Genomic DNA, 46,283 nt, shown 5'->3' on the forward strand with positions numbered 1-46,283 from the left:
AAGTGAGAGACGACGTTCGGGTGCGATCAACGGGGCCTTGTGGCCTGCGTCTCGAAACCGTACGGGCCGATGCTTGCATACTGTGATTATCGTTACTAGCGTCCTTTGCAAATTGCTCACCGGTTTCAGGTGGACGGGAGCCAATACGGCGCCGGCTATTGGCCCCGACGGTGTGCTCCACGGTCACGGGCCCTTTCGTTGTCGGGTGGTGCGGCGAAGTACTGCCTTGTTGTGCAGTGCCAGGGGGCTCCGGCTCCCGCTGCCAAGAAAAACCACAAAAGGCCTGTTGATCTTGCTGAAACCATGATTAAGTTCTGAATAGATGAGGTCGTCGATCTAGGAGCGTCACCATGGAGATCAAGCCGATCGATGCCCCACTCGGAGCGGAGGTGGTCGGGGTCGACCTGACCGAGTCCTTGAGCGAGGCTGAGATCATGGCCGTCCGCAAGGCGTTCGCCGACTACTCCCTGCTCGTAGTCCGCGGACAGGATCTCGAGGGGGCGGACCAAGACCGCTTCGTCCAGTATCTCGGCCCACTGGAGCGGTTTGACAACGGCGCCTATCACCAGTTCATGACGAACAGGAATGTCGAGAACGCTGCCGGCGATGGAGGGGGGCGCCTGCTCTTCCATAACGACGGGGCCTACCGAGCTCGACCGCGCTCCGGCACGTCGCTGTATGCGATCGACGTCTCGAGCACCTCGGCTCCGACGCTGTTTGCCAGCGGCGTTCGAGCCTACGAGCTGCTCTCTGACGAAATGCGTGCGAAGGTCGAGGAACTGCACGCCGTCAACATCCTCGACTACGACGACCCGACCCAGGAGTCGCGGCGAGTTCGTGAGGCGGACTTCCCGCAGGGCCGGACGCTCGCGGATGTCCGTCATGCAGTGCACCCCGTCGTGTTGACGCTGCCGCACAGCGGCCGCAAGACGCTGTTCGTCAGCGAGTTCTACACCAGCCACCTCGTCGAGTTCGGTCCGCACTCGGACGAGGGCGAAGCGGTCCTGCAGGAGCTGTTCGAGGTGCTGTACGACGCGTCGAACACCTCCTCACACCACTACGCCAACGGTGACCTGGTCGTGTGGGACAACTACGCGGCTCAGCACGCGCGTTCGGCGGCAGTCGACTCCAGCACGCGCCACCTGCGTCGGCTTGTGCTGAGCAGCCTCTCATGGGACGCGCCCGACCTCGGCTGACCGTGATCCTCGCACGCGATTCCCACGGCGTGGGGGATGCTCCGCACCTTCCAGCCTGTCGATCGGAGCAGTCGTGAACGTACGTGAAGCCTGGCCCAATCTGTCGGCGGATCTCTCGATGGCGGCAACCCGTCTGCGTGCTCGTCTGCATGCCGAGCAGGCAGTCGTGACCGGCAAGCAGACGCTGTCGCAGCTCTCGGTCCTGGGACGCGTGGCAGACGCCGGGGACATCACGGTCGGCGAGCTCGCGAGGGTCGAGCACATCAGCCAGCAGTCGGCCTCCGAGATCGTCGCCGCGCTCAGGAGGCAGGGTCTGATCACAAGCCGCATCGATCCGCTTGATCGCCGTCGGGCGCTTCTCGATATCACGCCGGCGGGAAGCGATCTGATCGAGGCGATCCTTCAGCGACGGAGCGTGTGGCTCGCGTGCGCCTTGGATGTCAACGTCAGTGACGCCGAGTGGGCCATCCTCGCTGCTGCCAGCCTCATCATGGAGCGGTTGGCCGCCTGCGGTCCGCTCCCTGAGGAAGTGCGAGGGTCCGACCTTCGAGCGGCACGGGCGGTGGACTCGCGGTGCGACCGGCAGGTCGGCGTAGCCGGTCGTACGTGACCCGCCCCGTATCTCGGGAGTTCGGTGATCGGACCAGGGACCGTGTTGCGGGTCACATGCAGAATTGTTAGTATCATGAACATGGTTTCGGGATGTTACGCAGACCCCGGCCAATCGACGAAGGTGGTAGCAAGAATGACCAACGTGGCAGGCAGCCCCCATGGTGGCTGGGATCTCAGCACGGGTGTGAGCCTTCGTGGCTACCACGACGTGGAGGAGGTTCTGCGCCGGAACCGCGACTTCCTGCTGGAGGGAACGAAGCAGGAGTCGCTCGAGTTCGTCGGCGGGACCCTCGTGGCCATCGACGGTCGCGAGCACCTCAACCGCCGCAAGGGGCTCGCCCGGATGCTCAGTCCGAAGATGCCGTGGGGTGCTGAAGGCAGGGCGTTCGACGAGATCTTCCAGCACTACATCGACCTGACGAAGGCCGACGCTGAGCCGGGCGCCACGGAGGTCCGATTCGACCTGCTCGACTTCGCGGCGCGCGTGTACTGGCGGTTCATGGCGAGGATGATCGGGATCGACCAGATCGAGACCGAGGAGGACATCGAGCGGTTCCGCGAGCTCGCCACCCACGTGGTCATGGGGATCACCATTGAGTACGCCCCTGACGAGCACAAGGAGGAGCTCCTCGTCAACGCTCGGCGGTCCGTCGAGGCGATCCGCGAGGAGATCTACATGCCGAGCTTCACGCGGCGGTTGGAGCTCGTCCGCGAGGCCGGCGACGACGTCGCCAAGAAGGACGCACTCCCGGGCGACCTGATCACCAGCATGATCGCCGTGCAGGAAGACCTCGACGCCATCGACGACACCGCGATCTTCCGAGAGATGGTGGAGCTCATGGCGGGTTCCATCAACAACCCCGTCGCCATCTCGGCCTACGGGCTCGACGACATCCTCCCCTGGCTTGAGAAGCATCCCGAGGACCGCGCGCGCATCGAGGACCGCGCGTTCCTCAACGCTGCCCTCGCGGAGTCGCTTCGACTGCACCGAGCGACTCGTCCCTACCTTGCCCGCATCGCCCAGGAGGACGTCACTCTCGAGAGTGGACGCGAGATCAAGAAGGGGGATTGGGTCTACGGCTGGCTCGGACCCGCTGACCGCGACCCGTCGGTGTTCGGTGAGGAGGTCGACGTCTACGACCCACACCGTAAGCCTCTGAAGGAGAAGGTGGCCGGTTGGGGGCTCTCCTTCGGTGCCGGCACTCACATGTGCCTCGGCCGCCCCATCCTGATCTGGGAGCAGGGCGACAACGATGCCCAGGGCGTCTTGGTCAAGATGCTCCGCCTGCAGTTGAAGCACGGCATGCGACTCGATCCTGAAGGCATCCAGGAGGAGGCCACGGGCTCGGAGGGCGGCACGCGCTTCGTCCGCTACGACGTCGTCATGCCGTTGTAGACAAGCCCGGCACCAAGCACAGATCCAGAGAGAAGAACGATCGTGGTTGACAACACCGACCAGTCGCAGATCAAGCTGAGGCTGCGTCACCGTGCCGAGATCGCCCGTGACGTCGTGCGGCTCGAGCTCGAGCCGGTCGGCGGGGACGCCCTGCCGGCATGGACGCCGGGCGCGCATCTCGACATGCGATTGCCGTCTGGTCTTGCGCGACAGTACTCGCTCTGCGGGGATCCCGCTGACTCTGCGACCTACGCGGTCGCCGTCCTGCGTGAGCAGGAGAGCCGCGGAGGGTCGAAGGAGATCTTCGACGAGTGGACCGTCGGCACCGAGATCCTGTCTCACCCGCCACGCAATCACTTCTCGCTGGCGGACGCGCCAGAGTACGTCCTTATCGCCGGAGGCATCGGGATCACCCCGATCAAGGCGATGGTCGAGGAGCTGGAACGGCGGTCCGCCACCTGGCGTTTGTACTACGGCGGCCGGACCCGCGAGTCGATGGCGTTCGTCGATGAGCTCGAAGCGCTTGGCGGTGAGCGCACGACGATCGTCCCGCAGGACGTGGACGGCCTGCTCGACATCGCCGGGATCATCGGCTCGCTGGCGGCCGACGCGGTCGTCTACTCTTGCGGCCCCGCTGCCCTGCTCGACGCGGTCGCGGAGGCCTGCAGTGCGGCCGGTGTCTCGGACAGGCTGCACTTCGAGCGCTTCACTGCTCCCTCCGCGCCTTTGGAGTTCGACGAGAGCGGCGACATCGCGTTCGATGTCGAACTGCGAGCATCCGGTGTGACGCTTCACGTTGCGGCTGACCAAAGCATCCTCGAGGTCGTCCAAGAGATACGGCCCGACATCGCCTTCTCGTGCCAGGAGGGCTACTGCGGGAGCTGCGAGTCCAATGTGCTCGAAGGTGAGCCCGTGCATCGCGGCACGTTGATGACGCCGGAGGAGCACGACGCCGACGGCACGATGCTCATCTGTGTCGGTCGATCGAAGTCGGCCAAGCTGGTCCTCGATCTCTGAGCAGCGCTCGTGCTTCGGGCGGCGACGCCTCCGGTGAGGCGGACCCCGCCGAGCCACGGGCATCGTCAAGACGTCACCCGAAGGAGTCTCGAGGTGTCAGCACAGTTCTTCATCGGAGGTCACTGGGTTCCGCCCTCATCCGGTCGGCTCATCGATGCCGTCGATCCCTCCACGGGCGGCGTGCTCGACCAGATCGCGGCAGCCGAGCACTTCGAGGTCGACCAAGCAGTCGCTGCTGGGCGTGCCGCTTTCGCGGTCTGGTCCGCGACGCCGCCACCGCAACGCATCGAGCTCGTGGCCGCGGCGATCTCGAGCCTCGACGAGCAGAAGGAGGAGCTTGCCGGCCTGCTCTGCCGTGAGGTCGGGACTCCGATCGCGGAGGCGCGGGACAGGCAGGTGGCACGGGCCCTGGAGATCGGGCGTTTGCTCTGCGAGTCGGCCGCGGGGCTGCCTTGGCGTGAGACCGACGGCGGCATGGAGACATCCCGTGATCCCGTCGGCGTCGTCGCGGCGGTCACGTCGTGGAGCCGACCGCTCGAGCAGATGATCATCAAGGTCGGCTCGGTGCTCCTCGCCGGTTGCACCGTCGTGCTGAAGCCCTCGGAACTCGCGTCACTGGCCGCGTTTCCCCTCGTCGATGCCTTCGTTCGGGCTGGCCTCCCGGCAGGTGTCCTGAACCTGGTGACCGGACGTGGCATCGTCGGGGAGGCCCTCGTGTCGCACCCGGGTGTCGATGCCGTGACGTTCACCGGCACCACGGAGGTCGGACGTCACGTCGCGCAACTGGCCGCGAGCGGGCTCAAGCGGGTGGTCCTCGGTCTCGGAGGGAAGTCTCCGTCGGTGCTTCTCGACGATGCCGACATCGAGTTGGCGGCGCGCGCGACGGTCGAGAGCTGCTTCTCCAACTCCGGGCAGGCATGCGGGTCGCTATCGCGGATGCTCGTACCGCGCCGGCTGCAGTTGGAAGTGGAGGCTGCGGTCGCCAGAGCTGTGGCTGAACTGCGAATGGGTCCTCCCGCGGATGAGACGACGTCGATCGGACCCCTCATTTCCGCGAGCCAGCGGGTGGCCGTCCTCGAGCTCATCGAGTCGGGGATCCGCGAGGGCGCTCGCCTGCTGGTCGGCGGCCCGAACGCTCGCGTTCCGGCTGGAGGTCATTACGTGGCGCCAACGGTGCTGACTGACGTCGCCCCGCACATGGAGGTGGCCCGGTACGAGGTGTTCGGGCCTGTGCTGTGCATCGTGCCGTACGACAACGAGGACGACGCCGTCCGGATCGCGAACGACTGCGCCTACGGCCTCGCTGCGGCCGTCTGGTCGGGCGACGCCGAACGCGGGCGAGGAGTGGCGCGACGAATCCGCGCGGGACAAGCGACGGTGAACAGTTCCAGGCTCCGGCTCGATGCGCCCTTCGGCGGGTCCGGCGACTCCGGCCAAGGGCGCGAGCGGGGAGCGGAAGGGATCTTGAGCTTCACCGAGCTCAAGACCCTCGGCGTCTCGGTCACCGGTGAGCGTCTGAACTTGCACGGGTTCTCGCCCGAATCGGGTGCCGCGTCGTTCGGCCGGCATCGCCACACAGAAGCAGATGGAGGAATGGCGTGAAGGTTGGCATTGTCGGACTGGGAAACATGGGGGAGCAGATCGCCGCCTCCATCGTGAGGGCCGGGATCGATACGTTCGTCTACGACGTGCGGCCTGAGCCGGCGCAGGCCCTCGAAGAGCGGGGCGCTAAGGCATGTGGCTCGGTGGCGGAGCTCGCCGGCCTTGTCGACGTGGTCGGCGTAGTGGTCCTCAACGAGGCTCAGGTGCGCGACGTCGTCGAGCAGGTGGTCGCTGTCGGGCACGCGCGGGCCGTCATCATCCACAGCACTGTGACGCCCGCATTCGTGCAAGCCCTCGGGGCCGACCCGGCCTTCAAGGACATCGCCATCGTCGACGCCGCAGTGGCCGGCGGCGTGGCGCGCGCGAAGACCGGCGACCTCACGGTCATGATCGGTGGCAGCGACGAGACCGTCAGTACGGTCTGGCCGGTCTTCGACGCGATCGGGCGTGAGCTGTTCCACTGCGGTCCCGCAGGTGCCGGCTCGGCGGTCAAGCTCGCCGTCAACTTCATGACGATGTCGAGCTATAACCTGATGCTCGAGGCGACCGACTTCGCGCGGGCGTACGGCATCGATGAGGACGACCTCGTCACGGTGCTCACCACGAGCTCGGCAGACTCGAAGCAGATCCGTGCCTGGGGCCTCCAGGACCGCATCCGCCGCAACAACCCGCCGGGCACGACACCCGCCGAGTTGGTGTTCGAGAAGGACCTCAGCTCGTTCGCTTCCGCCGCGGGGCAGGCAGGTCTCGTGCTGCCGCTGGCTTCGGTTGCCGCCACCACGACCGTCCGGAGGATCGAGCGACGCGACAGCTACCTCGACTCGCTCGGGGACGCCTATACGCCAGCTCCGCGCTGCTCGGTCTGCACACTCGAGCTCGCGGCGCCCTTCCGCGAGGCCGGCGTCCACCCGGAGTGCGCCGGCCAGAAGTAGCCCTCACAGCCACGATGCCCGCAACCAAGGTTGCGGGCATCGTCTGCTGCAGAGCTGACAGAGCCGATCCGGGCTCGCACGGATCAGGCTGTCGCTTCGCGGTTGCTCGGCTCGATGGGCAGGAAGTAGTCCTCGATCGGCAGGTCGGCCCAGACGAGCTCCTGCTCGCGCAGGTATCGCCCGAGTGCGGCCGTGGTCGGCTGGTTTCGTTCCAGCCCGTAGGGCCACGGGTCGCCCCCCATGACGGCGTACTGCTCCTCGACGGCGGCGAGAGTCCACGGCATCGTCGGGTAGGAGACGCTCGTCGACCACAGCTTCTCGATCGCGAGACGCTTGGTCTCTTCGAAGGCGTCAACGAGTCGCTGTGCCAGGAGCGGATCAGAGGCGAGGACCTCGCGTCGCACGACCAGGGTGTGCATCACGGGAAAGATGCTCGTGCGCCGGTAGTAGTCGCGTTCGACCGCCGGTGCGTCGAGGAACAGTCGGCGGATACCGGGTGGCGGAGGGTAGGTCCCGGCGCCGATCCAGGCGTCCGCGACGCCGTCGCGCAGAAGCGCGGGCAGGCTGCTGGCGTCGGGCGCCGGCGAGATGTCGACATCCGTCGGGAGCTTCAGTGTCGCCTCGTCGAGGCCGACGGGAGCGCGGTGGGTGATCCAGGAGACGTCTGTCGGTTTGACGCCGTACTCGTCCTGGAACGTGCCTCGAAGCCAGACGGCCATGGTCATGCCGTACTCAGGGAGCGCGATCGTCTTGCCGGCGAGCTGAGCGGGGCTCTCGAGCTCTGAGTCTTCGCGGACCCACACGTTGCTGTGACGGAACGACCGCGAGATCCAGACCGGAAGGCCGGCCAGCGGGCAGTCGTCACCGAGCTTCGATCGCATCGTCATGTAGAACGACGAGGAGAGCTCGCCCCCGGCGAACCCGCCCTCGCCCGAGGACAACAATGCGAAGGCGTCCTTGGGGCTCGAGACGATGTGATTCTCGATGTCGAGACCGCTCGCGGCGGCCACCGCAGGCAGGTTGGCGACGCGGTCGTAGCTCCCACCGAACACGAATCGAAGGGGCTCTGGCATGGGGTTACCTCCTGCTCGGAGCGAACATTGCCCGTAGTGCTGCGAGCGTTGCCACTGTGGAAAAACATAGATACCATACGCACAGATTCTCGGGAAGGATATGCGGCGGGTCGCCTGGAGTGTCCCTCGGCCGTCGTCCATCGCACAGGAGGAACAGATGATCTTTCGTCACGTCGTACAGATGACCTGGAAGCGGGAGCCCTCGGAGGAGGACCTCGCCCTGTTCAAGAAGGTCCACGACGACCTCGGAGCTCAGGCGCCGACGGTTCGCGCGTTCTCGCACGGTCCGGACGCCGGTGTCCGTCCGGGCGGTGCGAACTGGGCGCTCGTCGCCGACTTCGACGACGCTGAAGGCTGGCAGGCCTACGGCAAGCATCCGGCCCACGACGTCGTGCGCGAGACCCTGAAGGACCTGGACCTGGTGGGCGGGATCAGTGTCGTGCAGTACTGGACGGAGAAGTGATGATCGGTCTCGACCGCGCAGGGTTGCAGTACGTCGGAGGGGAGTGGGTCCCCTCCGCGAGCGCAGAGCGGATCGCGGTCGAGAACCCGACGACCACCGAGGTGCTCGCTGAGGTGGCAGCCGGGTCGCCGGCGGACGCGGAGGCGGCCGTGAAGGCGGCTCGGGGTGCGTTCGACGCCTGGTCGAGGACACCGGTCCAGGAGCGCATCAGGGTCGTTCGCGCAGCCGCGCGCGTGATCGAGACGAAGGCGGCCGAGGTTGCCGAGACGATCACCGCCGAGCTCGGATCCCCGGTGAGCTTGACGAAGACGACGCAGGTGGGACGTTCGGTCGAGGTGCTCGACGCGCTCGCAAGGGCCGCTGAGAAGGTCGAGTGGTCATCGCAGATCGGCTCGACCGCGGTGTACCGCGAGCCGATGGGCGTCGTTGTGGCGATCACGCCGTGGAACTTCCCCCTGCACCAGGCGGTTGCCAAGGTCGGCGCCGCTCTGCTCGCCGGCTGCACGGTGATCCTCAAGCCGTCGGAGCTCGCGCCGCTCAACACCTATGTCCTAGCCGATGCGTTCAGCGAAGCGGGTCTTCCGGCCGGGGCACTCAACATCGTGACCGGTCGCGGTGACACGGTCGGCGAGGCGTTGGTCGCCGACCGACAGGTCGACGCAGTCTCCTTCACCGGGTCGACCCCGGTCGGGCGCAGGATAGCGGCGACCGGTGCGGCGACGATCAAGCGTGTCTCTCTGGAGCTGGGTGGCAAGGGTCCATCGATCGCCCTACCCGACGCGGACATCGCTGCGGTCGCGAAGGCCACGGCCGCGCGCTGCTTCGGCAACTCCGGTCAGGTGTGCGCCTCACTCACGCGGCTCATCGTGCCGAACGATACGGTCGCCGAGGCAGAGGCTGCGGCTGCGGAGTTCGCGCAGAGTCTCACGGTCGGTGACCCCTCCGACGAGTCGACCACGATGGGGCCGGTGGTTTCGGATGACCACAAGCAACGCGTGCTCGGCTTCATCCAGGCGGGCATCGCCGAAGGAGCTCGGCTGGTCGTCGGCGGACCCGACGCCGAGGTGCCTCAGGTCGGCCACTACGTCGCGCCGACGGTGCTCTCCGACGTCACCTCGTCGATGACGGTTGCGCGCGAGGAGATCTTCGGGCCGGTGCTCTCGATCATCGGCTACGACGACGTGGACCAGGCGGTTGAGATCGCCAACGACTCCGATTACGGCTTGACCGGAGCGGTCTGGGGCGCCGATGCGGCTCAGATCGCGAAGCGGCTCAGAGTCGGACTTGTCGGCGTCAACGGCGGCCGGCTGAACATCGACGCCCCTTTCGGGGGCTACAAGCAGTCGGGATACGGCCGCGAGTTCGGGGTCTACGGCATCGAGGAGTTCCTCGAGGTGAAGTCGGCTAACTTCACCGCCGAGGCCCACGTGCTGCCGTGACGTCGACGGCATGATGAGCGGGGGAGGGTCGATGTCGCAGGAGCTTCTCGTCGAACAGGTCGGGCGGGTACGTGTCCTCACCTTGAACCGGCCCGAGAGCCTGAACGCCCTGTCGATGAGCCTTCAGTCGTCGCTTGTCGAGGCGCTGCTCGACGCAGGGTCCGATGACGACGTGTCGGTCATCGTGTTGACGGCCGTGGGAGACCGCACATTCTGCCCCGGTGTTGATCTGAAGGAGATCCGTTCGTTGCCGGGTCAGTGGCGGGGCCCCTATGCCGGCGCCGAGCGCTCGGTGTGGGACGTGTTGTCGACGACGTACAAGCCGACCATCGCCGCCCTGAACGGCGCCGCGGTCGGAGGCGGGTTCGAGCTCGCGCTTGCCTGTGATGTCGTGTTCGCGGTGGGTGGGAGCCAGGTCGGCATGCCTGAGGCCAAGGTCGGCATGGCCGGCTCGTTCGGCACGACTGCGCTCTCTCGCCGCGTGCCGAGAGGCGTTGCCTCGGATCTGCTCTTCACCGGCCGGCTCGTGCCGGTGGAGGAGCTTCAACCGTGGGGGCTGGTGCAGCGGATCGTGGCACCCGGTGAGGTCCGCGAAGCGGCCATCCAGTACGCCGAGGCAATTGCGCGGAACGCGCCACTGAGTCTGCGGCGGATGAAGGAACTGATGGTCAAGGGTCAAGCCCTTCCGCTGATGGCGGCGGTGACCCTCGACGTCGGGCCGAACCCCTATCTCTCCGAGGACCGTCAAGAGGGCATCGCTGCCTTCCTTGAGAAGCGCGAGCCGCATTGGCAAGGTCGCTGATCGGCCAAGCGCCAGAGCCTACGTATCACGTCGGCCGAGTGGTTCGGCCGACAGAGAAATCGAGAAGAGGTTGAAAAGCCATGAAGACGCATCTCAACTGCCCGTGTGGCGAGCTGATCAAGGGTGCTGACGAGAACGAGCTCGTCGCCGCGGCGCAAGAGCACCTCAAGCAGAAGCACCCCGACCACCACTACACCCGTGACGAGATTCTGTTCATGGCCTGGTGACGCTCGCGTTCACCGGGCGAGGAGCTGGCGCGAGTTGCCGGTGGTGATGGCTGCCGCTGCTTTGGCGCCGGCGTGCCGCTCCAGCTTGCGGAGCCAGCCAGGCACGATCTCTGCTGGCGCAGGATGGTCCGCGTGGCCGAGGTCGGCCCCGAAGACGAGGAGCTCGTTCGGGTAGTGGCCGACCAGCGACAGTGACGCGTCGGGCGGATCGGTCAGAAGGTCCGGAAGGATCCCGAGCTCGAGATGGGCTCCAAGTCGTCTCAACTCCGGGCCAAGCGGGTCGGCCCAATGCATGAACGCCATCTTCGGATGGTTCACCAGCAGTCGCTCGACGCCCCGCTTCCTCGCTTCGGTGAAGACCACGACGGTCTCCTCGACGCTGAGGTGGCCACTGCCGAGCAACAGATCATGATGGGCGACCGCGTCGAGGACGTCGTACCACTCCGCTCGCAGTCTGCCGTCCTCCACGACGCCGACGGCTCGAAGGGTGACGTGCGAATGGACTGCGAGCTCGGGGGAGCGTGACGACGCCTGGTGGTTGGGTGACGAGACGGTCGGCATCCACACGACGCGCCCGCCGAGGCGAGCGGCGACCTCGACCGCGTCGGGATTGGCGCCCCCGACGGGGCTGTTGAGCACGATTCCGCCGTACACGTTCTCGCCGGCGAGCGCTGCTCGCTCGACCGTGCTGCCTTCGTGTGCCTTCAAGACGATCGTCGAGATCCCCTGTGCCTGCTCCGCCGCCACGGTCTCTCCGTCGTTCCCATGTCGTGGCATGAGGCTGGGTGAGGCGTGGACGTGAAGATCCGTCATCCCTTCGGCCCACGACGGCCGCTCGGCCGGCTGCGCGGTCACAGGACCGCCCACTCGAGCACCGGCTGTTCGTGGAGGCGGCGCCGCTGCACCTTGCCGGCAGCGGCGTCACGAGGGAGGGATTCGACCCGCGCGACGGCGACCGGACGCATGAACGTGGGCAGGTCGGCGACCTCCCGGCGAATCGACTCGACCGGGATGGCGGGCGCCACGACGTAAGCGACGACCTCCTCATCGACCATCTCGCTGGACCGTTTCCAGACGGCGTAGTCGTCGAGTCCATCGACCTTGGTGAGCCGGCCCTCAACGAACGGGATGGGGACGAACTCGCCCTTGACCCGGATCGACTCTGACTGGCGTTCGAGGAAGACGAGCCCTCCTTCCCCGTCGTCGAGGCCGAGGTCGCCCGTGTCGAACCATCCGTCGGCATCGCGTGCCGAGTCAATGCCACCGGGAACGACGTAGCCGTCGAACATGGCACCGGGCTCGAGCTCCCGCACGAGGATGGTTCCGTCGGGACGGAGCCTCCACTCCAAGTCTTCGCGAACCTTCCCGCCGTGACGGCCGGCGTCAGGGGATATCTCGCCAGCGGTCGACCAACAGGTGAGATGGCTGACTCCACCGAGCTCGGTCGAGCCGTAAGCCGAGACAGCCTTCGGGATCCCGAAGGCACGCTGGAACTCGGCGTCGGCATAGAACATGGCGCGAATCCGATGCCCTGCCGCGGCGTCGGGCGTGGTGCGCCGCTTGAGGATCTCCACCGGGGGGGCATGCAGTATGCACACGCTCACGCCGGCGCCCACGACGTCGGGCCAGAACGAGCTCGCCGAGAAGCGACGAACCGTCAAGGCGTCGGCGCCCGCCAGGAGGGCCGGGATCACGCCGTACCCCAGAGGGTTGACGTGGTAGAGCGGCAGCGGGGCGAGCACCCTGTCGACCCTGTCGAGCTCAAGCACATTCGCCATCACGCGGGCGAGGCGTAGGAAGTACGACCCGCTCTGAGCGCAGAACTTCGGCAGCCCGCTCGTCCCCGATGTGTGCATATAGGACACCACCGCATGAGGCGAGACCGTAAGGCCCGGGAGGCCCCGCTCGGACGACTGCCTATCGGTGGTCCGGCTGCCCATGATCGCGTGATGGTCCATGACGACCTGCGGAACGAGAGGATCCAGCATCTCCTCGATCAGTGCGGCTGGGTACGTGGGATTGACCAACGCGACGGGGGTACCGGCTAACAGGGAGCCGAGCCACGTGACGATGTAGTCCGTGCTGTTGTGCGCAATCATCGCCACTCGGTCACCGGGCGAGAGTCCGGAGTCGAGCATCTCGACTGCTCGTCCCGCTGCCAGCGCGAGCGCGTCATCCAATCGGAGCTCGTCGCCGAGGATGCCGATCCGGAGATCGGGCCGGGCCTTCGCGGTGGCGACGATGACTTCGGCGAGATTGCCGGTCATGCCAGGCCCTCGTGTCCGGGGTCCTCGAGAACACGCCGCGCGATGTGATTGCGCAGAATCTCGACCGACCCACCGGCGACCTTGTAGACCTTGATGTCGTTCGCAATGTCCGTCAAGGGCTGGTCGCAGTACAAACCGTGGCCGCCGGTAAGGGTGTAGGACGCCTCGCTGGCCAGCTCCGCCGCGGCCGCCGCCAACTTCTTAGCCGTCGACGTGTGGAGTGCGATGTCAGCGCCTGCTTCGTGGGTCAGTGCGCCGTGGTCGCGCGCAAGCGAGGCCGCCTGAAGAGCGGTCCAGGCGTTCGCCACCATCCATTGGACGCCTTGGAAGTCGGTCACCGTGACGTCGCCGACCTCTCGATCTCGGCCGTACTCGAGCCCGAGATGCAGCGCCCGACGTCCGAGCCCAATGAGGTCTGAGGCGTTGCCCAGCCGGCTCACGTTGAACGTGGACAGGAAGGTGTCCATGCCCCTCCCTGGCTCGCCCAGGATTGCGCCGGCAGGGACTCGCACGCCTTCGAACCCGACGTCGGAGGTAGGGATGAGGCGGGAGCCGATGGCCTCGGTCACCCGCCTTCGAACGCCGGGGAGCGAGGTGTCGACGAGGAAGCTCGTGAGCCCCTCGGGAGCCATGGCGTAGACGAGAGTCACGTCGGAGTCCGCGCCCAGGTTCACGTGGGTCTTGCTGCCGTTGAGGATCCAGTCGCCGCCATCCCGGACAGCGGTGGCTCGCATCTTCCTGAACGACGAGCCGGCCTGCTTCTCACTGATGGACTCTGAGAAGACCAAGTCGCCGACGGCGATGCCGCGAAGCCACTGATCCTTCTGCTCGTCGGTGCCCCAGTCGAGCAGCCACCGCACGCCCTGGCTGGCCACCTGGCTCGGCACCAGCCCATGGCGAGCGATCTCCTCGTTGACTACGACGTACTCAGCGACTCCACCGCCAGAACCGCCCCATGCGGCCGGGGCCATCACACCGACGTAGCCACGACGCCCGAGCTCCCGGTAGACCTCGCGCGGGAAGCGGTTCTCGCGGTTCGCAGCATCGAGCTCTTGGCGAGCGTCGGCTGCCAGCGAGGCGAGCTCGGTCGAGGTCACATCGATCCAGGATGACTTCGCCGAGTCTTCTCGCAGCAGCGGGAACATCAGGTCTCCTCAAAAGCGGGTGCCGTTGGGTAGCAGAGGAAGGGTTGACACACCATAACTACAATTAGCATATTAACTGTGGCGGACGCCATGTTGATCCTTTGCGGACCGGCTCCGCCCGGAAGGAGACCAAGACGTGGCTGCCGCTCAGGACCGCCCAGGGCAGCTCTCTGCCTACAAGCTGACCGGACGCGTAGCCCTGGTGACGGGTGCGTCCCGCAATCTCGGGCTCGGGATGGCGAAGGCCCTTGCCCAAGCGGGGGCCGACGTGGCCATGGTGGGCCGCGACCCGCAGACGATCACGGCCGCGGCCGCGGAGATCGACTCCGTGGGGCGTGTCTCACTGCCCGTTGTCGGGGACGTCTCCGCCGTCGACGATCACGAGCAGATCCTGAGCGATGTGATCGATCGCTTCGGGCGACTTGACATCCTCGTGAACAATGCGGGCGTCAACCGGCCTAAGAGTCCGGCGGCGATCACCCCTGCCGATTATGACGAAATCCACGCTGCCAATGCACGAGGCCCGTTCTTCCTCGCTCAGGCTGCGTTCCCTCACTTGGCGGCCAGCGGGCACGGAAGCCTGATCAACGTCCTCTCGGTGGGCATGTGGACGGGTGGACCCGAGCTTCTCCTCTACCGCTCCTCGAAGCTCGCTCTGTACGGCGTGACGATGGTGCTCGCGCAGGACTGGGCGAGGCACGGCATCCGTGTCAACGCGATCGCGCCGGGCATGGTCGGTGAACGAACAGGGGGGCGTGCCCTCGATCCTGATGCCGAAAGGTTCGCCGCCCGCACGCCGCTCGGCCGCCGCGGCACCGTCGAAGAGGTGGCCAGTGCGGTGCTCTATCTGGCCAGCGACGCGTCGACGTTCACCACGGGGTCGGTGCTCAAGATCGACGGTGGGACCGTGACCTTCTAGTCGTGGCCAACGTTTCCGGGAGAGGGATGAGTACATGCTGCAAGGTCGTCGAGTGATCGTCACCGGCGGTGCTCAGGGCATCGGGGCCGCCCTGGTGAACGCCTATGTCGAGGCCGGCGCCCGGGTCGGGTATCTCGACAATCAGGACCGATGCGAGCACCACGGGGCACCGAACGGCGATCCCGTGACCGACGCCGCGGCGTTCTCGCGTTGCGACGTCACCGTCGCGGCGAGCGTCGATGCCGCGTTTTCAGAGCTGACAGACGTTCTCGACGGTCTCGATGTCCTTGTCCACCTGGCGGCGATCATGCTGCACGCGAAGGCCGAGGAGATCACGGCGGACGATTGGCAGCGCCAAATGACGGTCAACACCCTCGGCACATTGCTGACGAACCAAGCGGCATTCCGTCACCTAAAGAACCATGGCGGCGCCATCGTCAACTTCGCCTCCGGGGCCGGTGTTCGCGGGTTCGCGGGCGGTGCCGACTACGCGGCGAGCAAGGCGGCTGTGCTCGGCTGGACACGGAGTGCGGCGATGGAATGGGGCGCCTACGGCATCACCGTCAACTCGATATGCCCCGGCATCGAGACGCCGATGGCGGCCGATCACCGAGCCAACATGAGCCCGGAGCAGCGCGCTCGCGCCGAGCAGAGGCTTCGCGACGTGACGCCGATCGACGGCGCGCTAGGCGACGTCCAGCGCCATCTCGCGCCGCTGCTCATGTTCCTGGCAAGCCCTGGTGCCCGTTTCATCACGGGGCAGACGCTGGCCATCGACGGCGGCCGGACGATGGTGCGCTGACGCCCGCCGTGCCGGCGCTGGGCGCGATCCACGCCCGCTCCCATGAATACAGTGTTGGAAGGAAGTACATGTCTGATGAGTGGACGGTCTGGCACGAGTTGCTCGACCTCGGGTTCGGTCAGAAGTTCTATGACGTCGACGGGGTTCGCACGCGCGTGATCGAGGCGGGCGAGGGCTCGCCGATGATCTGGTTGCATGGCGGAGGGGGCCACGCTGAGACCTATGTGCGCAACCTCGGCGCCCATGCGCCGTATCGGCGCAACTATGCGCTCGACATGCTCGGCCAGGGCTTCACCGACACGCCGGAGGACTGCGATTACTTCACCAGCGATGTCATCGAGCACGTCGTCAAGTTCATGGATGTCGCCGGGATCGACAAGGCGGACTTCAGCGGGGAATCCTTCGGGGGCCGAGTCGCCTCCTGGGTTGCCATCAAGCATCCGGAGCGGGTCCACAAACTGATCCTCAACACCGGAGGCGGTCTGCCGGCGACCGACCCGAAGCACCAGAGTGATGTCACCGACCTGATGGCGCGGACCAAGGCGTCGCTCGAGAGGACGGACTTCGACTCGGTCCGGAGCCGGATGGAGTGGCTCGTCTACGACCCGGCGTCGATGCCTGATGAGCTCGTCAGGATCCGGCAGGCGATCTATGAGCGTCCTGGCATCAAGAGCTCGCTGACGAAGCTCTTCAGCCGGCTCTTCGACCCTGAGGACGCAGCCAACTATTGGCTCACGCCCGAGCGGGTCGCAACGATCAACGCGCCGACACAGGTGGTCTGGACCGACCACAACCCAATCCACTCCTGGGAGGATGCCCGGGCAGGCTTTTCGTACATACCGGACGTCCGATTCCACCTCATCGAGAATGCGGCGCACTGGCCTCACTTCGAGCAGCCCGACGAGTACAACGAGGTCACCCTCAAGTTCCTGCTCGAGGACTGAGACCCCGCCGATCGGATCCCTGTGGCGGAGCGACGAGATGGCGCGATCTGAGGATGGGAGCCTGTCTCACCGCAGCTGGTGAGGGGCGAGTGCGGGTCTCAGTCGAGGGGAGGGACCTGGGCATCGGCCAGCCTGGCCATGATGGTGACCGCCCTGGCCAGCGTCTCGCGCTCCTCAGCGCTCACGTGCATATCGATCGCCCGAGCAAGCCAAGCGCCGCGGTAGGCCTGGATCGACTCGACGTACTCCTGACCCTGGGGAGTCAAGGACAGCAGTAGCTTGCGGCGATCTCGAGGATGGGGTTCTCCCTGCACCAGCCCCTGCGCGCGCAGCGTCGTCACGATTTCGGCCACCGACTGCTGCCTGACGTGCTCGGCGGCGGCGACGTCAGTTGCGGTGATGGGTTGGTCCTCGGCGATCCGGCCGAGGACAGCGAGCTGCGACAGGCTTCGGTTGGTCAACGAGGACTGCTCGCGGCGTAGACGCGCTCGCATGCGTGTGATGACTCGCGCGAAATCAATGGCGAGGGCCGAAGTCGTCTGCCGCGCCATAGCCGAAGTGTACTGGCCGCCGGTGGGCCCGACGGGACCTCCGGCGACGGGTGTGACCACGACTGTCGCACGGGCATCAGCGCCCGTCTCGGCCAGGCTTCCGCTGCTGTTCATCGGTCGCCCGCTAGGAGGAATATCTCGCATCGATCGAAGCCCATTCCACCGGCACCTGGTTAAGGTCCGCATAGGCAACGCGCCACGATTCGCCACCCTCGAGCAGATGAGTGGCCATGGCGACCTCGGCATCTTCCGGAGAGCCGGTCCGTAGACTCTCGGCGATCTCCTCATGGGCCGCGAGCGCCCGGGCTCGTTGTTGGTCGGTGAAGTTCGCGGGAACTGCGCCGTATGCCAAGCCACCTGCCACCGACTCGAGGGCCCCGACGAGGAGCTCCAAGACTGGGCATTCGGCCGAGGAGGCGATCAAGCTGTGGAAGTTGATCGTCTCCTCGCGGAACACCTCGCGGTCCTGAATGTTGGTGGCCATGCGCGCGTTGCTCGCGTCGAGTGCGGCGAGGGTGTCGAGCGAGACTTGCTGCGCGGCGAGGCGGGCGACCAACGGCTCCAGGACCTGGCGGGCGTAGAACACCTCCGAGAACGACACCTTCTCGAACTGGAGGAGCAGTGTGAGCGCCTCGCCCAGATCCGACGCCTTCGGACTACGCACGATCGGGCCGCCATCTCGACCGGATCGGATGGTGAGCACGCCCCGACTTTCCAGGAGGCGCAGCGCCTCGCGAAGTGTGCTGCGACCGATCTGGAACGATTCGAGCATCTCGCGCTCGTTCGGCAGGCGCGTTCCCTCGGGAAGTCGCTCCGAGACGATCTGGGCGGTGAGCGCTCGGGCGATGATCTCTGATTGCTTGAGCGGTCGTCCGGCTGGTCTGGGCATCTCGTCCCCTGAATCGGGCTCACCCTGCAGTGCACAGGATATGTGATTATCAATCATAGAGTAGACGCTCGCCACTTGATCTCCGCCCTAGTTGAAGTCCTCACGAGGCTGGCAGGTGAGCGGCCACGGAGGCGGTCGATGTGGCGACGCGCATCTGTACTCTGTAGGTCTGGTATTCATAGTCATGATAGGCATAGGATATGTGCGCTGGGTCACAGGAGGCCATATCAGGAGACTCGGGTCACGGCCGCCCGGCAAGTAGACCAGGAGGACATACCCCGATGATCACCAAGCCCCGAGGCGCCGCACGATGGCTGGCGCTTGCTGCCACGGCCACGACAGGAACACTCCTGCTCTCCGGCTGCGGCTCCGGCTCTGACGCCAACTCCAGCGGGAGCGAGACGAAACCGACCTCGTCGGCCGCCAAGGCGTGCGTCGACAAGGCCGACGCGTTCCTCGCCGACTGGGAGAAGTTCCCCACCGCACTGCCCGCCTCGCCGCCGGCCCGATACACCAAGCTGGACAAGGCGCCCCCGGCCGGCAAGACGCTCGTCTACATCCGGCAGAACTTCCCGGCGACGGCGTCCACCTTCAAGGGTGTCGAAGAAGGTGCTAAGGCGCTGGGCTGGACCGCGAAGTCGGTCGTCTACGACAACACGGTGCCTGACTTCTTGGCGAAGCTCGATACCGTGATCGCGCAGAAGCCCGACTTCGTCTCGTGGTCCGGCTTGCCCGCCGCCGTTGCCCAGAAGCAGATCGATGCAGCCAAGGCAGCTGGTATTAACGTCGTCATCAACTCGACGACCGACACCCCGGTCTCGAGCCCGGGCCTCGCTGGCGTGGGCAACGCCACTGAGACCGCCAAGCTCATCGCCGACATCCACGCGAACAAGATGCTCGCGGACTCCGGCTGCAAGGGAAATACCGTCGTCTTCAGCCTGGACTACCCCATCATCGACGTGAGCGACAACGAGTATCAGTCGGTCGTCCGGCAGAATTGCCCGGACTGCAAGGTGAGCGTGGTCAAGATCCAGCCGCAGGACATCGGCACCCCCAAGGCGACCCAGCAGATGGTCTCGAAACTCCAGGCCGACACCTCGACCAAGTACGCCTACACCGTGATCGGCGACATCGCCGGTGGCCTGGCGCAGGCGCTCAAGACGGCTGGTCTGGATGACGTCAAGATCTTCGGCCAGGTCCCGAACGACAACAGCATCGCGGATCTGCGCGCCGGCACCAACGCGTGGTGGGTGTTGCAGTCCTCGTACGTCAACGGCCTCGACACCGATGACATGGCGGCACGCATTGCTGCCACTGGCGCGCTCCAGAAGGACACCGGCGGATACCCGCTCGCGCTCCTCACCAAGGAGAACGTGCCGGACGGCGAGGGCGTTCCCACTGTCCCGTCGAACATCGCCGAGCTCTACAAGGGTCTCTGGAACGTGAGCTGAGCCTGGCTCACGCCAACCGAATGGCCGGACGACCCCCAGGTCGTCCGGCCATTCCCGTTGCGCCGAGAGTCCTGGGACGGCGCTGAAGACCCGCCTACTCCCTGGCTCGGACCGGGCTCACGGTCGGCTCCATCACGAGGATGCTCGGGCGCGCGCTCTGTACCGGGAGGGTCCGACCGGCTGTAACGCGTCGATGGATGAAGCTACTGGGCGCAGGGATGCAGGAATCGGACGTATGCGAGTCAGACGTACCTTCCCCGCGGGACGTGTTAAGCGCCGATCGCATCTAAGGACGACGCCGGTCTGTGACGGGCTGGATCGGCGACGTCGATCCGGTCCTGCATCGAGCGCAGCCGTAGAAGCACTCGAGGGGTTCGGCGACCACGTGGATCGCCGAGCCCCTCGAGTACTGCGGGAGTCAGGTTAGGCCCGACTCACTCGCTTTCGCGCTGCCCAGACGGCGAAGCCGACGGCCACCAACAGGATCACGCCCTGGACCAGGTCGGCGATCCACGGTGAGTCCGGATACTTCAACTGGAGGCCGCGCACGGCGACCGCCACGATGTACATGGCAACGACGGTGCCGGCGATGTTGAAACGGCCGGGCTCGATCTGCGTCGAGCCCAGGAATGCGGCGGCGTACGCAGGGAGCAGGTAGGGCAAGCCACCGGCATACGGGGCTGTCCCCAGCTGCATCGTCAGGACCACGCCGGCCGCGGCGGCAAGGACACCCGAGGCGATCAGTGCTCGCCACGTCACGAAGGTGACATTTACGCCGCTGAGTCGGGCGGCCTCGGGATTGCCGCCGGCGGCATACACGAAGCGGCCGGCTGGCGTGTGCTCGAGCACATACCAGGCGATCAGTGCGATCCCCAGCATGTAGTAGACCGGCGCAGGTATGCCAAGGGGGCCGACGCCGCCGAGCGACGTGAACGTGGGGTCGATGCCGTAGAGGATCGTCTCGCCGCTCGCGATCCAATACGAGACCGCCGCGAGGATGGACGACATGGCAAGCGTGCCGATGACCGGGTCGATCTTGAAGCGCGTGACGACGAGTGCGTTCGCACAGCCGACGAGGGCTCCGATGGCCAGCGCGATTGCTACCGCGAGCAGCCAGTTGATGCCGGCGGCTGCCTGCAGCTTGCCCACGACGCTGATCGACAGCGACATCGTCGCGGCGATCGACAGGTCGAAGACGCCGGAGATCAGGCAGATCGTCGCCGCGAGCGCGATGATGCCCGTGATGGCCTGGCTGGCCAGGAGCACTCGGACGTTCGCCTCCGTTCTGAATGTCTCCGGGATCCAGAAGCTGAAGACGAGCAGCAGGACGAGAATGATGTAGACACCTGAGAATCGGTCGACCGCCAGTCGGTGGCTCAGTGACTTGCGTGGCTTGCTGGACGTTGAGCGATCCGCGGTGCTAGCCGTCGGAGGATTCTCCACTGAACTGGTCATGTCATCACTCATTCGTGCTGTGGAAGTCGGTCGTGGACGGGGAGATGTTGGTCATGATGCAGAAACGGTTTCGATGGTGGCCTCGAAGATGCGTTCGGCCGTGGCCTCGGCGCGCGACAGCTCGGCCTTGACACGGCCTTGGCTCATCACGACGACGCGGTCGCAGATCGCGCTGAGCTCGAGCTCGTCGGAACTGCAGACCAGGATCGCCGTGCCGTTGTCCGCTGCTTCGAGGAGTAGTCGGTGGAGGTCGGCCTGTGCTGCGACGTCGACGCCTTGGGTGGGCTCGTCCAGGAGGAGCACGGTGGGGTGGGTGCGCAGCCACTTGGCGAGCACGACCTTCTGCTGGTTCCCACCGGACAGGGCCGCGACAGGGGACTCCGTCGACGGAGTCTTCACGCTGAACCGCTCGACGGCCTGCTCGGCGGCCTTGATCTCGGGTGCCTGTCGCACGCGGCCCCACTTGACGAAGTCGACGAGGCTGCTGAGGGTCAGGTTTCGGCGCACCGACTGGGTCATCACGAGGCCCTGCCGGTGTCGGTCGGCGGGGACGAGGCCCACGCCGCATCGAATGCTCTCCTCGGGCCGCATCGGGCGGACTACCTTGCCTTTGACCGCCACCTCGCCACCACGGCGAGCAGAGCCGAACACCAACGAACAGATCTCCTCGCGGCCCGATCCGCTGAGGCCGGCGATTCCCAAGATCTCACCGCGGTGCACGTCGAGGTCGAGGCTCTCCACCACGTCACCGTCGACCCCGCGCAGGCTCATGACGACCTCGCTCGACGCGCTGACGGGAGACTCGCGTCGCTGGAGTGCGCGGTCGGTACCGCCGGTCATCAGGGATACCAGCGAGGCGGTGTCCAGGGCATTGGCGGGAGTTGTGGTGATGACCTCGCCGTCTCGGAGAACGGTCACCCGATCGGCCACACCGAACACCTCCTCGAGGTGATGGGTGACTAACAGCACTGGCGTACCGCGGTCGCGAATGCGGCGGAGCAACGTGAAGAGATGCTCGACCTGACCCCGGGGCATCGTTGCGGTGGGCTCATCGAGCACCAGTAGGGAGCCATTATCTCGCCAGTCCTGGAGGGCTCGGGCGATCGCCAGGGCGGTGCGCTGGAAGACACTGAGCGAGGAGGCGAGGGCGTCGACAGGGAAGTCGTCGACGACGTGCGAGATGATCTCACGGGCCTTCTCGCGCTGGGCCGACCACCTGATACGGCCCCCGGCGCCAGTCGTATATCCGAATCCCAGGGCAAGGTTGTCAATGCCGTCGAGGTTGCCTACGAGTCCGAGGTCCTGATGCACGAATCGGATGCCCAGCTCGTGGGCAGCTTTGGCGTTGCCCAGTGCGAGATCCCGACCGTTCACCGAGGCCACACCGCCCTCATCCGGTTGGTGAACACCGGCCAACACCTTGATCAGCGTCGACTTACCGGACCCGTTCTGGCCGACGAGGGCATGGATCTCACCGGGTTCGATCTCCAGGTTGACGCTCTTGAGCGCGCGGACGCCCGGGAATGTCTTCGACAGGTTGGCGATTCTGAGCACGGCGGCGCCCGAGGAACCGTTACTGGTCGAGTTCGGGTCCGTCATCGGGGGCGCCTTCGCTGAACCATGATCATAGTAGTAATGTAACGTGGGTCACGATGAGTGACAAGAGAGCCTTCGAAGGGCGTTCTGGTGACGACGGCGTACGCGTCCCCACGCCACATGTGGCGAAGCCATCGACGGGCGCTACGCCGTCCCCCTGTCAGCCGGCAGCGGGTCCGGCTGGAAGGCGTTGATCCGAACCTGCAGTGCGCCGGCCCAGTGGATCGAGAGCTTGCGGTGCCTGATCCGCCAGCCGTCCGTGGTTCGGACCAGTTGGTCGACGAAGGTGCAGGCGTCGTAGAAGTGGTAGCCGCCGTCGCTCTGGTCGATCGAGGTGTGAGTGGCCAGTAGATCGTGGCGAGCTGTCGCGGTGTCGCCGTCGATCGTGACGATCGGGAGCCCGAGCATGTGTTGCCAACGGTCGAAGGCTGCGGTCATGACCCCGGTCTTATCGGAGCTCCCACGCATCCAGGCGAGCATGTCGCGCCACGGAGCGGGCTCGCAGCCGCCGGCGCTGTAGTCGACGATCGCATCATCGGTGAAGACTCGCGCCCACGTCGCGGCCGTGCCCTCGAAGTGGGCGCCCTGGAAGTCGTCCTGCCCCGCTGCGTACAGCGCGAGCACGTCTTGAATCGCGAGGCGGTCCAGCAGGTAGCGGACATCGGCTTCGATGGTCATCCTGGATCCTTTTTCATCGGCGTGAGCGGTGCAGGCAGCCGATGGGAATCTAACGGATCCTCTCTATCATGCATAGGGTTTTCGTTCGAACCCGGCCTTGACCGCCCAGCGGCGGTGCGAACCTCGATGCGAATCGTCAGCGAGAACCGAGGGGCGGGAGAAGGGACCACTGGACGGGCTGCGCCGAGAGATCGTGGTAGGCGGCCTTCCAGTTCGCCATCCCCTCCTCGAGATGCACCCGCATCGCCTCCTCGGCTGCATCGGGATCGCGCTCGACGAGGGCCTTCAAGATGTTGCGGTGAGCTTCGAGGACCGTCGCACGCTGTTCATGGGTGAACTCCGCGGCCACCTGACCGAAGGCCATGCCGCCTGCAACGGACTCCAGTGCTGCGCAGAACATCTCGAGCACGGGGCTCTGCGCGGCCGACGCTACCAACTCGTGGAACCGCCGGTTCTCCTCGCGGAAGAGATGGCGATCATCAAGATGAGCCGCCATCTTGTCGTTGGAGTCGTGAAGGGCGGCGAGGGTCTCGTCGTCGATGCCTTCGGCTGCCAGCCTCGTCACCCGTGGTTCCAGTGCCTGTCGGGCCGTGAAGACCTCCGAGAACGGCACCCGTTCGAACTGCATCAGGAGCGTCAGCGCCTCGCCGAGATCGGAGGCGCGGGGTCGCCGTACAATCGGCCCTCCGTCCCGCCCCGAGCGGATCGTCAGCACCCCGCGGCTCTCCAACAAGCGAAGGGCCTCGCGCAGAGTGCTGCGACCGACTTGATAGGTCTCGAGCATCTCGCGCTCGTTCGCCAGCTTCGTCCCTTCCGGAAGGTCTTCCACGACGATCTGGTTGGTGAGGTCGCGAGCGACGATCTCGGCCTGCTTCATCGGCCTCGATATCGGTCCAGCCATGGTGATCCCTTTCCTGGGGGCGCTCGCGAGGGCTTCATTGGCCCGCCAGCGACGCGGACGCCTTCGGTGGCAAGCGTTCCTATGGTAGTCAAAGATCCGTTTGGCGCGCGAACGTGAGGCGCAAGGGTCAGGTATTCCACCAGAGGGGCGTTGTAGTTCTCGCCGTGGGGCGATACGATAATTATCGTAGACAGAGTTAGGACGAGGGGTCGGGATGCTTGTTTCACGCCTGGGATACATCACCGTCAACGTAGAGGACCTCGAGGCCGCGGTCTCGCTGTTCGAGGGGCCGGGGCAACTCCAACTTAACGGCCGCTCCGCTAGCAGGGCCTTCCTCGGCGGTAACGGGGATCACCATTGGGTCGAGGTCCGACAAGACTCGTCGAAGCCCGCCGGACTCGTGCGCATGGCCTTCGAGCTGGACGGGGGCAGTTCCTTCGAAGAGGTGGAGAAGGCGCTCGCAGAGGCAGGTGTTGCCTATGAGCGCGTTCGCAACTTCGACCAGGACTTCGTGACTGAGGCCGTCCGATTCGTCGACATGGACGGCACCGAGGTCGAGATCTTCACCGGCATGGCCAAGATCGCGGGCGGCGCACAGCCGAAGTGGGCTCAGGTCGACCAGCTCCTGCACGTCGCCGTCTCGGCATCGGACTTCGACCAGGCCCTCGCCTTCTATACCGGGGTCCTCGGCTTCGGGGTCTCCGACTTCATCGAGGACACCACGGCCTTCCTGCACGCGTCCAACGGGGCTCACCACTCGCTCGTGCTGCAGCGGCGACCCGGCCCGCGGGTCGTCAACCATGTGTGCTTCCAGACCAAGACGTTCGACGACGTCATGCGCGCGCGGGCAATCGTGCGTCGGGCCGGACTCGAGCTGCGTGACGACCTCATTCGTCACGAGACCTCCGGCTCGATCGGCTTCTACTTCGAGGGCCTTCCGGATGGGCTCGGTGTCGAGTTCTGCATCGAGCACGGGTTGGTCGTGCCCGGAAACCATCAGCCGCGCACCTTCGTCCGCACGATTCGGGCCAAGGACGTCTACGAGCCGCCAGCCGGTTACTGATCACGGCTGTCTGCCCCACTGCGTAAGGACTGATCGAATGGACAACGGCGTAGGCGACGCTGCGTTCGCGCGCGCACCGCTCGATGGAGTACGGATCCTCGACCTCACGGGCACGATGTCGGGCCCGTTCTGCACCTTGCTGCTCGCGCAGCTCGGAGCGAGCGTCGACAAGGTGGAACCGGCGTCAGGTGACGTCGTTCGACACCTGACGCCGGGGCGGCAGGCGGAGATGTCCCCGATCTTCCTTGCTCTCAACGCGGGGAAGAGGTCCGTGATTCTCGACCTGCGCGAGCCTGCGGATCGAGATCAGCTGCGTCGGGCTCTTCCGCACTACGACGTCGTGGTGCACAACATGCGGCCCCAAGCGGCGGAGCGCGTGGGACTGACGGCCGACGGACTCGCAGAGGTCGGGTCGAACGCAGTCCTGTGCGAGCTCGTCGGCTTCGGTCCTGGCCCCTACGCCGCGCGGCCCGCGTATGACGACACGATCCAGGCGATGTCGGGAGTGGCCTGGGTCCAGGGCAACGGTCGTGAACCCGAATACGTCAGGACGGCGGTCGCCGACAAGACCGCAGGGATGTACGCGGCTCTAGCTATCTGCGCCGAGCTCACGTCGCGTGGACGGGGCCAGGCGCCGCGAGTGGTCCGCGTTCCTATGTTCGAGGCCATGGTCGCCTTCCTCACGGCCGAGCAGCTGGGAGGACTCACGTTCGAGCCGCCGTCCGGTCCGGCCCTCTACCCGCGGACGGCCTCGCCGTACCGCCGACCCTTCAGGACCAGCGACGGCTATGTGAGCGTGATGCTCTACACCGACCGCCACTGGGCCGCCTTCCTTCGCGCTACCGGCCATGTCGACTTGGTCGATGACGCTCGATTCGCGACCCTCGGCGGCCGGACCGCGAACATCGATGCGGTCTACGCTCTCGTCGCCGATGAGCTTGTCCTCCGCGGCACGGCGGAGTGGCTGGAGATGCTCGAGGAGATCGACGTTCCGCACGCGCCGGTCAACTCCCTGGAGCAACTGCTCGACGATCCCCATCTGCGGGACCAGAAGGTGTTCGCCGAGGTCAGGCACCCGTCTCAGGGGCGCATCCGGACGGTGCGCGCACCGTTCCTCTTCGACGGTCGACGCACCCCGGACCTCGAGCCGGCGCCGACGCTCGGCCAGCACACCGAGTCGGTGACGAGCACCTGGGGACATCCGCTGGACGACCAGAGCCTGACTGAACGGGAGCTCGCTCCCGAGGGAGCGTGACGTGGCGCTGGGCGAGGAGGAGCGGCGACCGTTCGCCTCGATGGTCACGGAGCAGGCGATCGACCAGGCGGCGGAGCGGCTGTGGCTGGCGGCGTCGACCGGGATCCCATGCGCGCCCGTGCGAGATCTGATCGGGTCCGACGACATCGATGCCGCGTATCTGGTGCAGGCCCGCTGCAACGCCCGACGGGCGATTGGCACCACGGTGATCGGGCGCAAGATCGGGGCCACCTCGGAGGCGGTTCAGATACAACTCGGCGTGAACCAACCCGACTTCGGTGTTCTCTTCGCCGACATGAAATTCAATGACGGAGACGTGGTCCCCTACGAACGGCTCTTGCAGCCGCGAGTGGAGGCCGAGGTCGCCTTCGTGCTGAAGGACGACCTGGTCGAAGGGCCGTTGGACATCGCCCAATGTCGGGCAGCGGTGGCGTTCGCTGTTCCGGCTCTCGAGATCGTCGACAGCCGGATCTCGGACTGGGACATCTCCTTTGGCGACACAGTGGCGGACAACGCCTCGAGCGGGTTGTTCGTCTTGGGGCGTGACCGCAAGTCGCTCGACGAGTTCGAGCCAGCGGACGTGCTGATGGGGCTGCGCGTCGACGGAGACCTTGTTGCGTCGGGCGATGGCAGGGAATGCCTTGGCGACCCGCTGAACGCTCTCTCGTGGCTCGCACGGCGCGCTCGCGAGTTCGGTGATCCGCTCCTCGGGGGCCAGGTGGTCCTCTCGGGCGCGCTGGGGAAGCTCAGTGCCGTACATGCCGGGGCCAGGGTCGAAGCGGTCATCAAGCCCTTGGGCCGCGTCACCGTCAACCTCGCTGAAGGCACTCCGGCGCGACGCCGCGAGCCCTGAGGGCCCAAGGCCCTCTCGCCCATGAGGCGGCGGCCGGACGATCGGCCGAACGGATCCTCCCTCTTGCCCGAGGTGTGACAAGCCGGGGCCCGATCCTTGACGACCGAGCCCCGACCCGTGGTTGACGGCCCCCTCGAGCGGCGGCGACTGCGGGTGGTCAGAGGGAGGTCGCCCACTCCTTGACCGTGACGACATCTGCCTGCACGGGGAAGACGCGCTCGATCAGGAAGTCGTGAACGTCTGCCTCGGGGTCGGCGCATGCATCGGAGAGCACTGTGATGCCGAAGTCGCAGTCGCCGGCGTAGCGCACTGTGGAGAGGACGACGCCCGCAGTGGTCAGGCCGGCGAGGACGAGCCGCGAGACGCCGAGGCCGGTGATGACGGCGGACAGGTCGCTGCCGGCGAACGCGCTCATACGGCGCTTAGTGACGACGATGTCCTTCTCCGTGACACCAAAGGCTGGGTGCACTTGTGCCGTCGGCTCGGTCTCAACGAAGACGTCGCCGTAGCTTGCGAGGGGCCTCTGGCCCTTGTTGGCAGAGGTCACTTCCGGGTAGCCAGGGCGAAACGCCACACGAACGAAGACCACGGGGATCTCCTGCCTGCGGGCGGCGGCGACCGCTTCCACCGCCGCGGCGAGGGCGGGACTGTCATCGCCTCCCACCGCGCCGAGGATGACGGGCTGGAAGTCCATGACGAGCAGGGCCTGGTCGTTCATAATTTCCTCTTTCTCAGGGTGATGACGAGAACATCTGGGATCGGTCGCGGCTTCGTCGCGCGTTTACGACCGGCTCATCCGAGGATGGGGCCAGCCTCCATGCCGCCGTCGACGAGGATCTCGGTGCCAGTGACCCACGAGCTGTCGTCGGAGGCGAGGTACAGCGCGGCCCGGGCGATGTCGCGCGGCTGCCCCGAGCGCGGGATCGGCATCCTGTCGAAGAACGAATCCGGGACTCCGGCCTTACGCGACATCGGCGTATCGATCTGACCGGGGACGACATGGTTGGCGCGGACGCCCGATCCGGAGAAGTCGAGCGCCGCGTTCCGCACCAGCGCGCCAGCCGCCGCCTTGCTGATCGCATACGGCGCCATGCCGGCCACGCCATACGTCACGCCCGCCATCGACGTGACGACCACGATCGAACCGCGCTGGCCGCGGCGCATTGGTCGGCCTACCGCCTGAATCCCGTGCAGAACACCGAGCGTGTTCACCTCGAACGCGCGCCGTACATCGGCCGGGTCGCACGAGTCTGAGGAACCCATGACCATGACGCCGTGGGCCTGTACGAGGATGTCGGGTGTCGCTCCGAAGTGATCGAGACACGTGGTGACGGCGGCCTGCCACTGGGCTGGATCGCATACGTCGAGCGGGTGGTATTCGGCGGCGGGCCCGAGCGACTGGGCGACTGCCTTTGCATCTGATTCGGGAAGGTCGCAGACGAGGACGGAAGCGCCCTCGCTGACGAAGAGCTGTGCTACGGCGCGGCCGATCCCCCCGCCGCCGCCCGAGACGATCGCGGTGCGACCGTGCAGCCGCCCGTACCCGCGCGACCGAGAAATGGCGGGTTCTGGTGAAGCGTCGTTCATCTGCGTCTCCTGCCGGGGCCGGTCGATGCCGGCGCTCATAAACATGCTTATGTTAGGCCGGTTCATGCCGCGACAGTACGCCGATCTTGGGTCACGAGCAATGCCGCGCCGGCGAGCAAGGAGCCGGACCCGATTTCGTGACGAGGCTTGTCAACTGGACTAATCATGACTATGATTAATATCGCTAATTACTCACGGGCGCGGCGAGCACCGCAACGGGCTGCCGGCGCCTGCCCGGGAAGGATCGTTGGACGTGGCTGAGAAGGACACAGTTTGGATCGACCTGCTCGACACGGCTTTCGAGCAGAAGTTCTACGACGTTGCGGGCGTGCGAACCCGCTGCCTGGAGAGCGGTTCAGGGGCACCGCTGATGCTGCTGCATGGAGGCGGTGGTCACGCCGACACCTGGGTGCGGAACCTCGGCCCGCACGCGCCGTACCGCCGCTCCTATGCCATCGACATGCTCGGACACGGCTTCACGGACGCCCCCGGCGACGCCAGCTATACGACGGCGGAGGTGATCGACCATGTCGTGCGCTTCATGGACGTGGCTGAGATAGAACGCGCCGACTTCTGCGGTGAGTCCTTCGGGGGCCGGGTCTCCGCGTGGATGGCGATCCGGCACCCGGACAGGGTCAATCGCCTCGTACTCAACACCTCGGGGGGCCTCCCGGCCACCCAGGATCATCAGACGGAGGACGTCGAGGACCTGCTGGCGCGCACCACCGCCTCGCTGAACCAGACGAGCACCGAGGCTGTGCGGGCCCGCATGGCGTGGCTCTTCGCCGATCCGACGCAGGTCCCTGAGGAGTTCATCCGCATACGACAGGCCATCTACGCGCGCCCCGGAATCAAGGACTCGCTGACCAAGCTCTTCAGCAAGCTGTTCGACCCCGAGGACGCACAGAACTACTGGCTGACGCCTGAGCGCCTGGCACAGGTGGCGGCGCCGACCCTCGTCATCTGGACGGACCAGAATCCGATCCACACCTACGAAGACGCTCGCGAGGGGTTCTCCCATATCCCCGACGTCCGGTTCCACCTCATCAACGGGGCTGCCCACTGGCCCCAGTTCGAGCAGCCGGAGGAGTACAACCGTGTGCAGCTCGACTTCTTGACCGATGGCCGGGCATCTGCCGGAGACGCTGATGCAGCGCTGCTGGCTGGTCAGGTTAGCTGACCGGCCTGGACTCGGTCGAAGGCTCACCAGGTCATCAATCGAACAATGATCATCCAGTCAATCCGGTCTAGCAACACTCAGACCCAGGACGCCTCCAGGAGGAACCGATGAGCGGTCACGAAGAGCGCATCCAGGCGGACACGGACGTCTGCATGGGATCAGGGCTGTGCGCCTTCATCGCCCCAGACAACTTCGACGTCGTCAATGGAACCGTTGTGGTTCTCGAAGCGGCGGTCCCCGCAGGTGCCGCAGAGGCTGTGCGAGAGGCTGTCGAGTCCTGTCCGACCCGCGCAATCGCGATCGCGTCGGTGTCCGAACGATCCTGAGCTTCGATGCCGGGGTTCGAACCAGGCCGCCGCGGCCAAGTCATGCGTCGCCCGACCGCTGAGCTGGGCTCGTACTCCGCTGACCCGTCGCCATGCGACCACTCGAACGGCCTGCTCGCCGGCCGCTGAAAGGCGCACCGGCGCACGAAGGTCCACGCCCACCGCAGAACGAGGGACAACATGCGACACGACAACAAGGTCGTCATCGTCGATGGTGCGCGCACGCCGATCGGCAGTTTCGGAGGGATGTTCAAAGACGTCGCGGGGTACGAGCTCGGCGCCGTGGCTGCCCGAGAGGCACTTCGTCGCGCGGGCATCTGCAGTGGACAGGTCGACGAAGTCGTCATGGGGTGCATCGGGCAGGTCGGCGCCGACGCGTACAACGCGCGTCGGGTCGCCTTGGCCGCAGGCATGCCGATCAGCGTGCCTGCCTATACCGTCAACCGGCTTTGTGGGTCTGGCCTGCAGGCGATCTGGTCGGCGGCGATGCAGATGAACTGGGGCGGCATCGACATCGCTCTTGCGGGTGGCGACGAATCGATGACGAGAATGCCGTTCTATGACTTCGGGGCGCGTGACGGATATCGGCTGGGGAACCGTGAGCTCGTCGACGGGACCGTGATGATGCTCTCTGACCCGTTCAGCGGGGTCAAGATGGGTATCACCGCTGAGAATGTAGCTGCCAAGTACGGCGTGACCCGACCGGAGCAGGATGAGTTCGCGTTGGAGTCACAGCGGCGAGCAGCGACTCCGGAGGCAGCAGCGGCATTCGCGGAGGAGATCGTTGCGGTCGAGGTGGCCGGGCGCGTGCCGTTCACGGCGTCTGTCGATGAACACCCGAAGCCGGGGACGACGCTCGAAGCCCTCGCAGGCCTGCGCCCGGCGTTCATGAGCGGCGGCTCCGTGACGGCAGGCAATTCGTCTGGCATCAACGACGGGGCCGCGGCGCTCGTCCTCGCGCGCGATGTCGTGGCCACTGAACGAGGACTCAACGGATTGGTCTCGCTCGAAGCGGTGACGACAGCCGCCCTGGAGCCCGAGCTGATGGGGTATGCACCCGTCTTGGCCTTGCAGCGTCTCTTCGAGCAGACCGGCACGCGTCCCTCGGACATCGGAATCGTGGAGCTCAACGAGGCGTTTGCGGCGCAGGCCGTCGCATGCATCCGCGACGCTGGCCTGGATCCTGTCCGGACGAACCCGTACGGCGGCGCGATCGCGCTGGGCCACCCCGTAGGGGCAACAGGCGCGAACCTGGCACTCCGCGTTGCGAAAGACATGGTGCGCCGTGATCTCGAGCTCGGCATCGTCACGATGTGCATCGGCGGGGGGCAGGCGCTCGCCGCGCTCTTCCGAAGGGTCTAGAGCTGCCGACCGACCGGGTTGCGAAGTCCCGGCAAACAAGCCGTTGACCGCGCCTGCAGGATCCCTTACGTTATGACATCAGTCATGCCAATCATAATTATGTTTAACACCTGCCACATCGTTTTGGCGGGGTCGCGGATCGCGGGTTTCCCGCAGTCGGCGCGTCCTGACGTACTCATCCAGTAGGAGTCCAAACATGTATCCCCAATTTCTTCGCCGGGCTGCCGCGGCAGCCGTGGCGTTGAGCATCCTGGCACTCAGTGCGTGCGGTGGCAGCGACGACAGCTCGGCTGGCTCCCAGCGAGCGCCGAAGGAGGTCAAAATCGCCACCATCGGTAGCTACCTCACGATCTTCAGCGCCATGTGGGCTGCCCAGCCGGGCTTCGACAAGATCGAGAAGGACTTCGGCACGAAGATCTCCTTCCAATCCTTCGGCAAGGGCGCCGACGCCATGTCCGCCATGCTCGGGGGGTCCGTCAACGTCAACGCGGGCACCTCCTCGCCCGACACTGTGCAGGCCGTTCTCAAGGGCCAGGACATGGTCTCGATCGCTTCTCTCTTCACCGGCCCGGGTCTGGTCTTCGTCGGTGCCAAGAAGTTGGAGAAGAGCCATGGCACTGACATCAAGGCGTACGACGGCGCCACGTGGGGCTACACGGCCGAGGGCTCGTCGGCCCAGATCAACGCGCAGAAGGTCGCGGAGCACAACGGCCTGAGCTGGGACCATCAGAAGGGCGTCGCACTCGGGTCGATTGCTGCCTACGAGCCCGCGCTCCGCACGGGACGGGCGGACATCGTCGCCATGGACTCCACGTCCGCCGCAATCGCGATCACCAACGGCTCGGGCTATGAGGTCTACAACGCCAACAACCTAGCCGTGCATGGTCCGGTCCTCGGGGGGCCGATGCCCGGTAACGCCGTGTCCGTGACGAAGCGCTTCAGCGACGACTACCCCGAATTGACCCAGGCCCTGGCTACGGCGATCGTCGAGGGCCTCAGCAAGGTGCGCAAGGCTACCGACGCTACGCAGGCCTACGATCTCATGCCTGCCGGATTCAAGAAGGTTCACAAGGACGACGACCAGTTCAAGACGGAGTGGGCGCTGACCCAACCGGCGTTCGCTGGTGCCGACGGGGGCTACACGCCTGCGTCCATCAGTGCGGTGATGACGTACAGCAACGTCGCGGAGGACCAGCGCCCGAAGGTCGAGACGGCCCTGAGCGACAGTTATGTCGAGAAGGCGTACGACATCCTCGGACTCCCACGTCCCACCCTCTGACGTTCTGACGGCCGAGGAGGGCCGGGACCCCACCCATGGGTCCCGGCCCCTTTCGCGTGTCTTCCGCAGCCACGATGGGCGCCGCGCAAGAAGTCCTCGTCGGGTATCGGCCGTTCCAGTCAGCGCTGTGTGGGGAGCTCGGTGTATGTGCCCGCGCGCTCAACCGACCAGCGGCCCCGCTGGGCGAGCGAACTCATGGTTCCTTGCGCCAGTGGGGCTCGCTTGCTTCTGGTGCCTACTGGCTGGCGCGGTCGGCCTCCGTGATGCGGGAGGCGGCGTGAGCGCCCCCGTCGATGAGCAGGTCCGCGCCGTTGACGTACGAGCTGCGGTTCGAGAAGAGCCAGACGACACCCTCTGCGAGCTCGCGCGGCTCGCCGATGCGACCCATCGGCAACTTGGTGGCGATCTCGGCTAGCTTCTCCTCGTCGAAGTTCTGCTGCAGCAGGCTCGTCAGGATCTTTCCGGGCAGGACGGAGTTGACACGTATGCCTTCGCGCCCATACTCACCGGCGACCGCCTTGGTCATGGCGACGACGCCAGACTTGGACGCTGCGTACGGAGCGAGGCCCGGCGGCGGCTCGATGGTCGCGCCAGACGCGATGTTGACGATCGAGCCCCCGCCCGCCCGTTGCATCGACGACAGCTCGGCGCGGAGGCAGTAGAAGAGCCCCTCGAGGTTGACGTTCATGACCTGCTTGAAGTCCTCGTCCGAGTACTGGCCGAGCCAGCGCCGCGGTCCGGAGACGCCAGCGTTGTTGAGGGCGCAGTCGAGCCGACCGTGGTCGTCCTGGATCCGAGCGACGATCGCGTCCACCTCGGTTCGGTTGGTCACATCGAGGGCGAACGCCCGGGCGACATCGCGGCCTGCGTCGGTGTTGATCGACTTGGCGACCGAAGCGGCGGCGTCGCCATCGCGGTCTGTGACGACCACGGCCTCGGCGCCTTCCTCTGCGCAGAGCCTGGCAACCGCGGCCCCGATCCCGGATCCTCCCCCCGTGACGAAGACGGTCTTGCCGGTCATCAATGTCGTCGACATCTGGTGTCTCCTCATCTGCGAGCCGCCCATGCCGGGCACCCGCCGTAGTTGAATGTGTTAATGATAATTACAGCCCGATGATCGGCCCCGGAGGCCGCTCTTTCGCCGGCTTTCGCGGCCGCCGTGCCGGTTGACACCTGCGTTGAGCATGATCATAATATGACTAGTTTGTGGTGGCGTCGATCACGCAGCCATGGAGAGCCCCCGGAGGAGTAGGTCTCTTCGGGCAGGTATCCCCAGAGGTCCCTGTCGTCGTCAGTCCGTGACCAAGCAGGCCGGCATCGCGCCGTGTCGTCAGCCGGGAGGCGTCTGCGACATGAAGACCGTGAACATCGACCAATCCGAATTGGTGGGGGATCTGTGAGTGCCAATCCGACAAGAGGGGAGACCTCGATGTCGTCAATCACCGACCGCCCGACGTCGACAGCGCCGAGCGCTGATGCGGACCTTGCCATCAAGCTGGCTGATGTCACTCGGAAGTTCATGCGTGGCGGCAAACCGTTCACTGCGGTCACTGGCGTCAACCTGGACGTTTGCCGTGGCGAATTCCTCTCAGTCGTCGGTCCCTCCGGTTGCGGTAAGTCGACGATGCTGAACCTGGTCGCCGGCCTGGCCAAGCCCGACGGGGGAACGGTCCACACCTTCGGCGCTGAAGTCAGGGGCGTCAGCCGTGACGTCGGCTTCATCTTCCAGCGCGATGCCCTGCTGCCCTGGCGAACGGCCCTGCAGAACGTTGCGCTGCCGCTGCGCTACCGTGGCAAGAGCAAAGCAGAGGCAAGCGCCCTCGCCAAGGAGTGGCTGGAGCGCGTGGGCCTGGCTAAGTTCGCTGACTCCTATCCCAAGCAGCTCTCAGGCGGCATGCGCAAGCGCGTGGCCATCGCCGCCACGTTGGCATATCAGCCTCGGATCATCCTCATGGACGAGCCCTTCAGCGCCCTCGACGTCCAGACCCGTCTGATCATGGAGGACGACCTGCTCTCCCTCTGGGGCACCTACCGCCCGGCCGTCTTGTTCATCACGCACGACCTGGAAGAGGCCGTCGGCCTCTCAGACCGTGTCGTCGTCATGAGCGCGTCGCCGGGACGGGTCATCGGGGACTACGAGGTGCCGCTTGTGCGCCCGCGAAACCTGCTCGACGTCCGCTTCGACCCGATGTTCACCCAGACGCACGAGGAGATCTGGGAGCAGCTGCGCACCGAGGTGGTGAGGTCGCGTGTCGACTGAGCTTTCGACTGCGCCGACGGAGGCCTCGGCGGCGGACATGTCTCTGAGTCGGCGCGTCGCCGCGCAAGCTCGGTCACGTAGGAGGACCACCGCCCTCGTGTGGGTCACCCGCCTTGCCGTGTTCTTGGCCGCTGTCTTCGGCTGGTACTGGGTTTCGCGCGACGCCACGTGGGTCACCCTCGTGAGCAGCCCGAGGATCGTGCTCGACCAGATGGCCACGTGGGGTCATGAGTCCGGCTTCTGGTCCGACCTACTGTTGACGGCGACGGAGGCTGCGCTCGGCTACGCGCTCGGAGTGGTCGCCGCGCTGCTCCTGGTCGCGATCATCGTTCCTGTCCGTGCGATCGACCGGTTCTTCGCGCCGTTCATTGCTGCCGCCAATGCGCTGCCGAAGATCGTCCTGGCACCCCTGTTCATTCTCTGGCTCGGCTTCAGCATGACCTCGAAGGTCCTGTTCGTGGCCTCCGGAATCTTCTTCCTCGTCTTCTATGGCATCTATTCCGGTGTCCGCAGTATTGAACCGCTCCTACTCGACAACACGCGCGTCCTCGGCGCCAGCCGCGTGCGCCTCGTGACTGACGTCTACCTTCCCTCGATTGTCGGTTGGCTGATCGCGAGCCTGCAGCTGTCTGCCGCGTGGGCCCTGACGGCCGCGGTGGTCTCCGAGTACCTCGGCTCCAACCGCGGTCTCGGGTTCCGCATCGCCCTGGGCCAGCAGACGCTCGAGCCGGCCGCCGTCGTGGCTGGCATCATCGTTGTGGCCATCCTGGCCGTCGTCGTCGATCGGGTCCTCGCGCTCGTCGAAAGAAGGTTCACGCAATGGCGCGTCTTCTGAAACCCCTGCTGCCCTTGGGTCAGCTCGCTGTGGTCGTGTCGATCTTCGGGCTGTGGTCGTTCCTGGCGCGGGTGGGGGTACTGGACCCGTTCTCATTCGGTACGCCGTCCGAGACGTTGTCGACGCTCGGCACGTGGCTGCGCGACGGTACAGTGCTGGAGAGCGCGCTCTCGACGCTGCGCGTGCTCCTCGCCGGCTGGATCATCGGGACGATCATCGGCATGCTGCTGGGCACACTGCTGGGTCTGTCCTCGTTCGCAAGCCGCGTCGCAAGCCCATTCCTCGCCTTCTTCAACGGCATGCCGCGGCTCATCCTCTACCCGTTCCTGGCCATCTGGCTCGGGTACGACCTGACGTCCAAAGTGACCCTCGTCGCCCTCGTGATCCTCGTTCCGGTCACACTTGTGGTCGCGACCGGATTCCGGGAGGTCGACGAGGATCTGGTCAACAACATGCGCCTGTTCGGAGCCGGGCTACCTCAACTCATCAAGGACGTCTACGCACCTTCCTTGGCGAGCTGGCTCCTCGGCTCGGCCCGTGTCACCCTGGGTTACGCGTTCCAAGCCGCGATCGCGGCGGAATTCGTCGGCGCCACGGTCGGCCTGGGCTACCTGGTAGTCCGCGGGCAGTTCGACCTGAACGTCAACGAGATCTGGGCGGCCCTGTTCGTCGTCGTGCTGCTCGCCTGGCTGCTCGATCTGGTGGTGTCGGCGGCTGATCGGCGGCTTCTGCGCTGGATGCCGCAGCGCGCCTGACCCCTCAGGTCACCCGGGCCCTGATGGCTCGCGGACTGATGCTCGAGGCCGAAGGTCAACAGCGCCCGGGAGAGCGCGCGGATGCCCACTTCCCCGGGCGCTGTCATCGAGGTGGTCGGCGATCAGACCTCGTCCCACATCGCGACGGGCAGGTTGAGTCCTCGGTAGTCCGCCTCGCCGAGTGGGCCATCGGGCTGGTACCCCAGGAACGTGATGACGGCCTGCATCTGACGAGTGTGCTGCGTGATCGAGTAGGTATTCGACTCGATCACCTGGTGCAGCGGCACCTTGCCGTAGAACATCTCGACCTCGCGCTGGGGGTTGTCCCCGCTGACGAGCCACGCCTCTGCCCGGCGCTGCAGGTCGCGGCCGCGTGCCTCGACTTCCTCGACCGTCACCTTCTCCTCGAGGTAGTCCTCGCCTTGAGGGGATTGGTATCCGGCGAGTGCGTAGACCTCCAGCGGAGAGAAGTCGGTGTCCGGCTGCTCGGCCACCAGCACGAGACGGCTCAGGTGGCCGACGACGTGGTTGGCCAGACCGAAGTAGGTGCGGCCCGGTCGCCCCGGTAGGCCATCCTCGTAACGCGCGACGGGGAGCTGGCGAAGGAAACGAAGGGCAGCGTCGACATGGCGCACTGATCGTGCGATGAGCTCCTCGACCGGCAAGGGGGCGCGATCCGTCTTGAGCCCCAGCACCTCATCGACCATGGCGAGGTCGAGGCCGAAGACATACCGGTCGCCACGAGTCAGGACGGGGAGGCCCTTGGCGCCGAGCGTGTCGAGCTCCTGGAAGCCGGCCGGGTCTTCGACCACATTGACGGCGGTGAACTTGAAACCGCGCCGCGTCACGTGCTCCTTGAGCCGCACGCAGTTGGAGCAGCCGGGCTTCCAGTAGATACGAATCTCGGGATCAGCGATGGCAGTGGGCATGAACTTTCCTCTGTTTGGAACCAGGGTTCAGGCGCACCCTAATCTAATATGAAGATGATAAACAGAGTCTGGTCTCAAGGGGGATCGCAAGGCGCCGCGCGGGACGCGTCGGGTGAACGCGGTGCCCGCGCACCTGCTTCCCGTCGATCAGGCGAGGTGGCGGGGTGTCGAGCAAGCGCCGCCCCCGTTACCTTCTTCGTGCCCCAACCAAGGGGTTCTGGTCACCAGGCCCGGTATGGCTCTCTGCCCCTGTCGTATGCATGATCCGGGGGGTGTTGCCGCCGGGGTGGCGGAGGATGACCGCTGATAGGGACAGGGCCGCCGGATGGTTGGTCTCTTCGTAACGTGGATGCCGGCGCTCTTCGCCCGACTCGGTGACCAGCCGAACGAGTTGGAAGGACCAAGTCCGAGTGCCCCGCCCTGAGTATGCCGTCTACCTCGGTCTCGATGTCGGCAAGACCGAGCACCATGCGACCGGGCTCGACCCCGACGGCGAGCGAGTCCATGACAAGCCGCTGCCCCAAGACGAGGCGGCGCTGCGGACGCTGTACGACAAGCTCGCCAAGCGCGGGCCGGTGCTGGTGGTCGTCGACCAGCCAGCCTCGATCGGCGCACTCGCGGTCGCGGTCGCCCGCGATGCCGGTATCGACGTGGCCTACCTGCCCGGGCTGGCGATGCGCCGGATCGCGGACCTGCATCCCGGCAACGCCAATACCGACGCGCGCGACGCCTACATCATCGCCGAGGCCGCCCGGTCGATGCCGCACGCACTGCGTGGCGTCGACCTCGGCGAGGACGCCTTGGCCGACCTGGAGGTCATCGTCGGCTACGACGACGACTTGGCCGGCGAGGTCACCCGGATCAGCAACAGGATCCGCGGGCTGCTCACCCAGATCCACCCCGCCCTCGAACGCGTCCTGGGGCCAGACCTGCAACATCGTGCCGTGCTCGAGCTCCTGGCCAGGTTCGGCGGGCCGACCGGGCTCCGCAAGGCACAGCGTCGCCAGCTGATCGCAGCGACCAAGCCACGTGCTCCCCGCAAGCACGTCGCGATCGTCGAGGGCGTCCTCGCCGCGCTGCCCCAGCAGAGCGTGACCGTGCCCGGCACGGCCGCCGCCGAGCTGGTCCTGCCCCAGCTCGCCAAGCAGCTCGCCGGACTGCTCGACCAACGTGACCGGGCGGCCAAGCAGATCGAGGAGATGTTTGATGCACACCCTCTTTCCCGAGTCCTGACCTCGATGCCCGGCATCGGCGTCAAGACCGGAGCCCGCATCCTCCTCGAAGTCGGCGACGGGTCGTCCTTCCCCACGCCCGGCCACCTCGCTGCCTACGCCGGCCTCGCCCCCGTGACCCGCCGCTCCGGGTCCTCGATCCGGGGTGAGCACCCCAGCCGCGGCGGGAACAAGAACCTCAAACGAGCCTTCTTCCTCGCCGCCTTCGCAGCCCTCTCCGACCCGGCCAGCCGGGCCTACTACGACCGCAAACGCGCCGAGAAGAAGAAGCACAACGCCGCCCTCATCTGCCTCGCCCGACGACGCGTCGACGTGCTCCACGCCATGCTGCGCAACGGCGCCCTCTACGAAGACCGATCAACACCGGCCGCGGCTTGACGAACCCCATAGGGACACCCCCCGGCTACTCGGGCTTGTCGCCGATGAGGGTGCCGGCCGCGACGATGCCCAGGGGGACGTGCTCAGGCTCGTCGATCAGGTGCGCTTCCATGGGATGTCTCCGGACACGCGGGATCATCAGAGCGACTCCGGCGGCGATCACCATCGCGGCTGTGAGCGCGAGGAATCCAGTGGTGTAGCCGGACTCCTTCGGCGGACCGTTGGGGAGTGCGGCGGCTGTCACGATGCTCGCCATGGCGGCGGCCCCGATCGCGCCGCCGATCGTCCGGACGTTCGCGTTCATCCCACTCGCGACTCCGGTCTGCTCGGGCGGCACGGCCGAAACGATCAGGTTCGACAGGCAGGCGAAGATGAGTCCGATGCCAGCACCCATCACCGCGTTGGCGACGTAGAGCTCCCACTGGTGTTCGTGGGCGAGCGCCATGATCGCGTAGGAGCCCGCCACGACGAGGCAGCCGAGCACCACGACCGGACGCGGGCCGTAGCGGCGTGCAAGGGGGGTGGAGTAGAGACCGACGAAGCTCATCATGAGCGACATCGGAAGCATGATGAGCCCGGACTGGGTGACGGTCGCACCGAAGCCGTAGCCAGCAGATTGCGGCGTCTGGGCCAACTGCGGCAGGAAGCCTCCTGCGGCGTAGATCCCGAAGCCGACAAGAAAGGCGACCGCGTTCGTCGTCCACACGGCAGGCAGGCGCATCATCTCCATGTCGACGAGGGGTGACGCGGAGCGTGCCTCGGCCAATACCCAACCGACTGCGATCACCACGGCAACGACCAGAAGGCCGGCGACCCGACTGCTCGTCCAGCCCCACGACTGCCCCTCGCTGAGGGCGAGCAGCAGTCCGATCAACCACGTGGAGAGGAGTGCTACGGGGAGGAGGCTGATCTTGCCGGAGATGCGAACGGGTGAGGCGGGCACGACGAACGCCGCCGCCACGCCGGCGATCGCGGTGACGATCATAGGGAACCAAAAGAGCCAGCGATAGTTCAGAACCTCCACGATCGGTCCGGCGAGAGCGAGCCCCATACCAGCTCCGACGGCGGCCAGCGAGGCGACTACCCCGACCGCGCCCGGGACCTTCTTCTCGGGAAACTCGTCTCGGATGATGCCGAACGACAACGGCAGGACTCCGGCCCCGATGCCCTGGATCACGCGCGCGACGATCAGGACTTCGACGCTCGTCGCGATGGCGGCGATGAGCGATCCTGTGGACAGCGCTGCGAGCACCGCGACGAGCATTCGGTCCTTGCCGACCTTGTCGCCGATTCGACCCACGATCGGCGTGCACACGGAGGCCGAGAGCAGATAACCGGTGAGCACCCACGTGACCGTCGCCTGATCGGTGTCGAGGTCGGCTTGGATGACAGCTAGGACAGGTGTGACCAGTGACTGAAGCAGCGAGAACGCCGTGACCGAAACAGCCAAGACGCCGAAAGTGAGGTGAGCGCGTGGTCGGCGCCCTGGTGAAGCCATATGGCGCCCTCGGGGGCGGCGTGTAGTCCGTTGTGACCTGAACATGCTGAAGGCATTCGATTCGTGGGGAAGATGGTCGTATCATTATCATAATATTTCCCGAGCGAGCGGAGACGAAGATGGAACTCGAGCGCCTGCACCTCTTTGGAGAGAGTCGTGCGCTTTCGTGGGCCGTGCGGGCGCGCGACACCATCCACGTGGCTGGGATGGTCGGCATGCGCGTCAACTTCGAGGCGCCGACCTTGGACGGATACGACTTCCCTGATGGGATAGAGGCGCAGATGCGACAGGCCTATTTGAACATAGGGTGGATCCTGGCCCGTTTTGATGCCGCGCTTACGGACATCGCTCAGCAGACGTTGTTCTTCATCGGCGACGGGCCCGCGGTCACTGCCGCCAACCAGATCGTGAGGCGCGAGGTGTTCGGCGATCTTCCCCCTGCTAGCGCCATGGTCGGCGTGCAGAACCTCTTCCACCCTGACTGCCTCCTGGAGATCCAAGCGACGGCGTACCGGCGCTGATGCACCTGTAGACAGGCACTCTTTTGCGATCTAGGGTGGCGACCCTGCATATCATTCGCATGATTGAGGAGGGACCATGTCGACACCGTTTAACCTGGACGGCCAGAATGCGATCGTCACAGGCGGCGGCCGCGGGCTCGGGTTGGAGATCGGCCGTGCGCTCGCCTGCCACGGGGCGAACGTTCTGCTCGTCGGTCGCAGCGAGGACACGCTCGCGGAGGCCTGCTCGGATATCGGCGCGGTGGCAGGCGGTCGCGTCTCGTACTTCGTCGGAGACGTGAGATCGGCGGAGACCGCCGTCGAGGCGGTCAGCCGCCTGCGTGAGTTGCATGGCCCGGTCACGATCCTCGTGAACAACGCACAGCAGATCGCAGTCGCGCCGCTGATGCAGCTCACTCGAGATGACTTCGAGGCCGGATGGCAGTCCGGGCCGTTGGCGGCGGTCGCGTTCATGCAGTCGGCGCACGAGGATCTCCAGCAGGGCGGTGTCGTCATCAACATGCTCTCGGGAGCGGGTGTGCGATGGGACATGGACACCTTCGGTGCGTACGGCGCGGCGAAGCAGGCGATGACGGCGATCACGCGCACGGCTGCATGCGAGTGGGGGCCTCTGGGCATCCGAGTGTTGGGGGTCATGCCGGTCGGCATCACCGACGCGTGGACCTCTTTCGAGGCCGCGTACCCCGAGGCGGCTAGCGAGTTCACCGACCGGATCCCGCTGCGCCGCATGGGGTCTCCTGAAGAGATCGCCCAGGTTGTCGCCTTTCTGTGCTCACCGATCGCGTCTTACATGACCGGCTCGATCGTCAAGATCGACGGCGGCCTGGTGCCCTAGGGACTGAGACCGACTTGACTGGTCGTAGAGGCAGGACGTTCAGGACGCAATCTTGACGAGCGGGGCAGCGCAGGCGTGGTCCGATGCAGGTGGCCGGAATCGTCAACGTCTCCCCGAGCTCGGTGCACGCACTCCGGGCAGGCGATCTGCTGGCGGCGAAGTTGGGGAGTACCGGGTCCATCCGCACATCGCCATCGAGCCAGCTCCGTTCCGTGAAAGCCGACCCCATCGTGCGGGAATCGTCGCCACCGAGGTAACCGATGGAACTCCTGGCGGCTGAAGCTGGACGTGGAGGAGTTGCAGGCGCTCCATGGCCGACATATCCGCCTTTGAATGCAGCCGTTCCCCGGCTCGCTTGTTGCGAACGGGGCCGTGCCCGTCGCCCGATCGCGCGTGGCGAACAGTGCGATGAACTGCTGTAACGTCAATGCGCCGGATGCGTTGCCCGCGGCGACGGTGTTGTCGGGCGGGAAACACGTCGCAGGCCGATGAGGACCTCGATCGTCGTCCCGGATTGGGTTGTTCGTCGGCCGAGACCGCGTACTGCTGGCGAAGCCTGTTTCGCGGGCCGACCTTGAACGGCATCCTTAGCTCCGTGAGCGCCGCGTGTACACCTTGCAGTGGCGGGTTGCCGGGGCGGAGCGCAAACTTGTCCTGGGCTGCACTTGGGCCTCGTTGCGCTGGGGGACAGGGCCGCGGTGACGCCTGTCGAGATGTCGTAACGGGCCGGTGAGTATCCTCGTGACGGGCGGATAGCCCCTTCGGGTTGCGAAGTCGTAGAACCACCTCCGCGACACCAACGCGTCGCTGCCGGCCCAACCCGATGTCGACGGCGCCCAGTGCATCGGCATGGCGGCGCTCCAGACGGCTTCGGAGCGCGACTTTCACAGACGGTGGACCGAATATGCGGGGACCCGGTGCGCAACTCGGCGACGAGCGCGCGCCCCGCCGCGCCTCGTGGTGTCCGGCCCGACCTGGCCGATGGAGCCCATGGCAATCTCATCGACGCCCCTGATCGTGATGGCCGGATCGGCCAGGGCCGCCCGGGCCGCGGTGGCGCCCAGCTCGCGCCCTGGCACGTCCCTGTAGACACCGCCGACGCTCCAGTCAGGCCGCGTGCGGCACCGGAGACACCCCTTCCGCGCTCATCTCGGCGCCATTCGCAGCGCGCCATCCATCCGGATAGTGTCGCCGTTCAGATAGTCGTGATCGATGATCGAAAGCGCCAATTTGGCGTACTCGCCGGCCTCGCCGAGCCGCTGGGGGAACGGGATGCCGGCGGCGAGGCCCGCGCGAAACTCCTCTGACACGGTCATCAACATCGGCGTCAGCACGATACCGGGGGCGATCGTCATCACGCGGATGCCGTACTGCGCGAGGTCGCGCGCGGCCGGCAGGTTGAGTCCGATGATGCCGCCCTTCGAGGAGGCGTACGCCGCCTGGCCAATCTGTCCTTCATAGGCCGCGACCGACGCAGTGTTGATGATGACGCCGCGCGCGCCGTGCTCGAGCGGATCGGTCTGAGCGATCGCCTCGGACGCGATGGCGAGCACGTTGAAGGTGCCGAGGAGGTTGACCGACACAACCTCGGCGTACAGATCGAGATCGTGCCTGCCCTCCTTGCCAAGAATCCGGGCGGAAGGGCCGATGCCGGCGCAGTTGACCACCGTGCGTAGCGGGGCACCGGACCCGACTGCCTGCCGCACGCCCGCCTCGACCTGTTGGGGTGCAGTGACGTCCACCGGCACATATGTGATCCCAGAGGCGGTCCCGGCGGCCGCCTCGATCGCTGCCGGCATGTCGAAGACAAAAACCTGAGCGCCCACTCCTACGAGCGCGGCGGCGGTCGCTGCCCCGAGGCCGGAAGCGCCTCCGGTCACGATCGCGGCGGTGTTGGGAAGCTGCATGTTTGTCCCATTCGTGTTCGGAGTGTCCGGCGGGAACGCCGCTCGTCACGGCTGCAAGTTCTCCTGCGAACCGTCTGTGTGGGAAATATACATAGATACCATGATCCTGGTTCGGCACGGGCGGGGGCGGATTGATGGGCATGGGCACGTGACTTCCGAAGCCGATGGAGCATGCGATCGTGATGGTCAGTGACGTCGCCATGAACGCAATGTGCGCTCCGTCCATGCGGGGCGGAGGCAGAGGAGAGGCGGGCGTTGAACTGCGTGGCGGTGCAAGATCTGGATGTGTACCCCGTACAGTCAGACCCTCGGCATGCCCTTCGTTGAGCCCGCGAACGCCGCTGCCCCTTTCTCGTACAGAAGGTCGCGGCCTCCTTGCCGTCGACGGGTGCGGTGCGGAAGATGCGAGTGGCCGGCCCGATCCGGTGACGGTGGCTCGGGAGGTGGGGGACCACGATGCCGCGGCTTGGCGTCGAGACGCCACCGATCGCCAGCGGGTTGCATCGACCAGCGCGACGCGGCCCGTGCGACTTCCCTGCACGCCTATTGCGAAATTCGGCCACCGTCGATGCGAATGGTTGCGCCGGTCATGAAGGATGAGGCGTCGGTGGCCAGGAACAAGACCGCAGGTACCAACTCATCAGCTGTCCCAAGCCGACCGAGTGGCGTCTGGCTCACGTGCTCGCTGACGCGATCGGACGACAGGCGGGATCCCATGCCATCCTCCATGGCCCCTGGCTCCAGGGTATTGACGCGGATGCCGTCTTCCGCCCACTCCCGGGCTAAGGCCATGGTGAGGCCGTGCAGCCCGGCCTTGGAAGAGCGGTAGAGCGATGATCCGGCGCCCCCGGTGTGGATGCCGGTTGATGTCACATTGATCACCGATCCTCGCCCGCTGGCCTTGAGGTGCCGGTGTGCAGCCCTGGCAAGAAAGAACGCGCCGCGGGTATTGAGGGCGTGGACGTGGTCGTACAGCTCCGGCGTCAACTCGTCTGCCGGTGCTCGATGGGCAATCCCGGCGTTGTTCACCACGATGTCGACCCCGCCGAATTTTTCGACGGCGGCCTCGACGACGCGTCCATGGCTCTCCGGCCGCGCGACGTCTGCTGCAATGCCCACGGCGGTACCGCCGTCGCGGCGCACCGCGACCGCGACAGAGTCGCACTCCTCGGCAGATCGAGAGACCACGACGACCCGCGCCCCTGCAGCGGCGAGCCCGCAGCTGATGGCTCGGCCGAGGCCGCGACTGCCACCGGTCACGAGTACTACGCGATCCGTGATGTCGAATCGTTGTCTCGGGTCTGGTGTCGCCCTTAGGGCCTCGGTCATTGCGTCATCCCCTTCTTGTCCGCCTGCATCGGTCGGGTCGAATGCGTCAGGACATGCTTCCCGTCACATTCATGGCTGTCCTGTTGCGTTGCGTGATGGCGTGGAGCGAGCGGGGAGCTGGACCCGCTGCTAGTCCGAAGACGCATGAGCGCGAACTCGTACGCTGACGTAGTCTCCAACCCGGTTCGCCGCAGGCGTGCACGATGACGCGGCCGAAGCGGAACGCCCGTCCGAGACCACGCGGTGGCGCAGAACCCAGTCGAATGGGCCGAAGCCGTTAGCGACGCTCCGGCGCTCGAACGAGCCCCGAGTGGACCCTCCGCAGTTGCCGGCCAGCGCGGTGTCGCCATGCCCACGCCTTCCCCGGTTTGGAAGGACTTAACGGGATCAGGTCGGCCCGCGGGGGCGGCCACGACGAGTACCGCTTCTGACTAGAGCGTGCAGGAGGTGGTCAGCCGATTCGTAAGATCGACGAGAGGAGCCCGCAGGTCGGGAGAGGGAGAGAGCGACCTGGGGGCCCTCAGTCGGTGAGCCGGATGCTT

Annotated in this window: 44 protein-coding genes; 27 read left to right on the forward strand and 17 right to left on the reverse strand. The window is 66.1% G+C overall.

What is annotated here, in order from left to right:
* The first annotated feature begins 350 nt into the window (after positions 1 to 350).
* From ACYQ1K_RS24925 to ACYQ1K_RS24950, 6 genes are all read left to right on the forward strand, one after another.
* Positions 351 to 1,196, forward strand: coding sequence for a TauD/TfdA dioxygenase family protein (locus ACYQ1K_RS24925; RefSeq protein WP_459986180.1), 846 nt, complete (start codon positions 351 to 353; stop codon positions 1,194 to 1,196).
* 118 nt (positions 1,197 to 1,314) lie between these two features.
* Complete coding sequence (locus ACYQ1K_RS24930) at positions 1,315 to 1,806, forward strand: MarR family winged helix-turn-helix transcriptional regulator (RefSeq protein ID WP_459986182.1); 492 nt, start codon at positions 1,315 to 1,317, stop codon at positions 1,804 to 1,806.
* 135 nt (positions 1,807 to 1,941) lie between these two features.
* Positions 1,942 to 3,204, forward strand: a complete 1,263-nt coding sequence (locus ACYQ1K_RS24935; protein WP_459986183.1) for a cytochrome P450 — start codon at positions 1,942 to 1,944, stop codon at positions 3,202 to 3,204.
* 42 nt (positions 3,205 to 3,246) lie between these two features.
* Positions 3,247 to 4,221 carry a PDR/VanB family oxidoreductase gene (locus ACYQ1K_RS24940; RefSeq protein WP_459986185.1) on the forward strand — a complete coding sequence of 325 codons (975 nt, stop codon included), beginning with the start codon at positions 3,247 to 3,249 and terminating at the stop codon, positions 4,219 to 4,221.
* 93 nt (positions 4,222 to 4,314) lie between these two features.
* Positions 4,315 to 5,823, forward strand: a complete 1,509-nt coding sequence (locus ACYQ1K_RS24945; RefSeq protein ID WP_459986187.1) for an aldehyde dehydrogenase family protein — start codon at positions 4,315 to 4,317, stop codon at positions 5,821 to 5,823.
* Entirely contained in the window at positions 5,820 to 6,755 is a 936-nt protein-coding gene (locus tag ACYQ1K_RS24950; protein ID WP_459986190.1) for an NAD(P)-dependent oxidoreductase, read from the forward strand. Before ACYQ1K_RS24945 ends, ACYQ1K_RS24950 begins: the two co-directional genes overlap by 4 nt.
* Positions 6,756 to 6,838: 83 nt before the next feature.
* On the opposite strand, the gene ACYQ1K_RS24955 is transcribed toward ACYQ1K_RS24950, so the two are convergent.
* On the reverse strand, positions 6,839 to 7,828 hold the full coding sequence (locus tag ACYQ1K_RS24955) for a substrate-binding domain-containing protein (RefSeq protein WP_459986193.1): 990 nt from the start codon (positions 7,826 to 7,828) through the stop codon (positions 6,839 to 6,841).
* A 157-nt stretch (positions 7,829 to 7,985) separates the two neighbouring features.
* Here ACYQ1K_RS24955 and ACYQ1K_RS24960 point away from each other — a divergent pair, with 157 nt between their 5' ends.
* The 4 genes from ACYQ1K_RS24960 (at position 7,986) to ACYQ1K_RS24975 (ending at position 10,759) form a co-directional block, all read left to right on the forward strand.
* On the forward strand, positions 7,986 to 8,291 hold the full coding sequence (locus ACYQ1K_RS24960) for a Dabb family protein (protein ID WP_459986194.1): 306 nt from the start codon (positions 7,986 to 7,988) through the stop codon (positions 8,289 to 8,291).
* Complete coding sequence (locus ACYQ1K_RS24965; RefSeq protein ID WP_459986195.1) at positions 8,291 to 9,730, forward strand: aldehyde dehydrogenase family protein; 1,440 nt, start codon at positions 8,291 to 8,293, stop codon at positions 9,728 to 9,730. Before ACYQ1K_RS24960 ends, ACYQ1K_RS24965 begins: the two co-directional genes overlap by 1 nt.
* Before the next feature lie 31 nt (positions 9,731 to 9,761).
* Positions 9,762 to 10,532 (forward strand): enoyl-CoA hydratase/isomerase family protein, encoded by a 771-nt coding sequence (locus ACYQ1K_RS24970; protein ID WP_459986196.1) that lies wholly within the window; start codon positions 9,762 to 9,764, stop codon positions 10,530 to 10,532.
* A gap of 80 nt (positions 10,533 to 10,612) precedes the next feature.
* Positions 10,613 to 10,759 (forward strand): DUF1059 domain-containing protein, encoded by a 147-nt coding sequence (locus tag ACYQ1K_RS24975; RefSeq protein ID WP_459986198.1) that lies wholly within the window; start codon positions 10,613 to 10,615, stop codon positions 10,757 to 10,759.
* Positions 10,760 to 10,768: 9 nt separating this feature from the next.
* Here the strand turns inward: ACYQ1K_RS24975 and ACYQ1K_RS24980 are convergent, their stop codons facing one another.
* From ACYQ1K_RS24980 to ACYQ1K_RS24990, 3 genes are read right to left on the reverse strand one after another with little or no spacing between them, the layout of a single operon-like run.
* Positions 10,769 to 11,572 (reverse strand): DUF6282 family protein, encoded by an 804-nt coding sequence (locus ACYQ1K_RS24980; RefSeq protein WP_459986247.1) that lies wholly within the window; start codon positions 11,570 to 11,572, stop codon positions 10,769 to 10,771.
* A 38-nt stretch (positions 11,573 to 11,610) separates the two neighbouring features.
* Positions 11,611 to 13,026 (reverse strand): AMP-binding protein, encoded by a 1,416-nt coding sequence (locus tag ACYQ1K_RS24985; RefSeq protein ID WP_459986200.1) that lies wholly within the window; start codon positions 13,024 to 13,026, stop codon positions 11,611 to 11,613.
* Positions 13,023 to 14,171 (reverse strand): acyl-CoA dehydrogenase family protein, encoded by a 1,149-nt coding sequence (locus ACYQ1K_RS24990; protein ID WP_459986202.1) that lies wholly within the window; start codon positions 14,169 to 14,171, stop codon positions 13,023 to 13,025. Before ACYQ1K_RS24990 ends, ACYQ1K_RS24985 begins: the two co-directional genes overlap by 4 nt.
* Before the next feature lie 136 nt (positions 14,172 to 14,307).
* On the opposite strand from ACYQ1K_RS24990, the gene ACYQ1K_RS24995 reads away from it, so the two are divergent.
* The 3 genes from ACYQ1K_RS24995 (at position 14,308) to ACYQ1K_RS25005 (ending at position 16,836) form a co-directional block, all read left to right on the forward strand.
* The gene (locus ACYQ1K_RS24995; protein ID WP_459986203.1) at positions 14,308 to 15,090 is read left to right on the forward strand and encodes an SDR family NAD(P)-dependent oxidoreductase; all 783 of its coding nucleotides are present in this window, start codon (positions 14,308 to 14,310) and stop codon (positions 15,088 to 15,090) included.
* Between the two features lie 34 nt (positions 15,091 to 15,124).
* Positions 15,125 to 15,892, forward strand: coding sequence for an SDR family NAD(P)-dependent oxidoreductase (locus ACYQ1K_RS25000; RefSeq protein ID WP_459986204.1), 768 nt, complete (start codon positions 15,125 to 15,127; stop codon positions 15,890 to 15,892).
* 68 nt (positions 15,893 to 15,960) lie between these two features.
* Entirely contained in the window at positions 15,961 to 16,836 is an 876-nt protein-coding gene (locus ACYQ1K_RS25005; protein WP_459986205.1) for an alpha/beta fold hydrolase, read from the forward strand.
* Between the two features lie 98 nt (positions 16,837 to 16,934).
* Here the strand turns inward: ACYQ1K_RS25005 and ACYQ1K_RS25010 are convergent, their stop codons facing one another.
* Positions 16,935 to 17,297, reverse strand: coding sequence for a MarR family winged helix-turn-helix transcriptional regulator (locus ACYQ1K_RS25010; protein ID WP_459986206.1), 363 nt, complete (start codon positions 17,295 to 17,297; stop codon positions 16,935 to 16,937).
* Positions 17,298 to 17,511: 214 nt separating this feature from the next.
* Positions 17,512 to 18,351, reverse strand: a complete 840-nt coding sequence (locus ACYQ1K_RS25015) for a FadR/GntR family transcriptional regulator (RefSeq protein ID WP_459986207.1) — start codon at positions 18,349 to 18,351, stop codon at positions 17,512 to 17,514.
* 206 nt (positions 18,352 to 18,557) lie between these two features.
* Between ACYQ1K_RS25015 and ACYQ1K_RS25020 the strand changes: the two genes are divergently transcribed.
* Positions 18,558 to 19,727, forward strand: a complete 1,170-nt coding sequence (locus ACYQ1K_RS25020; protein ID WP_459986208.1) for a sugar ABC transporter substrate-binding protein — start codon at positions 18,558 to 18,560, stop codon at positions 19,725 to 19,727.
* Between the two features lie 423 nt (positions 19,728 to 20,150).
* On the opposite strand, the gene ACYQ1K_RS25025 is transcribed toward ACYQ1K_RS25020, so the two are convergent.
* The 4 genes from ACYQ1K_RS25025 to ACYQ1K_RS25040 all read right to left on the reverse strand — a co-directional run bounded on the left by ACYQ1K_RS25025 (position 20,151) and on the right by ACYQ1K_RS25040 (position 24,357).
* Entirely contained in the window at positions 20,151 to 21,182 is a 1,032-nt protein-coding gene (locus tag ACYQ1K_RS25025; RefSeq protein ID WP_459986209.1) for an ABC transporter permease, read from the reverse strand.
* 51 nt (positions 21,183 to 21,233) lie between these two features.
* Positions 21,234 to 22,781 (reverse strand): sugar ABC transporter ATP-binding protein, encoded by a 1,548-nt coding sequence (locus tag ACYQ1K_RS25030; protein ID WP_459986210.1) that lies wholly within the window; start codon positions 22,779 to 22,781, stop codon positions 21,234 to 21,236.
* 141 nt (positions 22,782 to 22,922) lie between these two features.
* Complete coding sequence (locus ACYQ1K_RS25035) at positions 22,923 to 23,456, reverse strand: nuclear transport factor 2 family protein (RefSeq protein WP_459986212.1); 534 nt, start codon at positions 23,454 to 23,456, stop codon at positions 22,923 to 22,925.
* A 136-nt stretch (positions 23,457 to 23,592) separates the two neighbouring features.
* Positions 23,593 to 24,357, reverse strand: a complete 765-nt coding sequence (locus ACYQ1K_RS25040) for a FadR/GntR family transcriptional regulator (protein WP_459986214.1) — start codon at positions 24,355 to 24,357, stop codon at positions 23,593 to 23,595.
* Positions 24,358 to 24,571: 214 nt separating this feature from the next.
* Here ACYQ1K_RS25040 and ACYQ1K_RS25045 point away from each other — a divergent pair, with 214 nt between their 5' ends.
* From ACYQ1K_RS25045 to ACYQ1K_RS25055, 3 genes are read left to right on the forward strand one after another with little or no spacing between them, the layout of a single operon-like run.
* Entirely contained in the window at positions 24,572 to 25,420 is an 849-nt protein-coding gene (locus ACYQ1K_RS25045; RefSeq protein WP_459986216.1) for a VOC family protein, read from the forward strand.
* A 37-nt stretch (positions 25,421 to 25,457) separates the two neighbouring features.
* Positions 25,458 to 26,675 (forward strand): CaiB/BaiF CoA transferase family protein, encoded by a 1,218-nt coding sequence (locus ACYQ1K_RS25050; RefSeq protein WP_459986217.1) that lies wholly within the window; start codon positions 25,458 to 25,460, stop codon positions 26,673 to 26,675.
* A 1-nt stretch (position 26,676) separates the two neighbouring features.
* Positions 26,677 to 27,528 (forward strand): 2-keto-4-pentenoate hydratase, encoded by an 852-nt coding sequence (locus ACYQ1K_RS25055; protein ID WP_459986219.1) that lies wholly within the window; start codon positions 26,677 to 26,679, stop codon positions 27,526 to 27,528.
* A 157-nt stretch (positions 27,529 to 27,685) separates the two neighbouring features.
* On the opposite strand, the gene ACYQ1K_RS25060 is transcribed toward ACYQ1K_RS25055, so the two are convergent.
* Positions 27,686 to 28,246 (reverse strand): cysteine hydrolase family protein, encoded by a 561-nt coding sequence (locus ACYQ1K_RS25060; RefSeq protein ID WP_459986220.1) that lies wholly within the window; start codon positions 28,244 to 28,246, stop codon positions 27,686 to 27,688.
* A 74-nt stretch (positions 28,247 to 28,320) separates the two neighbouring features.
* Positions 28,321 to 29,115, reverse strand: coding sequence for an SDR family NAD(P)-dependent oxidoreductase (locus ACYQ1K_RS25065; protein WP_459986221.1), 795 nt, complete (start codon positions 29,113 to 29,115; stop codon positions 28,321 to 28,323).
* A 253-nt stretch (positions 29,116 to 29,368) separates the two neighbouring features.
* On the opposite strand from ACYQ1K_RS25065, the gene ACYQ1K_RS25070 reads away from it, so the two are divergent.
* The 4 genes from ACYQ1K_RS25070 (at position 29,369) to ACYQ1K_RS25085 (ending at position 33,262) form a co-directional block, all read left to right on the forward strand.
* Positions 29,369 to 30,295 carry an alpha/beta fold hydrolase gene (locus ACYQ1K_RS25070; RefSeq protein ID WP_459986223.1) on the forward strand — a complete coding sequence of 309 codons (927 nt, stop codon included), beginning with the start codon at positions 29,369 to 29,371 and terminating at the stop codon, positions 30,293 to 30,295.
* 107 nt (positions 30,296 to 30,402) lie between these two features.
* Entirely contained in the window at positions 30,403 to 30,621 is a 219-nt protein-coding gene (locus ACYQ1K_RS25075; RefSeq protein WP_459986224.1) for a ferredoxin, read from the forward strand.
* 180 nt (positions 30,622 to 30,801) lie between these two features.
* Positions 30,802 to 31,983 (forward strand): thiolase family protein, encoded by a 1,182-nt coding sequence (locus ACYQ1K_RS25080; RefSeq protein ID WP_459986226.1) that lies wholly within the window; start codon positions 30,802 to 30,804, stop codon positions 31,981 to 31,983.
* Positions 31,984 to 32,179: 196 nt separating this feature from the next.
* Complete coding sequence (locus ACYQ1K_RS25085; protein WP_459986228.1) at positions 32,180 to 33,262, forward strand: ABC transporter substrate-binding protein; 1,083 nt, start codon at positions 32,180 to 32,182, stop codon at positions 33,260 to 33,262.
* 235 nt (positions 33,263 to 33,497) lie between these two features.
* On the opposite strand, the gene ACYQ1K_RS25090 is transcribed toward ACYQ1K_RS25085, so the two are convergent.
* Positions 33,498 to 34,298 carry an SDR family NAD(P)-dependent oxidoreductase gene (locus tag ACYQ1K_RS25090; protein ID WP_459986229.1) on the reverse strand — a complete coding sequence of 267 codons (801 nt, stop codon included), beginning with the start codon at positions 34,296 to 34,298 and terminating at the stop codon, positions 33,498 to 33,500.
* Positions 34,299 to 34,691: 393 nt separating this feature from the next.
* On the opposite strand from ACYQ1K_RS25090, the gene ACYQ1K_RS25095 reads away from it, so the two are divergent.
* The 3 genes from ACYQ1K_RS25095 to ACYQ1K_RS25105 all read left to right on the forward strand — a co-directional run bounded on the left by ACYQ1K_RS25095 (position 34,692) and on the right by ACYQ1K_RS25105 (position 37,112).
* Positions 34,692 to 35,522 carry an ABC transporter ATP-binding protein gene (locus ACYQ1K_RS25095; protein WP_459986231.1) on the forward strand — a complete coding sequence of 277 codons (831 nt, stop codon included), beginning with the start codon at positions 34,692 to 34,694 and terminating at the stop codon, positions 35,520 to 35,522.
* A 97-nt stretch (positions 35,523 to 35,619) separates the two neighbouring features.
* Entirely contained in the window at positions 35,620 to 36,357 is a 738-nt protein-coding gene (locus ACYQ1K_RS25100) for an ABC transporter permease (RefSeq protein ID WP_459986233.1), read from the forward strand.
* On the forward strand, positions 36,342 to 37,112 hold the full coding sequence (locus ACYQ1K_RS25105; protein WP_459986235.1) for an ABC transporter permease: 771 nt from the start codon (positions 36,342 to 36,344) through the stop codon (positions 37,110 to 37,112). The genes ACYQ1K_RS25100 and ACYQ1K_RS25105 overlap by 16 nt, the downstream gene beginning before the upstream one ends.
* Positions 37,113 to 37,234: 122 nt before the next feature.
* Here the strand turns inward: ACYQ1K_RS25105 and ACYQ1K_RS25110 are convergent, their stop codons facing one another.
* A complete protein-coding gene (locus tag ACYQ1K_RS25110) occupies positions 37,235 to 38,041 on the reverse strand; it encodes a glutaredoxin family protein (RefSeq protein WP_459986236.1) in 807 nt (268 codons plus the stop codon).
* A gap of 410 nt (positions 38,042 to 38,451) precedes the next feature.
* Between ACYQ1K_RS25110 and ACYQ1K_RS25115 the strand changes: the two genes are divergently transcribed.
* The gene (locus ACYQ1K_RS25115; protein ID WP_459986237.1) at positions 38,452 to 39,651 is read left to right on the forward strand and encodes an IS110 family RNA-guided transposase; all 1,200 of its coding nucleotides are present in this window, start codon (positions 38,452 to 38,454) and stop codon (positions 39,649 to 39,651) included.
* 25 nt (positions 39,652 to 39,676) lie between these two features.
* On the opposite strand, the gene ACYQ1K_RS25120 is transcribed toward ACYQ1K_RS25115, so the two are convergent.
* Positions 39,677 to 41,101 (reverse strand): MFS transporter, encoded by a 1,425-nt coding sequence (locus ACYQ1K_RS25120; RefSeq protein WP_459986238.1) that lies wholly within the window; start codon positions 41,099 to 41,101, stop codon positions 39,677 to 39,679.
* Between the two features lie 167 nt (positions 41,102 to 41,268).
* Here ACYQ1K_RS25120 and ACYQ1K_RS25125 point away from each other — a divergent pair, with 167 nt between their 5' ends.
* Together ACYQ1K_RS25125 and ACYQ1K_RS25130 are read left to right on the forward strand one after the other, a co-directional pair.
* Entirely contained in the window at positions 41,269 to 41,670 is a 402-nt protein-coding gene (locus ACYQ1K_RS25125; RefSeq protein ID WP_459986241.1) for a RidA family protein, read from the forward strand.
* Between the two features lie 76 nt (positions 41,671 to 41,746).
* Positions 41,747 to 42,505, forward strand: a complete 759-nt coding sequence (locus tag ACYQ1K_RS25130; RefSeq protein ID WP_459986242.1) for an SDR family NAD(P)-dependent oxidoreductase — start codon at positions 41,747 to 41,749, stop codon at positions 42,503 to 42,505.
* Positions 42,506 to 43,650: 1,145 nt separating this feature from the next.
* Here the strand turns inward: ACYQ1K_RS25130 and ACYQ1K_RS25135 are convergent.
* A complete protein-coding gene (locus tag ACYQ1K_RS25135; protein ID WP_459986244.1) occupies positions 43,651 to 44,412 on the reverse strand; it encodes an SDR family NAD(P)-dependent oxidoreductase in 762 nt (253 codons plus the stop codon).
* 543 nt (positions 44,413 to 44,955) lie between these two features.
* Positions 44,956 to 45,741 (reverse strand): SDR family NAD(P)-dependent oxidoreductase, encoded by a 786-nt coding sequence (locus ACYQ1K_RS25140; RefSeq protein ID WP_459986245.1) that lies wholly within the window; start codon positions 45,739 to 45,741, stop codon positions 44,956 to 44,958.
* Between the last annotated feature and the right edge of the window lie 542 nt (positions 45,742 to 46,283).

The organism is Nocardioides sp. AN3 (assembly GCF_054653495.1).

What these genes read in the sequence shown, in the direction of transcription:
- ACYQ1K_RS24925 (WP_459986180.1), top strand. Translation starts at nt 351, where the DNA reads ATGGAGATCAAGCCGATCGATGCCCCACTCGGAGCGGAGGTGGTCGGG.
- ACYQ1K_RS24930 (WP_459986182.1), top strand. Translation starts at nt 1,315, where the DNA reads ATGGCGGCAACCCGTCTGCGTGCTCGTCTGCATGCCGAGCAGGCAGTC.
- ACYQ1K_RS24935 (WP_459986183.1), top strand. Translation starts at nt 1,942, where the DNA reads ATGACCAACGTGGCAGGCAGCCCCCATGGTGGCTGGGATCTCAGCACG.
- ACYQ1K_RS24955 (WP_459986193.1), bottom strand. Translation starts at nt 7,828, where the DNA reads ATGCCAGAGCCCCTTCGATTCGTGTTCGGTGGGAGCTACGACCGCGTC.
- ACYQ1K_RS24960 (WP_459986194.1), top strand. Translation starts at nt 7,986, where the DNA reads ATGATCTTTCGTCACGTCGTACAGATGACCTGGAAGCGGGAGCCCTCG.
- ACYQ1K_RS24965 (WP_459986195.1), top strand. Translation starts at nt 8,291, where the DNA reads ATGATCGGTCTCGACCGCGCAGGGTTGCAGTACGTCGGAGGGGAGTGG.
- ACYQ1K_RS24970 (WP_459986196.1), top strand. Translation starts at nt 9,762, where the DNA reads ATGTCGCAGGAGCTTCTCGTCGAACAGGTCGGGCGGGTACGTGTCCTC.
- ACYQ1K_RS24975 (WP_459986198.1), top strand. Translation starts at nt 10,613, where the DNA reads ATGAAGACGCATCTCAACTGCCCGTGTGGCGAGCTGATCAAGGGTGCT.
- ACYQ1K_RS24980 (WP_459986247.1), bottom strand. Translation starts at nt 11,572, where the DNA reads ATGACGGATCTTCACGTCCACGCCTCACCCAGCCTCATGCCACGACAT.
- ACYQ1K_RS24985 (WP_459986200.1), bottom strand. Translation starts at nt 13,026, where the DNA reads ATGACCGGCAATCTCGCCGAAGTCATCGTCGCCACCGCGAAGGCCCGG.
- ACYQ1K_RS24990 (WP_459986202.1), bottom strand. Translation starts at nt 14,171, where the DNA reads ATGTTCCCGCTGCTGCGAGAAGACTCGGCGAAGTCATCCTGGATCGAT.
- ACYQ1K_RS25000 (WP_459986204.1), top strand. Translation starts at nt 15,125, where the DNA reads ATGCTGCAAGGTCGTCGAGTGATCGTCACCGGCGGTGCTCAGGGCATC.
- ACYQ1K_RS25005 (WP_459986205.1), top strand. Translation starts at nt 15,961, where the DNA reads ATGTCTGATGAGTGGACGGTCTGGCACGAGTTGCTCGACCTCGGGTTC.
- ACYQ1K_RS25020 (WP_459986208.1), top strand. Translation starts at nt 18,558, where the DNA reads ATGATCACCAAGCCCCGAGGCGCCGCACGATGGCTGGCGCTTGCTGCC.
- ACYQ1K_RS25025 (WP_459986209.1), bottom strand. Translation starts at nt 21,182, where the DNA reads ATGACCAGTTCAGTGGAGAATCCTCCGACGGCTAGCACCGCGGATCGC.
- ACYQ1K_RS25030 (WP_459986210.1), bottom strand. Translation starts at nt 22,781, where the DNA reads ATGACGGACCCGAACTCGACCAGTAACGGTTCCTCGGGCGCCGCCGTG.
- ACYQ1K_RS25035 (WP_459986212.1), bottom strand. Translation starts at nt 23,456, where the DNA reads ATGACCATCGAAGCCGATGTCCGCTACCTGCTGGACCGCCTCGCGATT.
- ACYQ1K_RS25040 (WP_459986214.1), bottom strand. Translation starts at nt 24,357, where the DNA reads ATGGCTGGACCGATATCGAGGCCGATGAAGCAGGCCGAGATCGTCGCT.
- ACYQ1K_RS25045 (WP_459986216.1), top strand. Translation starts at nt 24,572, where the DNA reads ATGCTTGTTTCACGCCTGGGATACATCACCGTCAACGTAGAGGACCTC.
- ACYQ1K_RS25050 (WP_459986217.1), top strand. Translation starts at nt 25,458, where the DNA reads ATGGACAACGGCGTAGGCGACGCTGCGTTCGCGCGCGCACCGCTCGAT.
- ACYQ1K_RS25060 (WP_459986220.1), bottom strand. Translation starts at nt 28,246, where the DNA reads ATGAACGACCAGGCCCTGCTCGTCATGGACTTCCAGCCCGTCATCCTC.
- ACYQ1K_RS25065 (WP_459986221.1), bottom strand. Translation starts at nt 29,115, where the DNA reads ATGAACGACGCTTCACCAGAACCCGCCATTTCTCGGTCGCGCGGGTAC.
- ACYQ1K_RS25075 (WP_459986224.1), top strand. Translation starts at nt 30,403, where the DNA reads ATGAGCGGTCACGAAGAGCGCATCCAGGCGGACACGGACGTCTGCATG.
- ACYQ1K_RS25080 (WP_459986226.1), top strand. Translation starts at nt 30,802, where the DNA reads ATGCGACACGACAACAAGGTCGTCATCGTCGATGGTGCGCGCACGCCG.
- ACYQ1K_RS25085 (WP_459986228.1), top strand. Translation starts at nt 32,180, where the DNA reads ATGTATCCCCAATTTCTTCGCCGGGCTGCCGCGGCAGCCGTGGCGTTG.
- ACYQ1K_RS25090 (WP_459986229.1), bottom strand. Translation starts at nt 34,298, where the DNA reads ATGTCGACGACATTGATGACCGGCAAGACCGTCTTCGTCACGGGGGGA.
- ACYQ1K_RS25095 (WP_459986231.1), top strand. Translation starts at nt 34,692, where the DNA reads ATGTCGTCAATCACCGACCGCCCGACGTCGACAGCGCCGAGCGCTGAT.
- ACYQ1K_RS25105 (WP_459986235.1), top strand. Translation starts at nt 36,342, where the DNA reads ATGGCGCGTCTTCTGAAACCCCTGCTGCCCTTGGGTCAGCTCGCTGTG.
- ACYQ1K_RS25110 (WP_459986236.1), bottom strand. Translation starts at nt 38,041, where the DNA reads ATGCCCACTGCCATCGCTGATCCCGAGATTCGTATCTACTGGAAGCCC.
- ACYQ1K_RS25125 (WP_459986241.1), top strand. Translation starts at nt 41,269, where the DNA reads ATGGAACTCGAGCGCCTGCACCTCTTTGGAGAGAGTCGTGCGCTTTCG.
- ACYQ1K_RS25130 (WP_459986242.1), top strand. Translation starts at nt 41,747, where the DNA reads ATGTCGACACCGTTTAACCTGGACGGCCAGAATGCGATCGTCACAGGC.
- ACYQ1K_RS25135 (WP_459986244.1), bottom strand. Translation starts at nt 44,412, where the DNA reads ATGCAGCTTCCCAACACCGCCGCGATCGTGACCGGAGGCGCTTCCGGC.
- ACYQ1K_RS25140 (WP_459986245.1), bottom strand. Translation starts at nt 45,741, where the DNA reads ATGACCGAGGCCCTAAGGGCGACACCAGACCCGAGACAACGATTCGAC.